Here is a 57,157-nt window from a genome sequence, read left to right as displayed (position 1 = left end):
CCCTCCCAGGATCCACCCGCCGCCGGGCGGGCGGAACCCGGGCCGAATGCCTCTCTCCGGGGCCGCCCGGGTCAGACCAGCTGCCGTATCTCGCCCCGGACGCGGTAGAAGCCTCCGGAGGCCGGTGCCAGCGCGTCGACGACGTAGCGGGCGCCCGCCCGGCGGATGTGGCGCGGGAACTGGACGTTCCAGGCGGGCTCGTAGCCCTCGGACACCACGTGCACGCGGAGCCGTCCGCCTTCCTGGACGCACTCGACCACGACGCCCGACGCCGGGACGGCCTCGACGGTGGCCACTGCGGTCGCCGGGGTGTACGTGGGCAGGGCGGCGGCCGACTTGATGTCGCGCGGCACCGGGACGGTGCCGGAACGGGCGGCGGTGATCGCGGCGTCCGAGGCGTCCACGCACACGAGGGAGCCGTCGGTGGTGACCATGTACAGCCGCTCGTCCAGGTACTGCATGGACAGCGCCGAGCCGCTGCCGGTGCCGAGCTTCCACAGCCGGGTGCCGTCGGCGTCGAAGCAGTAGACGGACGAGGAGTTGTCGCCCGCGAAGACGTAGCGGCCACCGGGCGCGGTGGCGCAGGAGTAGACGACCGCGTCGCACCGGTAGGTCGCCTCGATGCGGCCCGTCGCCTTCGACAGCCGCTGCACGCTGCGCCGGGCGGTGCCGGCGTAGACGGAGCGGTCCTCCTGCCAGCCGAAGAGGACCGGGCCGTCGGTCGGGCTGTGCCAGAGCCGGCCGCCGCCGTCGGGGGCGTAGGCGGTCACGCCCGTGGAGTGGCCGTGGTAGACGGCGTGCGCGTCCCGGCGGACCATCCACGCGTAGGAGCCGTCGCTCCGGCGTGACCACTGGTGCTCGTCCTCGTGGTCGATGACGGTCAGACCGCCGTCCCGGTCGGCCACGTTGAGCACGCCCTCGTGGATGTCCAGCCAGAAGATGTCGACGGAGGGCGTGACCTCGTAGGCCGCGAAGGGCAGCTTGGACGACAGGTCGTAGACGGTGCCGTCGTCACACCCGGCGTAGATCCAGAAGTCGTCCGCCACCAGGCACTTGACGCCGTCCGGCAGCTTGTAGCGGGCGAGGACCTCGCCGCCGTGGCCGAGGGTGAAGACGTCGCCGGCCTGGTTGCCGACCCAGCAGCGGTCCTCGTCGACGTGGATGCCGAAGGCCGCGGCGCCCGTGCGGAAGCGCCACAGCACCGGGGCGACCGCGCGGGCGGTCGAGGGCGCCGAGTCCACCTGGCGGCGCGTCACCGGGCGGGCGGCCCGGCCGCCCGGCACGGCCGGCGCGTAACCCTTGCGGACTTTCTCCCCGACCTTCTTCGCGGCGGCGGCCCGGGCCTTGTCCTCGGTGGCGAAGGACGAGGTCTGCACCTGGCCCGCCGCGCCGATCCGGCCGTAGCGGACGGTGACGGTCGTGCCGTCCACCGTCACCTCGTAGAACTTGTGCGCGCCGGCGCCCTCCTGCGAGAGCTCCAGGTAGGTGCGCTCGGACGCGCCGGACGCGGACGGTGTGACGGACATGGCAGGCCCCCTTCCCCGGCGGCCCCGGACGGCCGCCCTTCACTGCCCGGAACGTTAGGGGGTGCCACTGACAACGGGCCGTCCGCGCAGGTCAGGCCGCGTCTGCGGGGTCCGTCAGGGTGAGCGGGCGGCCGCCCGTGTCCTCGGCGTCCTCCTTCAGCGCGTCCGCGATCACGTGCGGGGCGTTGGTGATGATCGCGTCCACGCCGAGGTGGGCCAGGGCGACCGCGCGGCCGGGGTCGTCCACGGTCCAGGCGGAGATCTCCAGCCGCCGGCCGTGCGGACCCCTGACGCCGTGCACCGACCTCACCCAGGCCGCGTTGACCTTGGTGTGGTCGGGATTGATCTGGTCGGCGAACGTGGCGTAGTCGCGGAGTTCGGCAGGCTTGGGCGCGCCGAGGAAGCCTGTCTTCACATCGGGGCGCAGACCGTGGAAGGCGCGGAGCGAGGCCGCGTTGAAGCTCTGGACGACGAGCCGGCCGCCGACGTGCCGCCGGTCGAGCCAGCCGGTCCTGCGGAGCTCCGCCACCAGCTGCCGCTCGATGCCCGGGTACAGCTCGGGCGCCTTGACCTCCAGGAGCAGCTTCTGGCGGTTGTGGTCGACGCGCCGGAGGTAGCCGTCGAGGGTCGGGACGCGCTCGCCGGCGAAGCGGCGGTCGAACCAGCTGCCCGCGTCCAGCTTGCGGATCTCGGCCAGCGTGAAGTCGCCGACCTTCCAGGGCGCCCGGTCCGGGAAGCGCTTCTTGGCGTCGGTGGTCCGGGTGAGGGTGGTGTCGTGGATGACGACCAGCTTGCCGTCCTTGGTGCGCTGGACGTCGTTCTCCACCCAGCCGACGCCCAGCCGGGCGGCTCTGTCGATGGAGGCCAGGGTGTTCTCGGGGGCCTGGACCGGCACCCCGCGGTGCCCGATCGTGAGCGGCGCCCGGGCGCGTCCCGTGGCAGCGGCGTCCGGCGCGGCCTCGGCGGCCGGTGCGACGAGGCCCAGCGCGACCGGGACGGTCACGGCCAGGCCGAGGAGGGTACGGGTCACGGGGGAGGCGGGGCGGATGCGCATCGGGGCTCCTCGCGGCGTCCGGGGTGCCGGGCGCGGTGGCGACCGGTCCATGGCGTACGGAGACGGGCGTACGAAGACAGTCGTACCGGAAACCCCCGCCCCCGCGCAGCAGGAAGGGCGGCCGGGCAGCGGATCGCCGTCGGATCCTCACCTCCGGTTCACCTGGGAAAACCGCAGGTGAGGGCTGCCGCACCGGCCATTGTCAGTGGCAGGTCGTACGGTGGTCCCATGCGGCCCGTTTCCCAGATCGAACGCACAGTGGCGCCTTTCGAGGTCGTCAGTCCCTACCAGCCCAGCGGTGACCAGCCGGCTGCCATCGCGGAGCTGGAGAAGCGCATCCGCGCGGGCGAGAAGGACGTCGTCCTGCTCGGCGCGACCGGTACCGGCAAGTCGGCGACCACGGCGTGGATGATCGAGAAGCTCCAGCGGCCGACGCTCGTCATGGCGCCCAACAAGACGCTCGCGGCCCAGCTCGCCAACGAGTTCCGCGAGCTCCTGCCCAACAACGCCGTCGAGTACTTCGTCTCGTACTACGACTACTACCAGCCCGAGGCGTACGTCCCCCAGTCGGACACCTACATCGAGAAGGACTCCTCGATCAACGAGGAGGTGGAGCGGCTGCGGCACTCCGCGACCAACTCGCTGCTCACCCGGCGGGACGTGGTCGTGGTGGCCTCGGTGTCCTGCATCTACGGCCTGGGCACGCCCCAGGAGTACGTGGACCGTATGGTTCCGCTCAAGGTGGGCGAGGAGATCGACCGGGACGATCTGCTCCGCCGCTTCGTGGAGATCCAGTACACGCGCAACGACCTGGCCTTCACCCGGGGCACCTTCCGGGTGCGCGGGGACACCATCGAGATCTTCCCGGTCTACGAGGAACTGGCCGTCCGCATCGAGATGTTCGGCGACGAGATCGAGGCGCTGTCCACGCTGCACCCGCTGACCGGCGAGGTCATCTCGGACGACCAGGAGCTGTACGTCTTCCCCGCCAGCCATTACGTCGCCGGCCCCGAGCGGATGGAGAAGGCCATCGCCGGGATCGAGGCGGAGCTGGAGGAGACCCTGGCGCGGATGGAGAAGCAGGGCAAGCTGCTGGAGGCCCAGCGGCTGCGCATGCGCACCACGTACGACATCGAGATGATGCGCCAGATCGGCTCCTGCTCCGGCATCGAGAACTACTCGCTGCACATGGACGACCGCGAGCCCGGCTCCCCGCCCAACACCCTGCTGGACTTCTTCCCCGACGACTTCCTCCTCGTCATCGACGAGTCGCACGTCACCGTGCCGCAGATCGGCGCCATGTACGAGGGCGACGCCTCCCGCAAGCGCACCCTGGTCGAGCACGGCTTCCGGCTGCCGTCCGCCATGGACAACCGCCCGTTGAAGTGGGAGGAGTTCACCGAGCGCATCGGGCAGACCGTCTACCTGTCGGCGACGCCCGGGAAGTACGAGCTGGCGAAGTCCGACGGCTACGTCGAGCAGATCATCCGGCCCACCGGGCTGGTCGACCCGGAGGTCGTCGTCAAGCCGACCGAGGGCCAGATCGACGACCTGGTGCACGAGATCCGCGAGCGCACCGAGAAGGACGAGCGGGTCCTGGTCACCACGCTCACCAAGAAGATGGCCGAGGATCTGACGGACTACTTCCTGGAGCTCGGCATCCAGGTGCGCTACCTGCACAGCGACGTCGACACCCTGCGCCGCGTCGAGCTGCTGCGCGAGCTGCGGGCCGGTGAGTACGACGTGCTGGTGGGCATCAACCTGCTGCGCGAGGGCCTCGACCTGCCCGAGGTGTCGCTGGTGGCGATCCTCGACGCCGACAAGGAGGGCTTCCTGCGCTCCGGCACCTCGCTGATCCAGACCATCGGCCGCGCGGCGCGCAACGTCTCCGGCCAGGTGCACATGTACGCCGACAAAATCACTCCGGCGATGGAGAAGGCCATCGACGAGACCAACCGGCGCCGCGCCAAGCAGATCGCGTACAACAAGGAGCGGGGCATCGACCCGCAGCCGCTGCGGAAGAAGATCGGTGACATCGTCGCCACCATCGTCCGCGAGGAGATCGACACCCAGGAGCTGCTGGGCTCGGGCTACCGGCAGCCGGCGGACAAGGGCAAGGGCGGCGAGAAGAAGGGGAAGGCGCCCGTCCCGACGGCCGCCGGCGGCGGCAAGAGGGGCAAGGCGAAGCCGGCCGTCGCGACCGACCGGCCGGCGGCGGAACTCGCGCAGCTCATCGAGGACATGACGGACCGCATGCGGGCCGCCGCCGCGGAGCTCCAGTTCGAGGTCGCCGCGCGGCTGCGCGACGAGGTCGGCGAGCTGAAGAAGGAGCTGCGGCAGATGAAGGAGGCGGGGGTCGCCTGACGGTGTTTCCGCCCCCGGTGGCCCCCCCGGGTGGGGTCGCCGGGGGCGGAGGCCGCGGTTCCTTCGTCCGGCTCCGTTGTCCGGCCCCTTTGTCTGGAAAGGCCCGGCGGAGATGTTGCAAGACCGCCACAAACCGCCCTGGGTGGAGCAGGCGGGAGCGGGAGTGCATAGGGTCGTTCCATGCGCCGCGCACGCGTGCGGCGTTCCGGGGGAAGCACCGTACGACGCCGTACGACGGTGACCGAACGACGAATGAGAAGGGACCGCGCGTGACAGTCAACTTGTCCAAGGGTCAGGGCATCAGCCTGCAGAAGGCCGGCGGGGGAAGCCTGACCGCGGTGCGGATGGGGCTGGGCTGGAAGTCGGCCCCGCGCCGGGGACTGTTCAGGTCGCGCACCACGGAGATCGACCTCGATGCCTCCGCGAGCATGTTCGCCGACGGCCAGCACATCGACGACGTCTGGTTCAACCACCTGGTGAGCCACGACGGTTCGGTGCGGCACACCGGGGACAACCTGGTCGGCGGCGCCGGCACCGGCGGCGACGACGAGACGATCCTGGTCGACCTCGACCGGGTGCCCGTCCACGTCGACCAGATCGTCTTCGCGGTGAACTCCTTCAGCGGGCAGACCTTCTCCGAGATCACCAGCGCCCACTGCCGGCTGGTCGACGACAACACCGGCCAGGAGCTGGCCCGCTACACGCTCGACGGCGGCGGCCCGTACACCGCGCAGATCATGGCGAAGGTCCACCGGGTGGGCGGCGGCTGGCAGATGACGGCCATCGGCACCCCGTCCAACGGCCGCACGATCCACGACCTCTACCCGGTGATCGCGACCATCCTGTAGACCGCCGACGGGGCGGGTCCGACGGGGCGGACACGGGAGCACGGACAGTACGGAACGGCCCGGTGGCGCGGCGCCACCGGGCCTCTGCGGCGCACAGGACACAGAGGAGGGGGAGCAGGGCGATGACGGCCGAGCTGGTACGGGGGCAGAACCACCCGCTGACCGAGAGCCGGTTGGAGATCCGGGTCTCGGCGGGGGATCCGGTGGTGGTGGGGGCCGCGCTCGGCGGCGCGGACGGCAGGGTTCCGGACGCCGGCCGGGTCGCCCGGCCCGGCTCCCCGCGGCTGCCGGGCGTGGAGGTGCCGGCCGGCGTCGCGGCGGCGCAACGGCTCTCCGTCGAACTGGACGCCCTGCCCGACGCGGTGCACCGCGTGCACGTCCTGCTCGCCCTGCCGCCCGGCGGCCGGGGCCCGGCGCGGTTCGGGGCGACGGCCGCGCCGTTCGTCGCCCTGTCCGGGGCCGGCGGCGACATCGCCAGCTTCACCGTCACCGAACTGGAAGCCGAGACCGCCCTGGTGGCCCTGGAGCTCTACCGCCGCCAGGGCGCCTGGCGGGTCCGGGCCGTCGGCCAGGGCTACGCGGGCGGCCTCGCCGAGCTCTTCCGCGACCTCGGGGTGGACCGCGCCGCCGAGCTCGCCGCGGTCGTCGAGGCGGAGGCGGCCGGGAGCGCGGCCGTGCTCTCCGCGTCGCAGCCCTCGGCACAGCACGCCGGGAGCGGCTGCCGGCACGCCGGGTCGGCGGTGGACTGGCCCGCCGAGCCGGCCGTCCCGGAGCCGGCGCCGTCCGCCGCCCCGCAGGCCGTCCCCGCGCCCGAGACGCCGTCGCCGGCCGGCCCGGTCGACTACCGGCACCCGCGCCGCCGGGCCACCGAGCCCCCGCAGCCCGCTCCCGCCGCCCCGGCCGCCCGGCCGGGGACGCCGCCGGAGCCCGTGGCCGGGGACGCCGCCGGCTGGACGATGGAGGAGCGCCTGTACAACCAGGTGTGGGGCATGTTCGAGGATCTGGCCCGGAGCACCGCCGCGTACCGCAGCGCGGTCGGCTTCGCCGAGTCGCGGCTGGAGAAGGAGCTCGACCGGGTGCTCTCCGACCCCGCCACCCGGATCGGGCCGGCCGCTGACGCTGCCCGCGAGGAGGCGCGCGCCAAGCACGGCGGCCTGGTGGAGCAGGCCCGCGCCGTGCTCGACCGCGACCTCGCCCAGCTCACCGCCGAGGCCGAGGTCGTCGAGCACGCGCTGCCGCCGGCCCTCGCCCGCTGGGACAGCCCCGTCTGGCACGCCTACCAGGCGCCGCTGGAGACGCCGATGGCGCTGCGGCTGGGTGATCTGCACCTGCCGGAGCGGCGGGGCCTGCGCATCCCCATGCTGGTCCGGCTGCCGCTCCAGCGCGGCCTGTGGGTGGACTGCGGCCGTGCGACCGGCTCGGGCACGGACATGGCCGACCCGGCCGAGCTGCGCCGGCTGGCCATGGACTGCGCGGTGGCGCACGCCGCGCGGCTGCTGGCGGTGCACCCCGTCGGGGAGTTCGGCGTGCACGTCCTCGACCCGGCCGGTTCGGCGTCGGCGGCGCTGGCGCCGCTCGTCGAGCACGGGGTGCTGGCGCGTCCCCCGGCGGCCGGGGCGCAGGGGGTCTCCGCCGTCCTGACCGAGCTGACCCGGCGCGTCGACCTGGTGCAGATGGCGGTCCGCAGCGGAGCCGCCGACGCGCTGCCGCCCGACCTGGACACCGCCGAGCAGCTGCTGATCGTCAACGACTTCCCGCACGGCTTCGACGACCGCGCGGTCACCCAGCTCCGCTACCTCGCGGACGAGGGCCCCGCCGTGGGCGTGCACCTGATGATGGTGGCCGACCGGGAGGACTCCTGCGGCTTCGGCCCCGTCCTCGACCCGCTGTGGCGCTCGCTCCTGCGGATCACGCCGGTGCCCGACGACCACCTCGCCGACCCGTGGGTACGGCACGCCTGGACGTACGAGCCATCGCTGGCCCCGGCCGGCAGCGATGTGGTGCGGCAAGTGCTGTGGCAGGTGGGGCAGGCGAGGCGGGCCTACGGGCTCTGACCGAATCTGCCCTTGGCAGCTACTTGGGATTCTCTTTACTCTTTCTTGGTGCTTCCTGTACCGTTGATGTGCGGAGGCGACCCCGGCGTCGGCCGGCACGAAGGTGCCGGGTGAACCGGCGAGTGGAAGGAGCCTCCGGCAGCGACGACGCTGGAAGTTGCCGTACGAGATGCCGGAGGTCCCGTGGACGTCTCCCTGACGCTGTGGCTGCTGACCGTTGCCGGTCTGTGCGCCCTGATCGCCGCCGACTTCTTCATCGGCGGCCGGAAGCCGCACGAGGTCTCCCTCAAGGAGGCCGGCACCTGGACGGTCGTCTGGGTCGTCCTCGCCGGCCTGTTCGGCCTGGGCCTGCTGTTCCTGGGCGGTGGGCGGCCGGCGGGCGAGTTCTTCGCCGGCTACATCACCGAGAAGTCGCTGAGCGTCGACAACCTCTTCGTCTTCGTCCTGATCATGGGCAAGTTCGCGGTGCCCGCCGCCTACCAGCAGCGGGTGCTGATGGTCGGCGTGCTCATAGCCCTCGTCCTGCGGGCCGTGTTCATCGGCGCGGGCGCGGCGATCATCGCCAACTTCTCCTGGGTCTTCTACCTCTTCGGGGCGTTCCTCGTCTGGACCGCCTGGAAGCTCATCCAGGAGGCCCGGGCGGAGGAAGAGGAGGAGGAGTTCGAGGAGAACCGCTTCCTGAAGGCGGTCGAACGCCGTTTCCCCTCCACGGACCGGTACCACGGCACCAAGCTCTTCGTCGTGGAGGGGGGACGGCGGCTGATGACGCCGATGCTGATCGTCATGCTGGCGATCGGTACGACGGACGTCCTCTTCGCCCTGGACTCAATCCCGGCGATCTTCGGCCTGACCCAGGACGCGTACATCGTCTTCACGGCCAACGCCTTCGCCCTCATGGGCCTGCGGCAGCTTTACTTCCTGATAGGCGGCCTGCTGCGGAAGCTGGTGCACCTCTCGTACGGGCTGTCGGTCATCCTCGGCTTCATCGGCGTCAAGCTGGTGCTGCACGCCCTCCACGAGAGCGGGGTGGCGGTGCCGGAGATCAGCATTCCGGTCTCGCTGGGCGTCATCTGCGCGGTGCTCGCCGTCACCACCGTCACCAGCCTGCGCGCCTCCGCGAAGGCCGAGCGGGCCGGCGCCGAGGGGAGCCGGGAGGGCGCTGACGTCCACGCGGACGTCTGAGCCGACGCGTTCCCAGGCGCCCGCGCCGCTCCGCGGGCCGGGGAGCCCGGTCAATGGTGCGGCGTCCGGCGCCTCCACGGTCCTCCCCGCCGCGACATCCGGCGTCGGCGGGGCGTCCGGCGCCTCCGTGGACGCGGGTCGGGTCTCCGGCAGCAGGGCGAAGCAGGCCAGGCTGAGCAGCGCGACGGCGATCAGGTAGACGGCCACGCCCCAGGGCGGCCGGTCCCCCCGGGTGACGGCCGTGGCGACCAGCGGTGTGACGGCGCCGCCCAGGATGCCCGCGAGGTTGTAGCCGACGGTGGCGCCCGTGCAGCGCACCCGGGGCGCGTAGAGCTCCGGCAGATACGCGCCGACCACGGCGAACGTGATCATGAAGGCCAGCATCGCCACGACGAAGCCCGCCGTCATCAGCACGGGGTTCCCGGTGTGCAGCAGGGCCACCATCGGGAACATCCACAGGACGACGGCCGCGCAGCCGGCCAGGCACAGCGGGCGCCGTCCGACGCGGTCGCCGAGGAGGGCGAGCGGCGGCGTGGCCACGCCCGAGGCGACGACCGCCACCATGACGCAGACCAGCATGACGGTGCGGTCCACGCCGAGCCGTTCGGTGCCGTAGGCCAGGGCCCAGGTGGTGACCGTGTAGTAGACGGCGTAGCCCATGGCCAGCCCGCCGGCGGAGAGCAGGACGAGCCGCCAGTGGTCGCGGACCACCTCGGCGATCGGCAGCGGGGCCCGCTGTCCGGGAGCGAGTTCGTGGAACTCGGGGGACTCGCTGATCCGGCTGCGGAGCAGCATGCCGCCGACCGCGAGCACGCCCGCCACCCAGAAGGGCACCCGCCAGCCCCAGGAGCGGAACTGCGCGTCGGTGAGGCCGAGGGAGAGGCCGAGCGTGATGCCGTTGGCGAGCAGGAAGCCCAGCGGGGGGCCGAGTTGGGGGAAGCACGACCACAGCGCGCGGCGGTGCGCGGGGGCGTGCTCGGTGGTGAGCAGCACGGCGCCGCCCCACTCCCCGCCGAGGCCCAGCCCCTGGAGGAAGCGCAGCACGAGGAGGAGCAGCGGGGCGGCGGCACCGATCGCGGCGTACGGGGGCACCAGCCCGACGGCGACGGTGGCGACGCCGGTCAGCAGCAGGGAGACGACGAGGACGGGGCGCCTGCCGTACCGGTCGCCCACGTGTCCGAAGAGCACGGATCCCAGCGGGCGGGCGATGAAGCCCACCCCGAAGGTGCCGAACGCCGCCAGGGTGCCCATCAGGGGTGAGGCGGTGGGGAAGAAGAGCGGGCCCAGCACCAGCGCGGCCGCGGTGCCGTAGGCGAAGAAGTCGTAGTACTCGATGGCCGTCCCGACGAGGGAGGCGGTCGCCAGGCGGAGCATGGCGGGAAGACCGGTGGGACCGGCAGGACCGGTGGGGGAGCCGTCACGGTGCATGTACCGTCCAACTTCCCGTGCCGGTACGGGACACGGGGCGCGCGGACGCGTTTCCGGGGGCGCGAAGGAACCTCCGCTTCCGGTTGCCCTGCGGTGGACGCGCGCCCCCCGGCGCCTGGCGGCGGACGCGCGCCCCCGCCGACGGGGGCCGGAGAGCCCGGCGCCGCTGTCACACCCGTCTCACCAGCCGCGCTCGCGCCACTCCGCGAGGTGGGGCCGCTCGGCGCCGAGGGTGGTGTCCGCGCCGTGCCCGGGGTAGACCCAGGTCTCGTCCGGAAGCCGCCCGAAAAGCTTGGTCTCCACGTCGCCGAGCAGGCTCGCGAACGCCGTGGGGTCGTCGTGCGTGTTGCCGACGCCGCCCGGGAAGAGGCAGTCGCCGGTGAACACGTGCGGGGGACCGTGCGGGTCGTCGTAGACCAGCGCGATGCTGCCCGGCGTGTGCCCGACCAGGTGGACGGCGGTGAGGGGCACCCGGCCCACCCGCAGCGTGTCGCCGTCCTCGACGGGCACGTCCGTGGGCACCGGGATGCCCTCCGCGTCGTACCGCCCGGCGTAGGTGCGGGCGCCGGTGGCGTCCACCACCTCGCGCAGCGCGCCCCAGTGGTCCCCGTGCCGGTGGGTGGTGACGACCGCGGCGATCCCGCCGTCGCCGATCAGGCTGAGCAGCGTGTGCGGCTCGGCGGCGGCGTCGATCAGCAGTTGCTCGTCCGTCGCGCGGCAGCGCAGCAGGTAGGCGTTGTTGTGCATCGGACCGACCGCGACCTTGGAGATCATCAGGTCGGTCAGCTCGTGTACGTCGGCGGGCCCGCCGACCTTCACCGCTCCCGTGTATGCCATGGGATCAGCCTAGTTCCTCGGTACGACAACGGGCCGTGGGCGGCGGGTGCCCACGGCCGTACCGGCGTCACAGCGGCGGCAGGGCCGGGACCGGGCTCCCGCCGGCGTCCAGGGCGGCGGCGTCGTTCCGGCCGGCGAGCCAGCCCAGCAGCGCGGGCGCGGGCCCGGAGACGCGGAGCCGGGGGCCGTCCGTGCCGCCCGTCCGCCACTCCCGCCCGTCCTCCGCGGCGAGCAGCAGGGCCGCCACCCCGGGGTGGCCAGAGAACCGCCGGGCCAGGAAGCCGATCTCCCGGTCGGTGAACTCGGCGGGCAGGTCCGCGAGCCCGTAGCCGATCCCGAGGTCCACATGGTGCAGCTCGACCTCGATCAGCCGCCGGAAGGGGACCCGGGAGGCGCGGTCCGTGACGCCGTTGCGCAGGGTGACGGTACGGGAGAGGTCGCCGGGGGCGGCGGCCGCCTCCAGGAAGCGCCGTGAGCTGTCCCGCAGGTCGGTGAGGTGGACGGCGAGGGGACGCGGGGCGTCCCGTTCGATGTCGGCGTCCCGGACCGCCGCGTCGGCGTACATGGGCCGTCCGGCGAGCACGTTGACCAGGGCGTCGGCGTTGCGCGCGAGATGGGCCAGGACGTGGCCGCGGGTCCAGCCGGGGAGCCGGGAGGGCTCGGCGAGGGCGGACTCCGGGAGCTTGGCCACGGCGGTCAGCAGCCGGTCGGTGGCCTCGCCGACCAGGGCGAGGTCGTGCTCGTGATCAGCCATGGCCCGACGATAGCGCCGCCACTCGTTCGGGTGAAGGAGGCGGACTCCGGCCGTGAATCGAACGCGCGTGCTATACGCTCGATGTGCGGCATCCTGGAGAGATGGCCGCAGCGCTCTCGTACCCTGGCTGGGTCGGGAGCATCGCTCCGCACTGACCTCTGCCGCCGCGACGGGCCCGCATCCGGGCCGGCGTCGCGTGGCGGCGGGGCCGGCGCACCCCCTCGTCTTCTCAAGAAAGGTGCCGACCGGCGTGGCAGACCGTCTCATCGTCCGTGGCGCGCGCGAGCACAACCTCAAGAACGTCTCGCTCGACCTCCCCCGTGACTCCCTCATCGTCTTCACGGGTCTTTCCGGGTCGGGCAAGTCGTCCCTCGCCTTCGACACGATCTTCGCCGAGGGGCAGCGCCGTTACGTCGAGTCGCTCTCCTCGTACGCACGGCAGTTCCTGGGCCAGATGGACAAGCCCGATGTGGACTTCATCGAGGGCCTGTCCCCGGCCGTGTCCATCGACCAGAAGTCGACCTCGCGCAACCCGCGCTCCACGGTCGGCACGATCACCGAGGTCTACGACTACCTCCGCCTGCTGTTCGCCCGGATCGGCAAGCCGCACTGCCCCGAGTGCCGGCGGCCGATCTCCCGGCAGTCGCCGCAGGCCATCGTCGACCGGGTGCTGGAGCTGCCCGAGGGCAGCCGCTTCCAGGTGCTGTCGCCGCTGGTGCGCGAGCGCAAGGGCGAGTACGTCGACCTCTTCTCCGACCTCCAGACCAAGGGCTACAGCCGCGCCCGGGTGGACGGCCAGACGATCCAGCTCACCGAGCCGCCCAAGCTGAAGAAGCAGGAGAAGCACACCATCGAGGTGGTCGTCGACCGCCTCACCGTCAAGAGCAGCGCCAAGCGCCGGCTGACCGACTCGGTCGAGACCGCGCTGGGCCTCTCCGGCGGCATGGTCATCCTGGACTTCGTCGACCTCCCCGAGGACGACCCCGAGCGTGAGCGGATGTACTCCGAGCACCTCTACTGCCCGTACGACGACCTCTCCTTCGAGGAGATGGAGCCGCGCTCCTTCTCCTTCAACTCGCCCTTCGGCGCCTGCCCGGACTGCACCGGCATCGGCACCCGCATGGAGGTCGACCCCGAACTGATCGTCCCGGACGAGGACAAGAGCCTGGACGAGGGGGCGATCAGCCCCTGGGCGCACGGCCAGAGCAAGGACTACTTCCACCGCCTGGTCTCCGCCCTCGCCGACGAGCTGGGCTTCCGCACGGACATCCCCTGGGCGGGGCTGCCGCAGCGCGCCAAGAAGGCCCTGCTGAACGGCCACCGGACGCAGGTCGAGGTGCGTTACCGCAACCGGTACGGCCGCGAGCGCGCGTACACCACCTCGTTCGAGGGCGTCATCCCGTTCGTCAAGCGGCGGCACTCCGAGGCGGAGAGCGACTCCAGCCGCGAGCGCTTCGAGGGCTATATGCGCGAGGTGCCGTGCCCGACCTGTGAGGGCACCCGCCTCAAGCCGGTCGTGCTGGCGGTCACCATCCAGGACCGCTCCATCGCGGAGGTCTCCGCGATGTCCATCAGCGAATGCGCCGACTTCCTGCGGGACATGACGCTCACCGGCCGCGAGAAGAAGATCGCCGAGCGCGTCCTCAAGGAGGTCAACGAGCGCCTCCGCTTCCTCGTCGACGTCGGCCTGGACTACCTCTCGCTCAACCGCGCGGCGGGCACCCTCTCCGGCGGCGAGGCGCAGCGCATCCGGCTCGCCACGCAGATCGGCTCCGGCCTGGTCGGCGTGCTCTACGTGCTGGACGAGCCGTCCATCGGCCTGCACCAGCGCGACAACCACCGGCTCATCGAGACGCTGGTGCGGCTGCGGGACATGGGCAACACCCTGATCGTCGTCGAGCACGACGAGGACACCATCAAGGTCGCCGACTGGGTCGTGGACATCGGCCCGGGCGCCGGCGAGCACGGCGGCAAGGTCGTGCACAGCGGCCCGCTGGCCGAGCTGCTGGCCAACGACGCCTCGATGACCGGGCAGTACCTCTCCGGCCGGCGGGCCATCGCGACCCCGGACGCGCGGCGCGCGATCGACAAGAAGCGCATGCTCACCGTGCGCGGCGCCCGGGAGAACAACCTGCGCGACATCGACGTGGCGTTCCCCCTCGGGGTGCTCACGGCCGTCACCGGTGTCTCGGGGTCCGGCAAGTCGACGCTGGTCAACGACATCCTGTACACGCACCTGGCCCGCGAGCTGCACGGCGCCCGCACGGTCCCCGGCCGGCACACCCGGGTGGACGGCGACGACCTGGTCGACAAGGTCGTCCACGTCGACCAGTCGCCGATCGGCCGGACGCCGCGCTCCAACCCGGCCACGTACACCGGGGTGTTCGACAACATCCGCAAGCTCTTCGCGGAGACGATGGAGGCGAAGGTCCGCGGCTACCTGCCCGGCCGCTTCTCCTTCAACGTCAAGGGCGGCCGCTGCGAGAACTGCTCCGGCGACGGCACCATCAAGATCGAGATGAACTTCCTGCCGGACGTCTACGTGCCGTGCGAGGTCTGCCACGGGGCGCGGTACAACCGCGAGACCCTGGAGGTGCACTACAAGGGCAAGTCCATCGCCGAGGTACTGGACATGCCGATCGAGGAGGCGCTCGGCTTCTTCGAGGCGGTCCCGACGATCGCGCGCCACCTGCGGACCCTCCACGAGGTCGGCCTCGGGTACGTGCGCCTCGGGCAGCCGGCTCCGACGCTGTCCGGCGGCGAGGCGCAGCGCGTCAAGCTCGCGAGCGAGCTGCAGAAGCGCTCGACGGGCCGCACGGTGTACGTCCTCGACGAGCCGACGACCGGCCTGCACTTCGAGGACATCAACAAGCTGATCTCGGTGCTGTCGGGTCTGGTCGACAAGGGCAACAGTGTGATCGTCATCGAGCACAACCTCGATGTGATCAAGACGGCCGACTGGATCGTCGACATGGGCCCGGAGGGCGGCAAGAACGGCGGCATGGTCATCGCCGAGGGCACGCCGGAGGAGATCGCGGCCGTCGAGGACAGCCACACCGGCCGCTTCCTGCGGGAGATGCTCGGCGAGCGGATGGCCGGCCCGGACCCGGCGGACGCTCCGAAGCGGGGCGCCGCGGGGCGGCGGGCGCCCGCGAAGAAGACCGCCGCGAAGGCGGCGGCCGGCAAGTCGGCCGCGGGGAAGGCCGCGGCGGGCAAGTCGACGGCGGCGAAGAAGACCGCGGCGAAGAAGACCGCGGCCAAGAAGGCGCCGGCCAAGACGGCGGCGAAGAAGGCGGCTGGGCGCCGCCGGGCCTGACAGCCGAGCCGACGTCCGGTCCCGGACCCCTTCGGGGGACGGGACCGGACGCGTATCCGGGGCCTTCCGGACGCGTATCCGGGGCCTTCCGGACGCGTATCCGGGGCCTTCCGGACGCGTATCCGGGGCCTTCCGGACGCGTATCCGGGGCCTTTCCGTGGCCGCGCGGCAGGGGCGGGGCGGTTCGGCCGAGTGTGGGCTCGGCACGCGCCGTGCCGTACGGGCGCCGCGCTGGTACGACACCGCGCGGGGACGCCCGGACGGTGCCGGTATCGTCGGGACCGATCGTCACAGCAGCCCCGGCGGCAGCGCCCGTCGGCGTACCCCCGTGGAGCCTCCATGACCAGCCCGCAGCCGGCGCCCTGCTGCGCCTCCCGCCGTACCGTCCTGCGGGGGGCCGCGCTCGCGGGCGCGGCCGGGCTGGGCGTCACCGCCTGCGGCGGCCGGGAGGGCGGCACGGCCTCCCCGACGCCCACCGCCCCCGTCGAACTGGGCGCCGCGGGCGAGGTCCCGATCGGCGGGGCGCGCCTCTACCGGGAGGAGCGGGTGCTGGTCACCCGGCCGAAGAAGGACGAGTACCGGGCGTTCAGCGCCGTCTGCACCCACGCCGGCTGCGTCGTCTCGAAGATCGAGGACAGTACGGCGATCTGCCACTGCCACGGCAGCAAGTTCGACGCGAACACCGGCAAGGTGCTGCACGGCCCGGCCTCGGTGCCGCTGCCCGAGGTGCCGGTGCGGGTGAGCGGCGACCGGCTGGTGGCGGGGCCGGAGAGCTGACCGGGGCCGGCCCGCAGGGTAGACCCCTCAGGCCCGATCCGTCGGGCCCGATCACTTCGGGCCGGGCCGGGGAGCCGGCCGGCGACGGGGGCGGGACCTGCGGCGGGCCCACGGCCGGCCCTACGGCGGGCGACCCCTCCGACCGGCCTGGTACGACGGCCCACGACCGGCTCGTCTCGTACGACGGCCGCCCGCGGCGCGCGTCCGACCCCGTCCGCTCGCAGGGCCCTTCCCGGCCTCACGACCCGCCCTCAACGCCGTCGGCCCGCGTTCACGACCAGTCCCACCCGATCCCCACGATCCCCGGCCGTACCGCCTGTTCCACCATGTGCACCCCCGGGTGCCGTCCCGCCAGCGTCAGTTCCTCCTGGCCGCCGCGCGGCGCGCTCGCCGTGGCCTGGCTGAAGCGGCGGCAGCGGACGGGCAGCGCGGCGGCGTCGAAGCGGACCTGGAGGACGTACTGCCCGCCGGCGAAGCTGAATCCGCGGACGTACTCGCTGCTCTGGCCGCCCGTCCCGTCGTCGAACGCGTAGCCCAGCAGATGCGTTTCGCCGCACCGCAACCGGGTGTCGAACAGCAGCTCCGCGACCAGGACGCCGGCCCCCGCGTGCCACCGGACGCGCCCAACGCGGCAGTTCTCGGTGGCGCGTACGCCGATGCGGGCCGGGTCGCAGCCGGGGTCCCCGTAGTGGATGGCGATATAGCGGTCGACGCCGTCCCGGTGCGCCCGGACGACGTGGTGGGACTCGCGGCCGCGGAGTTCGCGCCGCGCCCCTATGTGGACGTGTTCCAGGTGGCAGACGGTGTGCAGCCCGCCGTCGGCGGGGGTCTCCAGCTCGGCGAGGAGCCGTTCCACCGCGCGGGCCTCGTCCATGAGGGCGCGCAGGGAGCGGGCGGCGGGACGCTCCGACGCCGGCCGGGCGTCCGGTTCCAGTAACCGGGTCAAGGCCTGCGCGGGCAGGTCCAGAATCTCCTCCAGCAGCCGCACCGCGCGCAGCGACTCGGGGCGCCGCGGTCTTCGGGCCCCCTGCTGCCAGTAACTGAGGCTGGTGACACCGACGGTGACGCCGCGTTGGGCGAGCCGGCGCTGCACCCGGTGCAGGGCCAGGCCGCGCGCCGTCAGCGCGGTGCGCAGTGCCAGGTGGAAGGGTCCGGTGCGGAGCGCCTGGGCCAACTCGGCCTCGGCGTCTCGCATGCTGGTCCGTACCATGCGCTCGCTGCCTCCTGTGAATATTCACTCGGGGTGACCGGGGTCACGGCCGCGGGGAGGACAGCCTTCCTCCTGACGGGCACAGGACGTTCACAACCGTCGTGATCCGTTCACTTGGGTGTTCCCTATCGCATTCAAGCCGGTTGACCGACACCCGACAACATCCGATGCTCCTCACCAGCGTCCGGACGCGCTCCTCCACCGAACCACCCCACCACGGGAGGAACGTCCATGTCCCGTGCCTCGGCACAGCTCGAAAGACCCCGAATATCCCCCACCCCGCGCGGCAGACGGCTGTCCGTCGCCGCCCTCACCGCCGCCGCGCTGATCGCGCTGCCCGCCGCCACCGCCACGGCCGCTCCCGCCGGCCATGAGCTGCGCGGTGCCAACAAGCTCAACATCTCCATGCAGGCCCAGCAGAAGGACAACTGGTGCTGGGCCGCCTCCGGCAACACCATCGCCACCTGGTTCGGCCGCAAGTACAGCCAGAACCAGTTCTGCAACGCAGCCTTCAACCGGCAGCAGGGCACCGACTGCCCCAACAACCAGGCCAACCTGGGCAACGTCCAGAACGCCCTGCGCTGGGCCGGCATCAAGAGCGGCTCGTACGTGGACGGCTGGCTGCGCTACGCGACCGTGCAGAGCGAGATCAACGCCAAGCGGCCGATCGAGACGCGCATCGGCTGGAAGTCCGGCGGCGGCCACATGCACGTCGTCTACGGCTACGACGATTCCAACAGCATGGTCTACTGGGGCGACCCGTGGCCGAGCAGCAACCGCTACAACTGGGCGTCGCACAGCTGGTATGTGAACAACAACCAGTTCGCCTGGACGCATTCGCTCTACCGGATCGGCGGGTGAGGTCATGACCACGCGTGAAACCCACCGCTCCGGCCGGACGTACGCCCGTGTCGCGGCCGCCGGCGCCCTGACCACCGGCGTGCTCGCCCTCGCCCCGCTCGCCCATGCCGCACCGCCGCCCGCGGTCCCCGCCCCGCCCGCCGCCGGACTGGCGGCGGCCCACGACGCGGCGGCGTCCTCCACGACGCTGGACACCCTGTCCCGGTTCTTCGCCCGGGACGGCGCCCTCGCCAAGGCGGACGCCAAACCGCGGATCGAGGGCGCGGCCGTGCCCGTCTACGCGCTCTCGCCCGACTTCGTGGCGGGCAAGCGGAACGCGCCCGTCGCCACGCTGGAGTTCCTCGCCAGCAAGGCCGTCTCGGCCGACGGACAGAAGGCGTCCGTGTGGACGGCCGGCGGCGGCACCGACTGGAAGGTCGTCAACATCGCCACCGGCGACGACGAGACGCGCTACGCGGCCGAGGGGGCGAAGAAGCTCAGCGGCGGCACGGTCTTCCGCGAGCCCCAGGTCAACGCCTGGTACGTGCAGCGCGCCGACCGGATCCTGCCCCTGAACACCGAGGCCGTCCGGGCCGTCGGCGCCCGCGGCACCACCGTGGACGCCTACCGGGACCGCGTCCACAAGGCGTACGGCGACAAGCTGCCCGGTTCGGCCTACGCGAAGAAGGGCCTGGCGGGCGGCTACGGAGGCGGGCCCGAGGCGCAGACGGCCCCGGCGGCCGACGCCCCCGCGCCGCTCGCCGCCGAGCCCGTCGGCTCGGCGTCGAGCGGCTCGGGCGGCTCGCGCACCACCACCCTGGCCGCCTCGGCCGGCGGCGCGGCCCTGGTCCTCGGCCTCGGCGCCGTCGCCGTCCGCAGGCTCAGGCGCCGCTGACGCGACGCCGGTAACCCCCCACACGCTCCGGCCCCGGCGCCCTCCACGCGCCGGGGCCGGAGCCGTGCGTCCGAGGGACCGGCTTGTCAGTGCCCGCAAGTAGGGTGTGAGACATGGCCGACCCCAGCAGCTACCGACCCAAGCCGGGACAGATCCCCGACTCGCCCGGGGTGTACCGGTTCCGTGACGAGCACGGCCGGGTGATCTACGTCGGGAAGGCGAAGAGCCTGCGCCAGCGGCTCTCCTCGTACTTCCAGGACCTCGCCGGTCTGCACCCGCGCACCCGCACGATGGTCACCACCGCCGCCTCCGTCGAGTGGACCGTGGTCGCCACCGAGGTCGAGGCGCTGCAGCTCGAATACTCCTGGATCAAGGAGTACGACCCGCGCTTCAACGTGAAGTACCGGGACGACAAGAGCTATCCCTACCTGGCCGTCACCCTGAACGAGGAGTTCCCGCGCGTCCAGGTCATGCGCGGCGCCAAGAAGAAGGGCGTGCGCTACTTCGGGCCCTACGCGCACGCCTGGGCGATCCGCGAGACCGTCGACCTGATGCTCCGCGTCTTCCCCGTCCGCACCTGCTCCGCCGGGGTGTTCAAGCGCTCCGCCCAGATCGGCCGCCCCTGTCTGCTCGGCTACATCGGCAAGTGCTCCGCCCCCTGCGTCGGCCGCGTCACCCCCGAGGAGCACCGCGAACTCGCCGAGGAGTTCTGCGACTTCATGGCCGGCCGCACCGGCGCCTACCTCCGCCGGCTGGAGCGGCACATGCAGGAGGCGGCCGAGGAGATGGAGTACGAGAAGGCCGCCCGGCTCCGCGACGACATAGGGGCGCTGCGGCGCGCCATGGAGAAGAACGCCGTCGTCCTCGCCGACGCCACCGACGCCGACCTGATCGCCGTGGCCGAGGACGAGCTGGAGGCGGCCGTGCAGATCTTCCACGTCCGCGGCGGCCGGGTGCGCGGCCAGCGCGGCTGGGTGACCGACAAGGTCGAGGCGGTGGACACCGCGGGCCTGGTCGAGCACGCGCTCCAGCAGCTCTACGGCGAGGAGCAGGGCGACGCGGTGCCCAAGGAGGTCCTCGTCCCCGCCCTGCCGGACCCGGTCGAGCCGGTCGCCGAGTGGCTGACCGCCCGTCGCGGCTCCCGCGTCGACCTGCGCATCCCGCAGCGCGGCGACAAGAAGGACCTGATGGCGACGGTCCAGCGGAACGCCCAGCAGGCGCTGGTCCTGCACAAGACCAAGCGCGCCTCCGACCTGACCACCCGCTCCCGCGCCCTGGAGGAGATCGCCGAGGCCCTGGGGCTGGACTCGGCGCCGCTGCGCGTCGAGTGCTTCGACATCTCCCACCTCCAGGGACAGGACGTGGTGGCGTCCATGGTCGTCTTCGAGGACGGGCTCGCGCGCAAGAGCGAGTACCGCCGCTTCCAGATCAAGAGCTTCGAAGGGCAGGACGACGTCCGGTCCATGCACGAGGTCGTCTCCCGCCGCTTCCGCCGTTACCTGCGGGAGAGCCAGAAGACGGGGGAGTGGACCGTAGAGGAGGCGGACGGTCCGGACGAGGACACCGCCGGCCCCCGCGACGACAACGGCCGCCCCAAGCGCTTCGCCTACCCGCCGCAGCTCGTCGTGGTCGACGGCGGCCGGCCCCAGGTGCAGGCCGCCCGCCGGGCCCTGGACGAGCTGGGCATCGCCGACGTCGCCGTCTGCGGCCTCGCCAAGCGCCTGGAGGAGGTCTGGCTGCCGGACGAGGAGGATCCGGTCGTCCTGCCGCGCACCAGCGAGGGCCTCTACCTGCTCCAGCGCGTCCGCGACGAGGCCCACCGCTTCGCCATCGCCTACCAGCGCGGCAAACGCGCCAGGACGATGAAGGCGTCCCCGCTGGACGCCGTCGCCGGCCTGGGCGACAGCCGCAAGCAGGCGCTGCTCAAGCACTTCGGCTCGGTGAAGAAGCTGCGCGCGGCCACCGTCGAGCAGATCTGCGAGGTGCCCGGCGTCGGCCGGAAGACCGCCCTGGCCGTCGCCGCCGCCCTGGCCGAAAGCGCCCCGCCCGCCCCGGCCGTCAACATGGCGACGGGCGAGATCCTGGACGAGTCCGAGGGATGATGGAGACGACGGCGAGGAGCGCGGGAGCGGCCGGCGGGCGCGTGGCCCCGGTCCGGGCGCCGCACCCCGCGCGGATCAGGGAAAGAGCACAGGGAGAGCCGGACGGACGGGGCCGCGACCACGGCCCCGCCGGCAGAACGGGGGACACCACATGCAGCACGGCATGAACGAACACGATCGGGACGGAGCAAAGGTGAGTACGGGCACGACGGCGGACACGACCGGCGAGGCGGCGGGCATCCCCGAGCTGGTCATCATCTCGGGCATGTCGGGGGCGGGCCGCAGCACCGCCGCCAAGTGCCTGGAGGACCTCGGCTGGTTCGTCGTCGACAACCTGCCGCCCGCCCTCATCCCCACCATGGTCGACCTCGGCGCCCGCTCCCAGGGCAACGTGGCCCGGATCGCCGTGGTCGTCGACGTCCGCGGCCGGCGGTTCTTCGACAACCTCCGCGAGTCCCTCGCGGACCTCGCCGCCAAGAAGGTCAAGCGCCGGGTGATCTTCCTGGAGGCGTCCGACGACGCCCTGGTCCGCCGCTTCGAGTCGGTCCGCCGCCCGCACCCCCTCCAGGGCTCCGGCCGCATCGTCGACGGCATCGCCGCCGAGCGCGACCTGCTCCGCGAGCTGCGCGGCGACGCCGACCTGGTGATCGACACCTCCAGCCTGAACGTCCACGAACTGCGCGCCAAGATGGACGCCCAGTTCGCCGGCGAGGAGGAGCCGGAGCTCCGCGCCACCGTCATGTCCTTCGGCTACAAGTACGGCCTGCCCGTCGACGCCGACCTGGTGGTGGACTGCCGCTTCCTGCCCAACCCCCACTGGGTCCCCGAGCTGCGCCCCTTCACCGGTCTCAACGAGGAGGTCTCGGGCTACGTCTTCAACCAGCCCGGCGCCAAGGAGTTCCTCGACCGCTACACCGAGCTGCTGCAGCTCATCGCGGCCGGCTACCGCCGCGAGGGCAAGCGGTACGTGACGATCGCCGTGGGCTGCACGGGCGGCAAGCACCGCTCGGTGGCCATGTCCGAGAAGCTCGCCCACCGCCTCGTCTCGGAGGGTGTCGAGACCGTCGTCGTCCACCGGGACATGGGGCGCGAGTGACCGGCCGCGGTTTCCGGATGCGCCGCGCCCGCCGGGTCGTCCCCGGCGGTCCGCGCGGCGCCGAGCGGCGCCTCCAGCGCCGCACCCAGCCCAAGGTCGTCGCCCTCGGCGGCGGCCGCGGGCTGTCCGCCTCGCTCGCCGCGCTGCGCCGGATCACCGGCGACCTGACGGCCGTGGTCACCGTCGCCGACGACGGCGGCTCCAGCGGCCGGCTGCGCGACGAGCTCGGCGTGCTGCCCCCGGGCGACCTGCGCAAGGCCCTCGCCGCGCTGTGCGGCGACGACGACTGGGGGCGCACCTGGTCGCGCGTCGTCCAGCACCGCTTCGCCAGCGAGGGCGACCTGCACGGCCACGCCGTCGGCAACCTGCTGATCGTCGCCCTCTGGGAGCAGCTCGGCGACCACGTCCAGGCCCTGGACCTGGTCGGCAAGCTGCTCGGCGCGCACGGCCGGGTGCTGCCCATGTCGGCCGTCCCGCTGGAGCTCCAGGCGCTGGTCCGCGGCCACGACCCCCGCGAGCCGGACGCCGTCACCACCGTCCGCGGCCAGGCCACCGTCGCCCTCACCCCCGGCGAGGTGCACTCCGTGCACGTGGTCCCGGAGGACCCGCCGGCCGTGCCCGAGGCCGTCGAGGCGGTGCTGGACGCCGACTGGGTGGTGCTCGGCCCGGGCTCCTGGTTCTCCTCGGTGATCCCGCACCTGCTGGTCCCCGAGCTGCTGACCGCCCTGCAGGAGACCAAGGCCCGCCGGGTGCTCTCGCTGAACCTCGCCCCCCAGCCCGGCGAAACCGAGGGCTTCTCCCCGCAGCGTCATTTGGAGGTTTTGGCCCGACACGCCCCTAAACTCGCCCTGGACGTGGTGCTGGCCGACGAGGCCGCCGTGCCCGACCGGGACAGCCTCCGGGACGCCGCCAAGCGGCTCGGCGGCACGGTCGAGCTGGCGCCGGTCGCCGCCCAGGGGAGTTCCGCTACGCACGATCCGGAACTGCTGGCCGCCGCGTACGACCGTATTTTTCGGATGCATGGAAGGATCGGCCCATGGCGATGACGGCAGCGGTGAAGGACGAGATCTCCCGGCTCCCCGTCACCCGGACCTGCTGCCGGAAGGCGGAGGTCTCGGCGATCCTCCGCTTCGCCGGCGGCCTGCACCTGGTCAGCGGGCGCATCGTGATCGAGGCGGAGCTGGACACGGGCATCGCGGCCCGGCGGCTGCGCAAGGACATCCTGGAGATCTTCGGCCACGCCTCCGACCTGGTCGTCATGGCCCCCGGCGGACTGCGCCGCGGCAGCAGGTACGTGGTGCGGGTGGTGGCGGGCGGTGACCAGCTGGCCCGCCAGACCGGCCTGGTCGACGGCCGCGGCCGGCCGATCCGCGGCCTGCCCCCGCAGGTCGTCTCCGGCGCCACCTGCGACGCGGAGGCCGCCTGGCGCGGCGCCTTCCTGGCCCACGGCTCGCTGACCGAGCCCGGCCGCTCCTCCTCCCTGGAGGTCACCTGCCCCGGCCCGGAGGCGGCGCTCGCCCTGGTCGGCGCCGCCCGCCGGCTCCAGATCGCGGCCAAGGCCCGCGAGGTGCGCAACGTGGACCGGGTGGTCGTCCGCGACGGCGACGCCATCGGCGCGCTGCTCACCCGGCTCGGCGCCCATGAGTCGGTGCTCGCCTGGGAGGAGCGCCGGATGCGCCGCGAGGTGCGGGCCACCGCCAACCGGCTGGCCAACTTCGACGACGCCAACCTGCGCCGCTCCGCCCGGGCCGCCGTCGCCGCCGGGGCCCGGGTCCAGCGGGCCCTGGAGATCCTCGGCGAGGAGGTCCCGGAGCACCTCGCCGCCGCCGGCCGGCTGCGCATGGAGCACAAGCAGGCGTCCCTGGAGGAGCTGGGCGCCCTCGCCGACCCGCCGCTCACCAAGGACGCCGTGGCCGGCCGGATCCGCCGGCTGCTCGCGATGGCCGACAAGCGCGCCCAGGACCTCGGCATCCCCGGCACCGAGTCCAACCTGACCGAACTGGCCGATCTGCCGGAGGATCTGGTGGACGGCATGGTCAAGGGCATGGCCGGCTGACACCGGCCGTGAGGGTGCGTTCCCGGCGCCGGGGAGCGGTTTTCGGCCGGTCCGATGGATCCGGCCGATGCCCGACCGCTTCCGGCCGACTCCGCGGCGGGCCCCCGGGCGGGCGGCCCGCTCCGCCGGGGCCTCCGCCTCCCACCCCCTCCCAGGCCCTATTGACATGCCCATGGGCCCTCGGAAGCCTGTCGTCCGGCATGGACGGGACAGACAACGGCAAGGGGGGTTCATGAGACGCAGGACACGAGCGACCCTCGTGGCGGCATCGCTGCTCCTCGGCGGAGTCACCGCGGCACCCTTCGCACACGCCACACCCTTCGCACCCGCACGACCGGACACCGGGGCCGCCGACACCTCCGAGGCACCGACCGTATGGACCGGCGAGGTCACCCAGGCCCAGGTGCCGCTGCTGCTCAAGGCGGGCGTCGACGGGCACGAGCTGGGCCGGCCCACCGGAGACCGGGCCGTCCCGGTCGAGCTCTACCTCACCCGCGCGCAGGCCGACGGACTGCGCGGACAGGGCGTGAAGCTCACCGAGAAACAGATGTCACCCCGCGCCCGCGAGCGCCTCAAGCCCGGGGGCGACGGCGTCTTCCGCCCGTACAGCGGCCCCAAGGGCCTCCAGCGCGAGGTGATCGACACCGGCCGGGCCCACCCCGGGCTGACCAAGGTCGTGAGCATCGGCAAGACCGTCCGCGGGCAGGACATCCTCGCCCTCAAGCTCAGCAAGGACGCGGCCCGGAGCAAGGACGGCTCCAAGCCCGCCGTGCTCTACATGTCCAACCAGCACGCCCGGGAGTGGATCACCCCGGAGACCACCCGGCGGCTGATGCACCACTACCTCGACCGCTACGGCAAGGACCCGCGGATCACCCGGCTCGTGGACCGCACCGAACTGTGGTTCGTGCTCTCCGCCAACCCCGACGGCTACGACCACACCTTCAAGAGCCCCGAGACCCGCTTCTGGCGGAAGAACCTCCGCGACAACAACGGCGACGGGAAGATCACCGCGGGCGACGGCGTCGACCTCAACCGCAACTTCCCCTACAAATGGGGCTACGACAACGAGGGCTCGTCCCCCGACCCCGACTCCGAGACGTACCGCGGCCCCGCCCCCGCCTCCGAACCGGAGACCCGGGCACTGGACGCGTTCGAGAAGCGCGTCCGCTTCTCCTACGCCGTCAACTACCACTCCGCCGGGGAGATGCTGCTCTACGGCGTCGGCTGGCAGGTCGCCACGCCCACGCCCGACGACGTCCTCCTCAAGTCCCTGGCCGGGACCCCGGAGAAGTCCGCGATCCCCGGCTACCGGCCGCAGCTCTCCTCGGAGCTGTACACCACCAACGGCGAGGCGGACGGCCACGCGGCCAACGTCAACGGGACGCTGATGTTCACCCCGGAGATGTCGACGTGCCGCACCGCCTCGCGCGCGGACACCTCCGGCCGCTGGGACCCGGCCGACTGCCCGTCGGAATTCGCGTTCCCCGACGACAAGAAGCTGATCCAGGCGGAGTTCGCCAAGAACCTGCCCTTCGCCCTCTCCGTCGCCGAGACCGCCGCCCGCGGCGACCGCCCGGTCTCCGTGACCGGTCTGGACGCCCCGGACTTCACCCCGCACGCCTTCGGCGCGTCCTTCGCGCGCGGCACCGGGCAGACCGTCGCCGTCACCGCCCGCAAGAGCGTGCGCGACAAGAAGCTCAACTACCGCGTCGACGGCGGGAAGACGCACACCGCGGCCGTCAGGCCCTGGAAGGGCGGCAAGCGCTACGGCGGGCACGACAACGTCCGCTTCGACGAGTACCGGGGCACGGTCCCGGGTGCCCGCGAGGGAGCCAGGGTGGAGGTCTGGTTCACCGGGCGCACGGCCGAGGGCAAGGCCACCCGCAGCAAGCCCTTCACCTACACCGTCTGGCACCGCCCCGAGGCCGACACCCTGGTCATCGCCGACGAGGGCGGCACCGCCCCGGCCCGGCACGCCGTGACGTACACCGAGGCCCTGTCCGCGGCCGGCCGCAAGGGCCTGATCTGGGACGTCGCCCGGGACGGCACACCCGATCCGCTCGGCGTCCTCTCCCACTTCAAAACGGTCCTCTGGTACACGGGCGACAACAAGCCGAGCGGCGGCACCCTGCTCGCCGTCCGGGACCACATCAACGAGGGCGGCAAACTCATCACGATGGGTGAGCGGGCCGGCGGCGAGTCCCGCGTCGGCCGGGCCGATACGGACGACTTCTCCCAGTACTACCTGGGCGCCTACACCCGTACCCCGGCACAGCACCCCAAGCGCTTCGCCGGCACCGGACCCCTGGCCGGCGTCCGCGCCGACCTCGCCGACGCGCCCGGCAACCCGCTCGACGCCGCCGGCACCTACGTCGTCACCTCCGACGCGCTGCGCTCCCGCGCCTTCCCGCAGTTCCGCAGTGCGCCGGCCGGCGACTACCCCGGCGTCCGGGGCGCGTACGAACCCTGGGCCGGCGACTGGATGGCCAACGCCGCGCACAAGGACCGGGCCTGGATGCGCCTCGCCCGCACCGCCGACCTGACCGGCGTCCGCGCCGGCGCCAAACCGGCGCTCGGCCTCCGCCTCAGCGTCGACACCGAGCCGGAGTACGACCAGGTGATCGTCGAGGCGCACACCGTCGGCCGGGACGACTGGACCACCCTGCGCGACACGAACGGCGGTACGACGGACGAGGTTCCGCAGGGCTGCTCCGCGCTGGTCGCGCTCCACCCCTTCCTCAAGCACTACCTCACCGTCGCCGGCGACGACTGCGCCGCCCGCGGCACCAGCGGCGGCTGGCACCGCTTCACCGGCTCCACCCAGGGCTGGCACGCCGCCTCCTTCGACCTGAGCGCGTACGCGGGCAAGAAGGTCGAGCTGGCCGTCTCCTACGTCACCGACTCCGGCACCGGCCGCCGGGGCGCGCTCGTCGACGAGGCCGCCGTCACCGGCGTCGACCGGGCGGCCGAGGGTTTCGAGAGCGGATCACTGGGCACCTGGAAGGCTCCCGGGGCACCGGCCGGGAGCGCCCGGAACACCGGCGACTGGGCGGCCTCCCGGGCGCTCGCCCACTCCTCCGCCGCCGTCGTAACCCCCGACACCGCGCTGCTGGGCTTCGGCCTGGAGCACGTGCGGGACGGTAAACAGCGCGTGACCCTGCTGCGCGCCGCACTACGCGCCGTGCACGGCTGACCGGGGGGCGCCCCCACGGGAGGCAGCCCCTTGTGGTAGCGGTCCGCGCCCCTTCGCGCCTCTTCTTCGAGGGGGCGCGGACCCCTGTCCCACCAGGCCCGCCAATGTCACGTACGTCCCGGGTTGGGGGTAGGGTCGGTGGTGGTCGGGGACATCCCATACAGTCGCCGGGACAGACCGGCACACCAACGAGGAGATCGGTTCGTGACGATCCGCGTAGGCATCAACGGCTTTGGCCGTATCGGTCGAAACTACTTCCGTGCGCTCCTGGAGCAGGGTGCGGACATCGAGATTGTCGGTGTCAACGACCTGACCGACAATGCCACTCTCGTCCACCTGCTGAAGTACGACTCGATCCTGGGCCGTCTGGACGCCGAGGTCAGCCACACCGACGACTCGATCACCGTCGGTAACCAGACCTTCAAGACGATGGCCGAGCGCGACCCCGCCAACCTGCCCTGGGGCGAGCTGGGCGCCGACATCGTCATCGAGTCCACCGGCATCTTCACCAAGCGCGAGGACGCCGCCAAGCACCTCGCCGCCGGCGCGAAGAAGGTCCTCATCTCGGCTCCGGCCAAGAACGAGGACATCACCATCGTGATGGGCGTCAACCAGGACAAGTACGACGCGGCCAACCACCACGTCATCTCCAACGCCTCCTGCACCACCAACTGCGTGGCGCCGATGGCCAAGGTCCTCGACGAGAGCTTCGGCATCGTCAAGGGCATGATGACGACGGTCCACGCGTACACCAACGACCAGCGCATCCTGGACTTCCCGCACTCCGACCTGCGCCGCGCCCGCGCCGCCGCGGAGAACATCATCCCCACCTCGACGGGCGCCGCCAAGGCCACCGCCCTGGTCCTCCCGCAGCTCAAGGGCAAGCTGGACGGCATCGCCATGCGCGTCCCGGTCCCGACCGGCTCGGTCACCGACCTCGTCCTGGAGCTCGAGCGCGAGACCACCAAGGAAGAGATCAACGCCGCCTTCCAGAAGGCCGCCGAGGGCCAGCTGAAGGGCATCCTCGAGTACACCGAGGACCCGATCGTCTCCTCGGACATCGTCAACTGGCCGGCCTCCTGCACCTTCGACTCCCTGCTGACCATGGTCCAGGGCAAGCAGGTCAAGGTCGTCGGCTGGTACGACAACGAGTGGGGCTACTCCAACCGTCTGGTGGACCTCACCGTCTTCGTCGGCGGTCAGCTCTGATCCCGGCCTGACGGCTACGCCCACCGGCACAGCGATGCAGCGGACGGGGCTCGAACGGCGCGACGGCGCGCCGTCCGGGCCCCGTCCCATGACCCTTACGGACGTCACCGGAGTCACGGCATGAAGACGATCGACGAACTCGTTCAGAGCGGCGTCGAGGGCAAGCGGATCTTCGTCCGCGCCGACCTCAACGTGCCCCTGGAGGGCACCTCCATCACGGACGACGGCCGCATCCGCGCCGTCGCCCCGACGATCGCCAAGCTCGCCGAGGCGGGCGCCAAGGTGATCGTCGCCTCCCACCTGGGACGTCCGAAGGGCGCCCCGGACCCCGCGTTCTCGCTGGCCCCCGTCGCCGTGCGGCTCGGTGAGATCCTGGGCAGGAACGTCTCGTTCGCCACCGACACGGTCGGGGACAGCGCGAAGGCCACCGTCGCCGCTCTCGGCGACGGCGAGGTCACGCTGCTGGAGAACCTCCGTTTCAACGCGGGCGAGACCAGCAAGGACGACGCCGAGCGCGGCGCGTTCGCCGACGCCCTCGCGTCGCTCGCCGACCTCTACGTCGGCGACGGCTTCGGCGCCGTGCACCGCAAGCACGCCTCGGTCTTCGACCTCCCGGCGCGCCTGCCGCACGCCGCGGGCGAGCTGATCGCCACCGAGGTCGGCGTCCTGAAGAAGCTGACCGAGGACGTCAAGCGGCCGTACGTCGTGATCCTCGGCGGCGCCAAGGTCTCCGACAAGCTGGGTGTCATCGACCACCTGCTGGAGAAGGCCGACCGCATCCTGGTCGGCGGCGGCATGGCGTACACCTTCCTCAAGGCCAAGGGCCACGAGGTCGGCATCTCGCTGCTCCAGGAGGACCAGATCCCGGCCTGCCTGGAGTACCTGGCCCGGGCCGAGAAGCGCGGCGTGGAGTTCGTCCTCCCGGTGGACGTCCTGGTCTCCGCCGACTTCCCGGACCTCAAGGGCAAGACCCCGGCCAACCCGGACCTCGTCGCCTCGGACGCCATCCCGGCGGACAAGGAGGGCCTGGACATCGGCCCGAAGACCCGGGAGCTGTACGCCTCGAAGCTCGCCGACGCCGGCACCGTCTTCTGGAACGGGCCGATGGGCGTCTTCGAGCACCCCGACTACGCGAACGGCACCAAGGCCGTCGCGCAGGGCCTGCTGGACTCGCCGGGCTTCACCGTCGTCGGCGGGGGCGACTCGGCCGCGGCCGTGCGCATCCTGGGCTTCGACGAGAACGCTTTCGGCCACATCTCGACCGGCGGCGGCGCCAGCCTCGAATACCTCGAGGGCAAGACGCTCCCCGGCCTCGCCGCACTGGAGGACTGACAGATCGTGAGTGCACGTACCCCGCTGATGGCGGGCAACTGGAAGATGAACCTCAACCACCTCGAGGCCATCGCCCACGTCCAGAAGCTCGCCTTCGCCCTCGCGGACAAGGACTTCGAGGCCGTCGAGGTCGCCGTCCTGCCGCCGTTCACCGACCTGCGCTCCGTGCAGACGCTGGTCGACGGCGACAAGCTGAAGATCAAGTACGGCGCGCAGGACATCTCCGCGTACGACTCGGGCGCGTACACCGGGGAGATCTCCGGACCGATGCTCGCCAAGCTGAAGTGCTCCTACGTGGCCGTCGGCCACTCCGAGCGCCGCCAGTACCACGGTGAGTCGGACGAGCTCTGCAACGCCAAGGTCAAGGCCGCCTTCAAGAACGGCATCACCCCGATCCTCTGCGTCGGCGAGGGCCTGGACGTCCGCAAGGCGGGCAACCAGGTCGCGTACACCCTCGCGCAGCTCGACGGCGGCCTGAAGGACGTCCCGGCCGAGCAGGCGGAGAACATCGTCATCGCCTACGAGCCCGTCTGGGCCATCGGCACCGGCGAGGTCGCCACGCCCGAGGACGCGCAGGAGGTCTGCGGTGCCATCCGCGGCCGCCTCGCCGAGCTCTACTCCCAGGAGCTGGCGGACAAGGTCCGGATCCAGTACGGCGGCTCGGTGAAGTCCGGCAACGTCGCCGCGATCATGGCGCAGCCCGACGTGGACGGCGCCCTGGTCGGCGGTGCCGCGCTGGACGCCGACGAGTTCGTCAAGATCGTTCGCTTCCGCGACCAGTAGCGGTATCCCGACGGGCCCCGCCCGTCGTACCCTGTCGGGGCCGGGACCGGCGCAAACGCGCCGCCCGGCCCCGCAGCGTCATCGTCCAGTGTCCGTCCGTGACAGTCCGAGAGAGTTGGTCCAGCCGTGGTCATGGGGTTCTCGATCGCCCTCATCGTCTTCAGCCTGCTGATGATGATGCTGGTGCTCATGCACAAGGGGAAGGGCGGTGGCCTGTCCGACATGTTCGGCGGCGGCATGCAGTCCTCCGTCGGCGGGTCCTCGGTCGCCGAGCGCAACCTCGACCGCATCACCATCGTCGTGGGCCTGCTGTGGTTCGCCTGCATCGTGGTGCTCGGGCTGCTGATGAAGTTCAAGAGCTGACGCTCCGTCGCACCCTCGGCCTATGATGGTGACCGCGTCTTCACGGCCGGTCGGTAACTCCTGCCGCTGGACGCGCGTTGGGCCTTACGTAGACTGGGGCGCCCGCGGCGGAGCGGACTGTCACGCTCCGCGGCACCATCACGCAGGGAGTTACGACCGTGGCAAGTGGCAACGCGATCCGAGGAAGCCGGGTCGGGGCGGGGCCGATGGGGGAGGCGGAGCGCGGCGAATCGGCACCGCGGCTGCGCATCTCCTTCTGGTGCTCCAACGGGCACGAGACACAGCCCAGCTTCGCCAGCGACGCGCAGGTGCCGGACACCTGGGACTGCCCGCGCTGCGGCTTCCCGGCCGGCCAGGACCGGGACAATCCCCCGGACCCGCCGCGCACCGAGCCCTACAAGACGCACCTCGCGTACGTCAGGGAGCGGCGCAGCGACGCGGACGGCGAGGCGATCCTCGCCGAGGCGCTGGCGAAGTTGCGCGGGGAGATCTGAGGACCGCCCGCGGCGCATGAGCCGTATGAAGAAGACGACCGGCCCGGCCGGGAGGTATCCACCTTCCGGCCGGGCCGGTCGTGCTCTCCGGGTGAACCGTTTCGTCCCACCGTCTCGTCCCCCCGGCGGGTGATGCCGCGCGACGGAATGGATGTTCCATCAACTAGGTTGGTGGGAGGCGAGAGAGCTACGAGAAGAACGAAGGACTGATGTCCGGAATGAACGCTGAAGCCCGTCACAGGCTCGACCGCATGCCCGAGTGGAACGCGCTGGCCAAGCACCGGGAAGAGATCGGGGAGGTGCACCTGCGCGAGCTGTTCGCGGACGACCCGCGACGGGCGGAGAGGTACGCGCTGACCGTCGGCGACCTCTACGTCGACTACTCGAAGCACCTGGTCACCGACGACACCCTGCGGCTGCTGCGCGAGCTCGCGAAGGCGACGGGCGTGGCGGAGCTGAGGGACGCGATGTTCCGGGGCGAGAAGATCAACACGACCGAGGGCCGCGCGGTGCTGCACACCGCCCTGCGGGCGCCGGAGTCGGCGGTCGTCGAGGTGGACGGGGAGAACGTCGTCCCCGCCGTGCACGCGGTGCTGCGGAAGATGCGGGACTTCGCCGGCCGAATCCGCTCCGGGGAGTGGAAGGGCCACACCGGCAAGCGCATCCGCAACGTCGTCAACATCGGTATCGGCGGATCCGACCTCGGTCCGGCGATGGCCTACGAGGTGCTGCGGCCCTACGCCGACCGGGACCTGACGCTCCGTTTCGTCTCCAACGTGGACGGCGCGGACCTGCACGAGGCCGTGCGCGACCTGGACCCGGCCGAGACGCTGTTCATCGTCGCGTCCAAGACCTTCACCACCATCGAGACCGTCACCAACGCCACCTCCGCGCGGGAGTGGCTGCTGGCAGGTCTCGGGGCCGGTGAGGACGCCGTGGCCAAGCACTTCGTGGCGCTGTCCACCAACGCCGAGAAGGTCGCCGACTTCGGCATCGACACCGCCAACATGTTCGAGTTCTGGGACTGGGTCGGCGGCCGCTACTCGTACGACTCGGCCATCGGGCTCTCCCTGATGATCGCCATCGGCCCGGACCGCTTCCAGGAGATGCTGGACGGCTTCCACCTCGTCGACGAGCACTTCCGCACCGCGGCGCCCGAGGAGAACGTGCCGCTGCTGCTGGGCCTGCTGGGCGTCTGGTACGGCAACTTCCACGACGCGCAGTCGCACGCGGTGCTGCCCTACAGCCACTACCTGTCGAAGTTCACGGCCTACCTGCAGCAGCTGGACATGGAGTCCAACGGCAAGTCCGTGGACCGCGAGGGACGGCGCGTGGACTGGCAGACCGGGCCGGTGGTGTGGGGGACTCCCGGTACCAACGGGCAGCATGCCTACTACCAGTTGATCCACCAGGGGACCAAGCTCATTCCCGCCGATCTGATCGGCTTCGCCCGTCCCGTGGACGAGCTGTCGCCTTCGCTCGCGGCGCAGCACGATCTGCTGATGGCCAACCTGTTCGCCCAGGGGCAGGCGCTCGCCTTCGGGAAGACGGCGGAGGAGGTGGCGGCGGAAGGGGTTCCGGCGGAGCTGGTGCCGCACAAGACGTTCCGGGGGAACCGTCCTACGACGACGGTTCTCGCTGACGCGTTGACGCCGTCCGTGCTGGGGCAGTTGATCGCCTTGTACGAGCACAAGGTGTTCGTGCAGGGGGCTGTGTGGAACATCGACTCCTTCGATCAGTGGGGAGTCGAGCTGGGGAAGGTGCTGGCGAAGCGGGTGGAGCCTGCGCTCTCTGAGGGGGCTGCTGTCGAGGGGTTGGACGCGTCCACCGCCGCGCTCGTCGCCCGGTACCGGGCGGTTCGGGGGCGCTGACGCGCTGGGGGTGCCCCGGTCCCGCCCTTTCTCCGTTTCCTGGGGCTGCGCCCCAGACCCCTTTTCGCGGCTTCGCCGCTCGTCCTCAAACGCCGGACGGGCTGAATACCAGCCCGTCCGGCGTTTGAGGACAGCGCCCGCAGGGCGCTTCGGGGGTGCGGGGCCCGCCCCGCAAGAAACGGTGAAATGGGGGTGCCCCCTCTGGGGGAGGGACCGGGGCACCCCCACGCCCGTCAGGGCGAAGACGGCGGATACAGATCCCGCGGCAGCTGCGAAGCCGCCGGCTGATCGAGCAGCCACAGCGTGCGGCTGCGGCCGTATGCCCCGGCGGCAGGGGCCTGGACCTCGCCCGCCCCGCTCAGCGCCAGCGCCACCGCGTTGGCCTTGTCCTCGCCCGCCGCCAGCAGCCATACCTCCCGCGCCGCGCGGATCGCCGGCAGGGTCAGGGAGATGCGGGTCGGCGGGGGCTTGGGGGCGCCGTGGACGCCGATGACCGTGCGGTCGGTCTCCCGGACGCCCGGCAGCTCGGGGAAGAGCGACGCGATGTGGGTGTCCGGGCCGACGCCCAGCAGGAGGACGTCGAAGGAGGGCACGGGGCCGTGGTCCTCCGGGCGGGCCGCGGCGGCCAGTTCGGCGGCGTACGCCTCGGCCGCCGCGTCGGCGTCGTCGTACCGGCCGTCGGCCGCGGGCATGGCGTGCACCCGGGCCGGGTCCAGGTCCACGGCGTCCAGCAGGGCGTCGCGGGCCTGGGTGACGTTGCGCTCGGCGTCGCCGTCGGGCAGGTAGCGCTCGTCGCCCCACCACAGGTCGAGGCGTGACCAGTCGACCGCGTCCCGGGCGGGCGAGGCGGCGAGGGCCGCGAGCAGCCCGTTGCCGTTGCGCCCGCCCGTGAGGACGACGGAGGCCGTGCCGCGCGCGGCCTGGGCGTCCACGATCTTCGTGATCAGCCGGGCCGCGGCGGCCCGCGCCATCAGCTCCTTGTCCCGGTGGACGACGATCTGCGGCGCGGTGCTCACTTGTCCGCCGCCTTCTTGGACGCGGCCTTCTTCGGGGCGGGCTTGCTCTCCGAAGGCTCCGAGGGCTCGGAAGCGGGTTCCGAGGTCTTCGCCGCCTCCGGGGACTTCGGCGGTGCGCCCGCCGCCGGTGCCACCGCCGGTCCGCCCGCCTCCGCCAGCCGCTCCACGCCGTACTTCAGCGCGGACTCGTAGATGGTGTCCGGGTCGAGCCGGCGCAGCTCCTCGGCGAGGAGCTCGGCGGTCTCCCGCCGCTTGAGCGCCACGGCGCGGTCCGGCTGGCCCTTCATGCTGAGCTTGGCCAGCGAGCCGTCCGGGCGGTCCAGGGTGATGGTGCCGTCCTTGGTCTCCAGGCGGACGGCCGTGAGGCCGGGGCCGTCGGAGACGGTGCGGCGGGCCGGGACGCCGAGGCGGTCCGCGAGCCACATGGCCAGCAGTTCGCCGCTGGGGTTGTAGCCCTCGCCCTCGACCTCGGCGGCGGTGACCTCGACGGCCTGCTGGTCCAGGGCCGCCGCGATCATCGAGCGCCAGGGGGTGATCCGGCTCCAGGCCAGGTCGGTGTCGCCGGGCGCGTAGTTCGCGGCGCGGGCCGCGAGCTCCGAGACCGGGTCCTCGGCCGCGTAGGTGTCGGTGACGCGGCGCTGGGCGAGGACGCCCAGCGGGTCCTTGGCCGGGTGCAGCGGCGAGTTGACCGGCCACCACACGACCACGGGCGCGTCCGGCAGCAGCAGCGGCAGCACGACCGACTGGGCGTGGTCTATGACCTCGCCGTAGAGCCGTAGGACGACCGTCTCGCCGGTGCCGGCGCTGGTGCCGACTCGGACCTCGGCGTCCAGCCGGGCCTGCGCGCGGTCGCGCGGGGAGCGGCTGACGCGCTTGATGACGACGAGCTTGCGCGACGGGTGCTCGCGGGACGCCTCGTTGGCGGCCTTGAGCGCGTCGTAGGCGTGCTCCTCGTCGGTGACGATGACCAGCGTGAGGACCATGCCGATGGCGGGGGTGCCGATGGCGCGGCGCCCCTGGACCAGAGCATTGTTGATCTTGCTGGCCGTGGTGTCCGTGAGATCGATCTTCATGGCCGACGCCAGCTCCGTCCGTCTCGTGCGAGCATCTCGTCCGCCTCGACCGGCCCCCAGGTGCCGGCCGGGTAGCGCGCGGGCGTGCCGTGCTTGTCCCAGTACTCCTCGATCGGGTCGAGGATCTGCCAGGAGAGCTCGACCTCCCGCAGACGCGGGAACAGGTTGGCGTCGCCGAGCAGCACGTCGAGGATGAGCCGCTCGTACGCCTCCGGGCTGGACTCGGTGAACGACTCGCCGTAGGCGAAGTCCATCGAGACGTCCCGGACCTCCATCGAGGTGCCCGGCACCTTCGAGCCGAACCGCAGGGTGACGCCCTCGTCCGGCTGCACCCGGATCACCAGGGCGTTCTGCCCCAGCTCCTCGGTGGCGGTGTCGTCGAAGGGGGAGTGCGGGGCGCGCTGGAAGACGACCGCGATCTCGGTGACGCGGCGGCCGAGCCGCTTGCCGGTGCGCAGGTAGAAGGGGACGCCCGCCCAGCGGCGGTTGTCGATCTCCAGCTTGATCGCGGCGTAGGTGTCGGTCTTCGAGTGCGGGTCGATGCCCTCTTCCTCGCAGTACCCGACGACCTTCTGGCCGCCCTGCCAGCCGGCCGCGTACTGGCCGCGGACGGTCTCCTTGCCCAGGTCCTTGGGCAGCCGGACGGCGCCCAGCACCTTGGTCTTCTCGGCGACCAGGGCGTCCGCGTCGAAGGAGGCGGGCTCCTCCATGGCGGTCAGCGCCAGCAGCTGGAGAAGGTGGTTCTGGATGACGTCGCGCGCGGCGCCGATGCCGTCGTAGTAGCCGGCCCGGCCGCCGATGCCGATGTCCTCGGCCATGGTGATCTGCACGTGGTCCACGTAGGACCGGTTCCAGATCGGCTCGAAGAGGGTGTTGGCGAAGCGGAGCGCCAGGATGTTCTGGACGGTCTCCTTGCCCAGGTAGTGGTCGATCCGGAAGACCTCGTTGGGCGGGAAGACGTCGTGGACGATGCTGTTGAGCTCCTGCGCGCTCTTCAGGTCGTGGCCGAACGGCTTCTCGATGACCGCGCGCCGCCAGGACTTCTCCGTCTGCTCGGCCAGGCCGTGCTTCTTGAGCTGCTGGACGACGGTGGGGAAGAACTTCGGCGGGACCGACAGGTAGAAGGCGAAGTTGCCGCCCGTGCCCTGGGCCTTGTCGAGCTCCTCGATGGTGTGCTTGAGGGTCTCGAAGGCGTTGTCGTCGTCGAAGTCGCCCTGGACGAAGCGGCAGCCCTGCACCAGTTGCTGCCACACCTCCTCGCGGAACGGCGTGCGCGCGTGCTCCTTGACGGCGTCGTGCACGATCTGCGCGAAGTCCTCGTTCTCCCAGTCGCGGCGGGCGAAGCCGATGAGGGAGAAGCCCGGCGGCAGCAGGCCGCGGTTGGCGAGGTCGTAGACGGCCGGCATCAGCTTTTTACGGGACAAATCGCCCGTGACGCCAAAGATGACCAGGCCGGACGGCCCCGCGATACGCGGGAGCCGCCGGTCCTGTGCGTCACGCAGCGGGTTGCTGCGGGTCAATTCACGCCTCCGGTGCGAGGCGCTTGAGCTCCGCCTCCGTGGACTTCAGCAGGTCGTTCCAGGACGCCTCGAACTTCTCGACGCCCTCGTCCTCCAGCAGCTGGACGACCTCGTCGTACGAGATCCCCAGCTTCTCCAGCGCGTCGAGCTCGGCCTTGGCCTGCTCGTACGTGCCGCGGACGGTGTCGCCCTTGACGTCGCCGTGGTCGGCGGCGGCCTCCAGGGTGCCCTCCGGCATGGTGTTCACCGTGTTCGGGGCGACCAGGTCGTCCACGTACAGGGTGTCCTTGTACGCCGGGTCCTTGACGCCGGTCGACGCCCACAGCGGACGCTGCTTGTTGGCGCCGGCCTTCTCCAGGGCCAGCCAGCGGTCGGAGGAGAAGACCTCCTCGTACGCCTGGTAGGCGAGGCGGGCGTTGGCCAGCGCAGCCTTGCCGCGGAGCGCCTTGGCCTCCTCGGTGCCCAGCGCGTCCAGGCGCTTGTCGATCTCGGTGTCCACGCGGGACACGAAGAAGGACGCCACCGAGTGGATCAGCGACAGGTCCAGGCCGGCCGCCTTGGCCTTCTCCAGACCGGTCAGGTAGGCGTCCATGACCGCGCGGTAGCGCTCCAGCGAGAAGATCAGCGTGACGTTGACGCTGATGCCCAGGCCGAGGGTCTCGGAGATGGCCGGCAGGCCCGCCTGGGTGGCCGGGATCTTGATCAGGGTGTTGGGGCGGTCGACCAGCCATGCGAGCTGCTTGGCCTCGGCGACGGTGGCGTGGGTGTCGTGCGCCAGCCGCGGGTCCACCTCGATGGACACCCGGCCGTCCTGGCCGTCCGTGGCGTCGAAGACCGGCCGCAGGATGTCGGCGGCGTCACGCACGTCCGCCGTCGTGATCATGCGGATGGCCTCCTCGACGGTGACCTTGCGGACCGCGAGGTCGGACAGCTGCTGCTCGTAGCCGTCGCCGCTGGAGATCGCCTTCTGGAAGATCGACGGGTTGGTGGTGACACCGACCACGTGGCTGTCGTCGATCAGCTCGCGCAGGTTGCCGGACGTGATGCGCTTGCGGGACAGGTCGTCCAGCCAGATCGCGACGCCTTCCTCGGAGAGGCGCTTGAGTGCGTCTGTCATGGGTTCTACATCTCCTACTGGATCGTGTGCTTGCGCGTCAGCGGCGGCCGGCGTCGGCCAGCGACTCGCGGGCGGCCTCGACGACGGCTTCCGAGGTCAGACCGAACTCCTGGAACAGCACCTGGTAGTCGGCGGAGGCGCCGAAGTGCTCCAGCGAGACGATCCGGCCGGACTCGCCGACGTAGCGGTGCCAGGTCAGGCCGATGCCCGCCTCGACGGCCACCCGGGCCTTGACGTCCGGCAGCAGGACGCCGTCGCGGTACGCCTGGTCCTGCTCCTCGAACCACTCGACGGACGGCATCGAGACCACGCGGGTCGGGACGCCCTCGGCCTGCAGGGTCTCGCGGGCCTCGACGGCCATCTGGACCTCGGAGCCGGTGGCGATCAGGATCACCTGCGGCCGGCCGCCCTCGGCCTCGAACAGCACGTAGCCGCCCTTGGCCGCGCCCTCGTTGGCCTCGTAGGTCGGGACGTTCTGGCGGGTGAGGGCCAGACCGTGCGGGGCCGGCTTGGTGGCGTGGCGCTTCATGATCTCGCGCCAGGCGATGGCCGTCTCGTTGGCGTCGGCCGGGCGGACCATGTTCAGGCCCGGGATGGCGCGCAGGGCGGACATGTGCTCGACCGGCTGGTGCGTCGGGCCGTCCTCGCCGAGGCCGATGGAGTCGTGCGTCCACACGTAGGTGACCGGCAGCTTCATCAGCGCGGCGAGCCGGACGGCGGGGCGCATGTAGTCGGAGAACACCAGGAAGGTGCCGCCGTAGACGCGGGTGTTGCCGTGCAGCGCGATGCCGTTCATGGTCGAGCCCATGGCGTGCTCGCGGATGCCGAAGTGGATCGTGCGGCCGTACGGGTTCGCCTCGGGGAGCGGGTTGCCCTCCGGGAGGAACGACGAGGTCGCGTCGATCGTGGTGTTGTTCGAGCCGGCGAGGTCGGCGGAGCCGCCCCACAGCTCGGGGATGACGCCGCCGAGGGCCTTGAGGACCTCGCCGGACGCCTTGCGGGTCGCGACGGACTTGCCGGCCGGGAAGACCGGGAGGACCTTCTCCCAGCCGTCGGGCAGCTCGCCCGCGTTGATCCGGTCGAAGTCGGCGGCCCGCTCCGGGTTGGCCTCGCGCCACTTGGCGAGCTTCTTCTCCCAGGTGGCGTGGGCCTCGCGGCCGCGGTCGACGACCTTGCGGACGTGCGCGAACACGTCCTCGTCGACCTGGAAGGTCTGCGCCGGGTCGAAGCCCAGCACCTCCTTGGTGGCGGCCACCTCGGCGTCGCCGAGCGCCGAGCCGTGCGCGGCCTCGGTGTTCTGCGCGTTCGGGGCCGGCCAGGCGATGATCGTGCGGGCCGCGATCAGCGAGGGACGCTCGGTCTCCTCCTGCGCCGCCTTCAGCGCCGCGTACAGCGCCTGGACGTCGAAGTCGCCGTTGGGCGCCTGCTCGATGCGCTGGACGTGCCAGCCGTACGCCTCGTACCGCTTGAGGACGTCCTCGGAGAGGGCCGTCGCGGTGTCGCCCTCGATCGAGATGTGGTTGTCGTCGTAGAGGGCGACGATGTTGCCGAGCTTCTGGTGGCCGGCCAGCGAGGACGCCTCCGCGGAGATGCCCTCCTCCAGGTCGCCGTCGGAGACGATCGCCCAGATGGTGTGGTCGAAGGGCGACTCGCCCTTCGGGGCCTCGGGGTCGAACAGGCCGCGCTCGTAGCGGGCGGCCATGGCCATGCCCACCGCGTTGGCGATGCCCTGGCCCAGCGGGCCGGTGGTGGTCTCCACGCCGCGGGTGTGGCCGTGCTCCGGGTGGCCCGGGGTCTTGCTGCCCCAGGTGCGGAAGGCCTTGAGGTCCGACAGCTCCAGGCCGTAACCGGCCATGAAGAGCTGGACGTAGAGGGTCAGGCTGGTGTGACCGGGCGAGAGGACGAAACGGTCGCGGCCCGTCCAGTCGGCGTCGCTGGGGTCGTGCCGCATCAGCTTCTGGAAGAGCAGGTACGCGGCGGGGGCCAGGCTCATGGCCGTACCGGGATGGCCGTTGCCGACCTTCTGCACGGAATCCATGGCCAGGACGCGGGCTGTGTCGACGGCCCGCTGGTCCAGTTCGGTCCACTCGAGGTCTGTGGTGGTCGGCTTGGTGCTCACCCTAGGTCAGGGCTCCTCTCCACATGGTTTCACTTGCCGGGGGCGGTATGTTCCGCCACGACGCGGCGATCCCGAGCCTACCCCCGTGGGGACCGGCGTCCTTTCCGCGTGCTCCCGGCCGACGGTCGGCAGCTCTCCGGCTGCCCGCCACACGCCCCGGGCAACCGGACCGGGGTGGTAAAGATTCCCGTCCGGCGGGTGTCCGTCATGTGTCCAGCGTGCGGTGCGGCGCCGCGGCGCGCCTCTCGGAGGGGGCTCGCGGGGCGTCCGTCCGGAGTGCGCCGGGGGCCGCCGGAGCCCGGTTTCGCCCGGATTCCCCGGGGACCAACACGACCCACCCCGGCGGAGGCCGTGCCATGCCCTGCGTCTAGAGTGGCTTGGTACGCGCAAGCCTTACCCGGCAGAACGGGCCGGATGTGCTTGCTGGCCTTATCTCTGTCAGGGGTGTGCGTGACGGCCGTCGAATCCCGTCCTGCGGGGGTACTCGTCGAGAGCCCCGGTCATCACCGGCCGTTCGGGGCCCGTGTCAAGGCTTTCGTGGCGCTGACGAAGCCGCGCGTCATCGAGCTGCTGCTGATGACGACGGTCCCGGTGATGTTCCTCGCCGCCAAGGGCGTCCCGGACATGTGGCTGGTGCTGACGACCTGCCTCGGCGGCTACCTCTCCGCCGGCGGCGCGGGCGCGTTCAACATGTACTACGACCGCGACATCGACGCCATGATGGACCGGACGTCCCAGCGCCCGCTGGTCACCGGCATGGTCTCGCCGCGCGAGTGCCTGGTCTTCGCCGCGGCGCTCACCGTCGGTTCGACCGTCTGGTTCTGGTTCCTGGTCAACCCCCTGTCGGCGATGCTCTCGCTCGGCGCCTCCCTCTTCTACACCGTCGTCTACACGATGATCCTCAAGCGCCGCACCGCGCAGAACATCGTGTGGGGCGGCATCGCGGGCTGCCTGCCGGTCATCATCGGCTGGTCCGCGGTGAAGAACGAGGTCTCCTGGGCCTCCCTGATCCTCTTCCTCGTCATCTTCTTCTGGACGCCGCCGCACTACTGGCCGCTGTCGATGAAGGTGAAGGACGACTACGAGCGGGCCGGCGTCCCCATGCTGCCGGTCGTCGCGGGCAACAAGGCCGTCGCGCGGCAGATCGTCCTCTACAGCTGGGTGATGGTCGGCGTCTCCCTGCTGCTGACGCCGCTCGGGTACACCGGCTGGTTCTACACGGTCGTGGCCGTGGCCTGCGGCGCTCTCTGGCTCAAGGAGGCGCACGCCCTCCAGGCCCGCGCCAAGGCCGGGATCACCGGGGCGAAGCTGAAGGAGATGCGGCTCTTCCACTGGTCCATCACCTACGTCTCGCTCCTCTTCACCGCGGTCGCGATCGATCCCTTCCTGCGGTAGTCCTCACGTCGCTTCGCACGGGCGGCGCGGGTGGTCAAAGCCACCCGCGCCGCCCGTCGCCATTCCGGCTACCCGTCGGTAGCATCCTGGTCATGGCAGACACCAAGCAGGCCGGCGACACGGAGGCCGGGAACGCCCCGCTGGACGCCAGGGCGCAGCGGCGGGCGGCCCGGCTGGCCAAGCAGATCGGCGACTTCGCACGGACCCACGGCGGGAGCGCGGAGGGACAGCTCGCCCACATAGGACGGGGCAGGACCCGGATCGCCCTGGTGGGCGCGAACGGGGAGTGGGGGAACCTGGTGGCTCCCTCCTACGCGACGGCGGAGAAGGCTCTCGAACTCGCCGCGCCGGCCGGGCTGACCGTTCACGAGGACTTCGACGGGGAGATGGCCGCGAAGGTGCGGACGGGTCCGTATGAGTGGTCGCGGATGGCCGGGATGCAGATGGGCGGGCCGTCCAACGGCTGAGGCCGTGGCAGGGGAGACGCCGGAGGGGCGGACACGGGTTCGTGTCCGCCCCTCCGGCCGTACGGGTCTTTCGGCTGGGTCTCTCAGCGCTCCGCGCCGGCCAGGGCCGCGGGCTCGGGCTCCGCGGCGGGGGACGGGAGCGTCACCAGCTCGCCGCGGTCCCGCAGCGAGAGGAAGGCCCGCAGGGTGGCGATCCAGACCAGGCAGGACCCGAACATGTGCGCCCCGACGACGATCTCGGGGGAGTCGTTGAAGTACTGCACGTAGCCGACGACGCCCTGGAGCATCAGGACGGCGAACAGCTCCACCACGCGGCGGCGCGGTCCGCCCGGCGCCTTCACGGCCCGCAGTGCGAACCACAGCGCCACGGTCAGGCCGAGCACGATGAACACCAGGTCCACGTGGAGCTGGGTGATCTCGCGGAAGTTGAGCGGGATGCGGTGGACGTCCTTGGAGGCGTCGCCCGCGTGCTGCCCGGAGCCGGTGACCACGGTGCCCGCCACGATCAGCAGGACCGTCGAGACCACGAGCACCCAGCTCAGCTGGCGGACCGGCCGGGCCACCAGGTCGCGCGGCGCGTCGTCGCCCTCCCCGGACCGCTGCCACATGAGCACGGCCACGGTGAGCAGGGCCGTCGCGGCGAGGAAGTGGGCGGCGACGATATACGGGTTGAGGCCGGTGAGGACCGTGATGCCGCCGATGATGCCGTTGCTCGCGACGATCCAGAACTGCGCCCAGCCCAGCCGCGTCAGGTCGCGGCGGCGCGGGGTCCGGGCGCGGGCCGCGATGATCGCGATGCCGACGACCACGCAGAGCACGTAGGTCAGCATGCGGTTGGTGAACTCGATGATGCCGTTGATGCCCATCGCGGGGGTGGGCGTCAGGCTGTCCTCGGTGCAGGTCGGCCATGTCGGGCAGCCCAGGCCGGACTGTGTCAGCCGGACCGCGCCACCCGTCACCACGATGATCACGGCCATGACGACACAGGCGAACGAGGCCCGCCGGACGAAGCGCGCGGACGGCTGCCAGCGGTCGGCGACGGCCTGCAGGGGATTCAGCGAATTCGGCACGGCCTCATCGTAAAGGCCCGCTTGTGCATGGATTCACGAGGGGTGGGGCGCGGCGCGAAAGCCGAGGTGAGCGCCTGTGCCGGCGGCGCTCACCCCGGCCTGAGGAGTTACTCCCAGCGGAAGAAGCGGCCCGCCGCGCCCAGGCCCAGCACCGCCCACACCGCGAGGACGCCGAGATCCCGCCAGGGCATTCCGGCGCCGTCCCGCAGCACGTCCCGGAGCCCGTCGGAGAGGGCCGAGATCGGCAGCAGCTCCAGCGCCGCCCGCGCGGCGTCCGGGAACCGGTCCAGCGGCACGATCACGCCACCGCCGACCAGCAGCAGCAGGAACACCAGGTTCGCCGCCGCCAGCGTCGCCTCCGCCTTCAGCGTGCCCGCCATCAGCAGGCCGAGACCGGAGAACGCGGCCGTGCCGAGGACGAGCAGCAGGAGCACGGCGAACGGGTTGCCGTGCGGCGACCAGCCGAGCGCGAACGCGATCACCGTCAGCAGGACGACCTGGAGGACCTCGGTGACCAGCACCGACGCCGTCTTGGCGGTCATCAGCGCCCAGCGCGGCAGCGGGGACGCGCCGAGCCGCTTGAGCACGCCGTAGCGCCGGTCGAAGCCGGTGGCGATGGCCTGCCCGGTGAAGGCCGTGGACAGCACGGCCAGCGCGAGGATGCCAGGGGCGAGGAAGTCGACGGCCTTGCCGTCTCCGCCCGTCTTCCCAGTAGGCACAGCCACTACGTCCACCGTGCTGAAGAGGACCAGCAGCAGCGTCGGGATGACGACCGTCAGCAGCAGTTGCTCGCCGTTGCGCAGCAGCATCCGGGTCTCCAGCGCGGCCTGCGCCCGGATCATCCGGGGGAGCGGGGCGGCGCCGGGGTTCGGGGTGAAGGTTCCCGGTGTGGTCATGCGCGCAGCTCCCTGCCCGTGAGTTCCAAGAAGACGTCCTCCAGCGTGTGCCGCTCGACCGCTATCCGGTCCGGCATCACGCCGTGCTGCGCGCACCAGGTGGTGACCGTGGCGAGCAGCTGCGGGTCGACGGAGCCGGTGACCCGGTACGAGCCGGGAGTGAGCTCCACGGCCGCGCAGTCGGCGGGTAGGGCCTTCAGGAGCGAGGTGACGTCCAGGCCGGCCCGGCCGGTGAAGCGGAGGGTGTTCTCCGCGCCGCCCTTGCAGAGCTCCTCGGGGCTGCCCTGGGCGATGACCCGGCCGGCGTCGATGATCGCGACGTCGTCGGCGAGTTCCTCCGCCTCCTCCATGTGGTGGGTGGTGAGCACGACGGTGACGCCGTCCTCGCGGAGCTCCCGGACCAGGTCCCAGGTCGCGCGGCGCGCCTGGGGGTCGAGGCCGGCCGTCGGCTCGTCCAGGAAGACCAGCTCGGGGCGGCCGACCACGGCCATGGCCAGGGAGAGCCGCTGCTGCTGGCCGCCGGAGAGCCGGCGGTACGCGGTGCGTCCGCAGGTGCCCAGGCCGAGGCGTTCGATCAGCATGCCGACGTCCAGCGGGTGGGCGTGCAGCGCGGCCATGTGCCGCAGCATCTCGTCGGCGCGGGCGCCCGAGTGGACGCCGCCGCTCTGGAGCATCACGCCGACGCGCGGGCGGAGGGCGGCGGCGTCGGCCACCGGGTCGAGGCCGAGCACGCGGACGGTGCCGGCGTCGGGGCGGCGGTAGCCCTCGCAGGTTTCGATGGTGGTGGTCTTGCCGGCCCCGTTGGGGCCGAGGACGGCGGTGAGGGTGCCGGCCGCGACGGACAGGTCGAGACCGTCCACCGCGGTCTTCCGCCCGTACCGCTTGACGAGGCCGTGGACCTCGACGGCCGGCACGCGGCCGGGGGTCCGGGACTCGCCCGGGGTGGCGCTGCGCATGGCAAGGAAGTCTACGAACCCCGCGGCCCCCCGGACCCCGCCGGGGGGCGGGATCGCCGTGCCGGTTAGGTGACCCTTAGTGATCGAGACCACCGGCGGGCGGGGCGTCGAGGCTTGTCCCGGCTCAGGTAATTACGCAACAATGGTGTTGTGAAATACGCGGGCGAGGCACCGGAAGGGCCCGCGGCCGGTACGGCCGCCGGGCCGGGCCGGCGCGTGCCCGCTTCCGGGCCGGGCCCGGCGTCCGCCGTCCCCGCGGCTCGCGAGGAGCAGCGCGCCCACGACGAGCAGCGCGGCACCCGCGCCCGCGTGGCCCGCTCCATCCTCGACCACGGTCCGTCCACCGCCGCCGAGCTCGCCCTGCGCCTGGAGCTCACCCAGGCGGCGGTCCGCCGCCATCTGGACGTGCTGGCCGCCGAGGGCATGGTCGAGCCCCGCGAGAAGCGGGTGTACGGCGCCCGTACCCGCGGCCGCCCCGCCAAGGTCTTCGTCCTGACGGACTGCGGCCGGGACGCCTTCGACCAGGCCTACGACAAGCTCGCGGCCGACGCCCTGCGCTGGATCGCCCAGGCCGCCGGAGGCGGCGAGATGGGCGAGGCCGCGGTCGCCGCGTTCGCCCGGGCCCGGATGGCCGCCCAGGCCGAGGGCTACCGGGCCGCCCTGGAGGCCGCGCCCCCCGAGGAGCGGGCCCGCGCGCTGGCCAGGGCATTGACCGAGGACGGGTACGCTGCTACGGCGCGCACAGCGCCGGTCGGCGAACAGCTCTGCCAGCACCACTGCCCGGTCGCCCATGTCGCCGAGCAGTTCCCGCAGCTGTGCGAGGCGGAGACCGAGGTCTTCTCCCGCCTGCTCGGGACGCATGTGCAACGTCTTGCCACCATCGCCCACGGCGACGGGGTGTGCACGACGTTCATCCCCAAGACAGCGTTCACCAAGACGACCACCGCATCCACCAGCACGGCCGGGAGGAACCCCGCATGACTCTCCCCACGGAGACTGCCCACCCTGAGCTCGAGGGCCTGGGCACGTACGAATACGGCTGGGCCGACTCCGACGCGGCCGGCGCCGCGGCCAAGCGCGGCCTCTCCGAGGAGGTCGTCCGCGACATCTCGGCCAAGAAGTCCGAGCCGGAGTGGATGCTCAAGCTGCGTCTGAAGGGCCTGCGGCTCTTCGGCAAGAAGCCCATGCCGACCTGGGGCTCCGACCTCACGGGCATCGACTTCGACAACATCAAGTACTTCGTCCGCTCCACCGAGAAGCAGGCCGCCTCCTGGGAGGACCTGCCCGAGGACATCAAGAACACCTACGACAAGCTGGGCATCCCCGAGGCGGAGAAGCAGCGCCTCGTCGCCGGTGTCGCCGCCCAGTACGAGTCCGAGGTCGTCTACCACCAGATCCGTGAGGACCTGGAGGAGCAGGGCGTCATCTTCCTGGACACCGACACCGCCCTGAAGGAGCACCCCGAGCTCTTCCAGGAGTACTTCGGCACCGTCATCCCGGCGGGCGACAACAAGTTCGCCTCGCTGAACACGGCCGTGTGGTCCGGCGGCTCCTTCATCTACGTCCCGCCGGGCGTCCACGTCGACATCCCGCTCCAGGCCTACTTCCGGATCAACACGGAGAACATGGGCCAGTTCGAGCGGACGCTGATCATCGTCGACGAGAACGCCTACGTGCACTACGTCGAGGGCTGCACCGCCCCGATCTACTCCTCCGACTCGCTGCACAGCGCCGTCGTGGAGATCATCGTCAAGAAGGGCGGCCGCTGCCGCTACACGACCATCCAGAACTGGTCGAACAACGTCTACAACCTGGTCACCAAGCGCGCCGTGGCGTACGAGGGCGCGACCATGGAGTGGATCGACGGCAACATCGGCTCCAAGGTGACGATGAAGTACCCCGCCGTCTACCTGATGGGCGAGCACGCCAAGGGCGAGACGCTGTCCATCGCCTTCTCCGGCGAGGGCCAGCACCAGGACGCCGGCGCCAAGATGGTCCACATGGCGCCCAACACCTCCTCCAACATCGTCTCCAAGTCGGTGGCGCGGGGCGGCGGCCGCACCTCGTACCGCGGTCTGATCGAGATCGGCGAGGGCGCCCACGGCTCCAAGTCCAACGTGCTGTGCGACGCGCTGCTGGTGGACACCATCTCCCGCTCGGACACCTACCCCTACGTGGACGTCCGCGAGGACGACGTGTCCATGGGCCACGAGGCGACCGTCTCCAAGGTCAGCGACGACCAGCTCTTCTACCTGATGAGCCGCGGTCTGTCGGAGGACGAGGCCATGGCGATGATCGTGCGCGGCTTCGTCGAGCCGATCGCCCGCGAGCTGCCGATGGAGTACGCGCTGGAGCTCAACCGGCTGATCGAGCTGCAGATGGAAGGCTCGGTCGGCTGACGCCCGCCGCCTTCGACCGCAGCGACCCTTTTTGACAGGAAGAGAGCACCACGACAGCCATGGCTGACAACACTCCCGCCGGCAGCACCACCGACGGCGCCATCCAGGTGGGCGGGGCCAAGCAGCCCATCGACGCGCGGGTCAGCGCCCCCGCCTCGTACGACGTCGCCGACTTCCCCGTGCCGCACGGCCGCGAGGAGGAGTGGCGGTTCACCCCGCTGGAGCGCCTCCGCGGTCTGCACGACGGCACGGCGGTGGCGGACGGCGCCGGCGTCAAGGTCGAGGTGACCGCCCCCGAGGGCGTCACCGTGGAGACCGTCGGCCGGGACGACGCCCGGCTCGGCAAGGCCGGCAAGCCCGTCGACCGGGTGGCCGCCCAGGCGTACAGCTCCTTCGAGAAGGCGTCCGTCGTCTCGATCCCCAAGAACACCGTGCTCACCGAGCCCGTGCGGATCGCCGTGCACGGCGAGGGCGGGGTGGCCTTCGGCCACCAGGTCGTCGAGATCGGGGCCTTCTCCGAGGCCGTCGTCATCATCGACCACACCGGTGACGCCACTCTGGCCGCCAACGTCGAGTACCTGCTCGGCGACGGCGCCAAGCTCACCGTCGTCTCCGTCCAGGACTGGGACGACTCGGCCGTCCACGCCGCGCAGCACACTGCGCTCGTCGGCCGCGACGCCCGCTTCAAGTCCGTGATCGTCACCTTCGGCGGCGACCTGGTCCGGCTGCACCCGCGCGTCGTCTACGGCGCCCCCGGCGGCGAGGCCGAGCTCTACGGCCTGTACTTCACCGACAACGGCCAGCACCAGGAGCACCGCCTCTTCGTCGACCACGACACGCCGCACTGCCGCAGCAACGTGGTCTTCAAGGGCGCCCTTCAGGGCAAGGACGCGCACGCCGTCTGGATCGGCGACGTCCTCATCCGCGCCGCGGCCGAGGGCACCGACACCTATGAGCTCAACCGCAACCTCGTCCTCACCGACGGCGCCCGCGTCGACTCGGTCCCCAACCTGGAGATCGAGACCGGTGAGATCGTCGGCGCCGGCCACGCCTCGGCGACCGGCCGCTTCGACGACGAGCAGCTGTTCTACCTGATGGCCCGCGGCATCCCCGCCGACGAGGCCCGCCGGCTGGTCGTCCGCGGCTTCTTCGCCGAGCTCGTCCAGCAGATCGGCGTCCCCGAGCTGGAGGAGCGCCTCATCGCCAAGATCGAGGCCGAGCTGGAGGCGTCCGTCGCATGACCTACGTACGCGTCGCCGCGCTCGGGGAGCTGGAGGAGGACACGCCCAAGCGGGTGGAGGTCGACGGCACCCCCGTGTCGATCGTCCGCACCGAGGGCGAGGTCTTCGCCATCCACGACATCTGCTCGCACGCCAACGTCTCGCTCTCCGAGGGCGAGGTGGAGGACTGTGCCATCGAATGCTGGCTGCACGGCTCCACCTTCGACCTGCGCACCGGAAAGCCCTCGGGTCTCCCGGCCACCCGACCGGTCCCCGTTTACCCCGTCAAGATCGAAGGAGACGGCCCAGACGCGTCTGTGCTCGTTTCCATCACCCAGGAGTCCTGAGTTCCCCATGGCAACGCTTGAGATCCACGACCTGCACGTCTCCGTCGACGCCGAAGGCGGCCCCCGGGAGATCCTGCGTGGCGTCGACCTGACCGTGAAGCAGGGCGAGACCCACGCCATCATGGGCCCGAACGGCTCCGGCAAGTCCACCCTGGCCTACTCGCTGGCCGGTCACCCCAAGTACACGATCACCGGCGGCACCGTCACCCTCGACGGCGAGGACGTCCTGGAGATGTCCGTCGACGAGCGCGCCCGTGCCGGCGTCTTCCTCGCCATGCAGTACCCGGTCGAGGTGCCCGGCGTCTCCGTCTCCAACTTCCTCCGCACCTCCGCCACCGCGATCCGCGGCGAGGCCCCCAAGCTGCGCACCTGGGTCAAGGAGGTCAAGGAGTCCATGGCGCGCCTGCACATGGACCCCGCCTTCGCCGAGCGCAACGTCAACGAGGGCTTCTCCGGCGGTGAGAAGAAGCGGCACGAGATCCTCCAGCTGGAGCTCCTCAAGCCGAAGATCGCGATTCTGGACGAGACCGACTCGGGCCTGGACGTCGACGCGCTGCGCATCGTCTCCGAGGGCGTCAACCGGGTCCGTGAGACCGGTGAGGTGGGCACCCTGCTGATCACGCACTACACCCGCATCCTGCGCTACATCAAGCCGGACTTCGTGCACGTGTTCGCGAACGGCCGCATCGCCGAGTCCGGCGGCGCCGAGCTCGCGGACAAGCTGGAGGAAGAGGGCTACGAGGCGTACACGACGGGAGGCGTCACCGCGTGACACAGATTCCGGGGCTCCTCGACACCGAGGCGATCCGCAAGGACTTCCCCATCCTCGACCGCGTCCTGCACGACGGCAAGAAGCTCGTCTACCTGGACAACGCGGCGACGTCCCAGAAGCCGCGCCAGGTGCTCGACGTCATCAACGAGTACTACGAGCAGCACAACGCCAATGTGCACCGCGGCGTCCACGTCCTCGCCGAGGAGGCCACCGCGCTGTACGAGGGCGCGCGTGACAAGATCGCCGCGTTCGTCAACGCTCCCAGCCGCGACGAGGTCATATTCACCAAGAACGCCTCGGAGTCGCTCAACCTCGTGGCGAACATGCTCGCCTGGGCCGACGAGCCCTACCGGGTGGACCACGACACCGAGATCGTCATCACGGAGATGGAGCACCACTCCAACATCGTCCCGTGGCAGCTGCTCGCGCAGCGCTCGGGCGCGAAGCTGAAGTGGTTCGGCCTGACCGACGACGGCCGGCTCGACCTGTCGAACATCGAGCAGGTCATCACCGAGAAGACCAAGGTCGTCTCGTTCGTGCTGGTCTCCAACATCCTGGGCACGGTCAACCCGGTCGAGGCGATCGTCCGGCGCGCCCAGGAGGTCGGCGCGCTGGTCGTCGTCGACGCCTCGCAGGCCGCGCCGCACATGCCGCTGGACGTCCAGGCGCTCCAGGCCGACTTCGTGGCCTTCACCGGCCACAAGATGTGCGGCCCGGACGGCATCGGCGTGCTGTGGGGACGCCAGGAGCTGCTGGAGGACCTGCCGCCGTTCCTCGGCGGCGGCGAGATGATCGAGACCGTCTCGATGCACTCGTCCACCTACGCCCCGGCGCCGCACAAGTTCGAGGCCGGTACGCCCCCGATCGCCCAGGCCATCGGCCTCGGCGCGGCCGTGGACTACCTGACCTCGATCGGCATGGAGAACATCGCGCGGCACGAGCACGCGATCACCGAGTACGCGATCCGGCGGCTCCAGGAGGTCCCCGACCTCCGGCTGATCGGCCCCACCACGGCCGAGGACCGCGGCGCCGCGATCTCCTTCACGCTCGGCGACATCCACCCGCACGACGTGGGCCAGGTCCTCGACGAGCAGGGCATCGCCGTCCGGGTCGGCCACCACTGCGCGCGGCCGGTCTGCCTGCGGTACGGAATTCCGGCGACCACGCGGGCGTCGTTCTACCTGTACTCCACCCCCGGCGAGGTCGACGCGCTGGTCGAGGGGCTGGAGCACGTCCGGAACTTCTTCGGCTGATGGGCAGCGGACTGTGAAGCTTGATTCGATGTACCAGGACGTCATCCTGGACCACTACAAGCACCCGCACGGCAGGGGCTTGCGGGACGGCGACGCCGAGGTGCACCACGTCAACCCGACGTGTGGCGACGAGATCACCCTGCGCGTCCGGCTCTCCGGTGAGACGATCGAAGACGTCTCGTACGAGGGCCAGGGCTGCTCGATCAGCCAGGCCAGCGCCTCGGTCCTCAACGAGCTGCTGGTCGGCAAGGAGCTCGGCGACGCCCGGCGGATCCAGGAGACCTTCCTGGAGCTGATGCAGTCCAAGGGCCGGATCGAGCCGGACGACGCGATGGAGGAGGTGCTGGAGGACGCGGTGGCGTTCGCCGGCGTCTCCAAGTACCCCGCGCGGGTGAAATGCGCTCTCCTGAGCTGGATGGCGTGGAAGGACGCGACCGCCCAGGCGCTGGGCGAGCACCCCGAGAGCACTGCGAGGAAGACCGCATGAGCGACGAAGTGACCACCAAGCCGGCCACCGAGGAAGAGGTCCGCGAGGCCCTGTACGACGTGGTCGACCCCGAGCTGGGCATCGACGTCGTCAACCTCGGCCTGATCTACGGCATCCACATCGACGACGCCAACATCGCCACCCTCGACATGACGCTGACGTCCGCGGCCTGCCCGCTGACCGACGTCATCGAGGACCAGGCGAAGTCCGCGACCGACGGCATCGTCAACGAGCTCCGGATCAACTGGGTCTGGATGCCGCCGTGGGGCCCGGACAAGATCACCGACGAGGGCCGGGAGCAGCTCCGCGCCCTCGGCTTCAACGTCTGAGTACGGCCTCCGCCGACGCGAGCGGCCCGCCCCCGGTAGGTCCGGGGGCGGGCCGTCGCCGTTTCCGCTGTGCGCGAGTGCCTGTTCCGCGGGTGCCTACAGGGTCACGGTCCGCTCGGTGCGGAAGCCGCTGAAGCCGTCGTTCGGGTCGAAGTAGTGGAGGGAGACCTTCACCTTGCTGCCCTTGGCGAACGCGCCGACGCCGCCCGTGGTCAGGTACATCTGGGCCGTGTGGGTGTTGTAGTCGCAGACCAGCTTGTCGGTCTTGAGGATGCCGGCGGCGCTCACCTCGTTGTGCCCCGGCTTGGGCAGCTCGTCGGCGTTGGCGACGATCCACTCCTGCGAACCCTCGTCACAGGAGTAGGTGACGTCCACCGTGACACCGGGCGCCTTCAGCGCCACCTTGTCGAACGTCAGCGAGTAGTTCTTGGCCGCGGCCCCCGGCGCGGTCGCCAGCGCGCCGACCCCCAGCAGCAGCACGGCGGCTCCGGTTCCGGCGAGTCGGCGGGCGGTGGTGCGGGACGTGTTGTTCATGGAGATCCTTCCCCCCTGGAAGATGTGAACGCCTGTTCGATCACGGGTCTGATGCTAGATCAGCTCACCGGCTTCGCCAGCGCTTTTCCGCCACGGATAGCCTCGGTGATTCATCGTCGAGGCGGCCCATGGGGGCGTTGCAAGGGTCAGTGATGACGGGCTGGGGTGATCCCGGGCGGCGTCTTGTCCGCTTCCTGTTCGGTTCCGTGCCGCGGTTCCTGGCCACCGGGGTGGCGGCGGGTGTCCTGGTGGTCGGCGGTCTCGTCGGGGGCGTGAGGCTGAGCTCGGACGGGCGGGGGTGTCCGGAAGCGGTCGCCCGGGTTTCCGAGGCGGACGTGGCGGGGGAGTACGAGGGGGCGGACGGGATGAGCGTGCGTCTTCGGTATGACCCGGGGACGGAGCGGGGGACGTTCTCCGTGACGCACTGGCCGTACGAGTGGTCCCCGTCTTATCGCAAGGAGAAGGCGTTCGACGCGGCGGGGACGTGGAGCCTGTCCCAAGCCCCTGGTGTCGCGGAAACGCGGGTGCGGCTGTCCTTCGACGGCCAACCGGCGCATCGCCGGCCGCTGGAGACGCTCGTCGTCGGCCGGGACGGGGACGAGCGGGTGCTGTCCAAGGAGACGGACCCGGACAACTGCCCGTCCACGGTTCTGCGGCGCGCCGGAGGCTGAGCCCGGGCGGGCGGGTCAGGAGGCGGCGCCGAACCACCGTTCCAGGGTCGCTTCCAGGCCGTTCCCGGCCGTCGTGCCCGCCCAGCAGATGTAACCGTCCGGGCGGAGGAGGAGGGCTTCGGCGTCCGGGCCGGCGGAGGCGGTGGTGAGGTCGACGCGGTCCGACCACCTGGCGGCGAGGGTGGCGAGGGCCGGGGTGGGGGAGGGGGCGAGGAGGAGGCCGCGGGCGGTCGGGAGGCGGGGGCCTGGGAAGCGGGTGCCCAGGAGAGGGTGGGCGGGAGTATCGGGGCCCATGGGGTAGCGGATGTCGAGGCCGGAGATCATGCCGGCGACGCGGCGGTTGGCGGCCGGTTCCGCGAGGAGGCGGGTGACGAGGGAGCGCAGGGCGCGTACGTCGTCGTCGGGGTGGAGGAGGGCGACCTGGGCGCGGGTGTTCTCCAGGACCGCCGCCCCGACCGGGTGGCGTTCGGTGTGGTACGTCTCCAGCAGGCCGGACGGCGCGTGGCCGTGGACGGTGGCGGCGAGCTTCCAGCCGAGGTTGAAGGCGTCCTGCACCCCGAGGTTGAGCCCCTGGCCGCCCGCCGGGAAGTGGATGTGGGCCGCGTCGCCGGCCAGCGGCACCCGGCCGGCGACGTACCGTTCCGCCTGCCGGAAGGCGTCGGTGAACCGGGACGCCCAGCGGACCTCGCGGAGGGCGAAGTGCGGTGCGGGGCCGGTGGCGAGGGCGGCACCCACCTCCTCGGCGGTGACCGGGGCGTCGCGGGCCACCGTCTGGTCCGGGGCGGCGAAGAGGAAGCGGTGGACGCCGTCGCCGAGCGGCATCAGGGTGGGGCCGTCCCGCACGTCGAACACGGGCAGGCACCACTCGGTGGGCAGCGCCTCGTGGGGCTCCGGCACGATGTCCGCGACGACCAGGGAGATCCGTCCGTCGCGCCCGGGGAATCCGACGCCCAGTTCGCCGCGCACCCGGCTGCGTCCGCCGTCCGCCCCCACCAGGTAGGCGGCGCGCAGGGTGGTGGTGCCGTCCGGGCCGGCGACGGTGGCGGTCACGCCGTCCGCGTCCTGGGCGAGGCCGGTGAGTTCGCGGCCGCGGAGTACGGGGATGCCGTAGGTGGCGAGGTGCTGCTCCAGGAACCGCTCGACGCGGGCCTGCGGGATGCCCACCTGGTAGGGGAAGCGGGTGTCGAAGACCGAGTAGTCCAGGGGGATGCCCGCGAAGTGGCCGCGCGGCAGGGTGGTGAGGGCCAGCTCGGCGATGGGCTCCAACCAGCCGCGCAGGTCCAGGACTTCGGCGGTTCGGGGCTGGAGGTTGAGCGCGCGGGACTGGCCGCTGCGTTCGAGGGTGCGTTCCAGGACGACGGTACGGACGCCGGCGAGGCCGAGTTCGCCGGCGAGCGTCAGGCCGGTGGGGCCCGCTCCTACGATGACGACGTCGGGACGCACGCTGGTACCTCCGGTCTCACGCCTTCAGTCCGCGCCGGGTGACGTAGACGTTGTGGAAGAGGATCAGGCCGGCGAGGACCGCCAACCACTGCACCGTGCTCACCAGGGGCACGGAACCCACCGGCACCGTCAGGGCCAGGACCACCCGCACCGCGGCGTCCAGCGTGAACACCGCGCCCCAGACGGCGGTGAGCACCCGTACGTCGCGGCGGAACGCCGGCTCGGTGTCCCAGCGGGAGGCCCAGGCGCGCCACCCCGCCTCGCCCAGCTTGGCGGTGACGACCGTCTGGCCCATGTACATGATGAACGGGCGGCGGGTCGGCAGAGTGCCCAGGATCCAGAGGCCGATGAGGCCGAAGAGCCAGCTGTCGCGCACCAGCAGGACGCGCGGATCGCCGGTCACCAGGGACATCAGGGCGCCCAGCAGCATCAGGCAGAGGGTGAACAGCCCCATGGGGTCGACCCGTCGGCGCCGGATCATCCCGTGGACGATCCAGGGCAGGGTGATCAGGCTGCCCACCGCCAGCGCGGCCCACTGGCTCGCGCCGGCCGCCTGGAGTCCGTAGAACGCGCCGATCGGCAGGGCGAGTTCGAAGAGGAGCTGGAGGACGACGAGCCTGCGCAAGGCTGCGGTCTTCTGCCGCTCGGTGTGCGGCGGCGGGACGGGGACGGTCACGGGCTGTGTGCTCACGGGGTGCTCCTGGTCGCGCGGTCGAAGAGGTCGGCGAGCCGGCGGCCGTGGGCGGCGGCGTCGAAGTCCGGGTCGTGGGCGGCGCGCATCACGAGCGCGTCGATGGAGCCGCGGAGCGCGTACACCATGGTCGCCGGGTCGAACTCGCCGAACTCCCCGGCTTCCTGGGCCGTGCGGACGGCCGTGATCAGGGTGTCCAGCAGGGTGTCCGTGGCGGCGCGGAACTCCCCTGCCGACGGGCTCTCGCCCCGGACGCCGGTGAGCACCTCCACCATGGCGTGCAGGTGCTTCGGGTAGACGTCCAGCAGCGCGAGATTGGACTCGATGTGCGCGCGGAGCCGCTCCGGGGCGGTCGTGTGCGCCTCGATCCTGGGCCGCATGTACGCGTCCGCGACCCGCAGTACCTCCGCCACGACCTCGCGCATCAGGTCGTCCTTGCCGGCGAAGTGGTACGAGATCATCCCGGTGCTGCTCAGCCCGGCCTGGCGGGCGATCCGGGAGAACGACGCCTTGGCGTAGCCGACTTCGGCGATGACCTCGATCGCGGCGTTCACGATCTGTGCCCGCCGGGCGGCCTCCGTGAACGTCCGGTCGGCGGTCGGGGCGGCTCCTTGCTTGACTTCGCTGTTCTTTGCTCGCATGAGCAAAAAGTAGCTGGGATTTGCTTGGGTGAGCAAGTATTGGTTTGGTCAAGCAGGCGGTGGTCCGGCCGGAGTCAGAGGCCGCCCGTGTTCAGCAGCCGGTCCGGTGTCCGGTCGGGGAGTTCGCTCAGCACCCCTGGTGTGGCCTGTTGCTCCAGCCACTCGGTCACCGCCCGCACCGACGCGTCCGGATGCGCCGCCTTGTAGAGCGCCGCCACCCCGGTGACGTGCGGGGCGGCCTGCGAGGTGCCGCTCTTCGTCGCGGCGCCGCCGCCGGCGCGGGCCGAGACGATGTCCAGGCCCGGGGCGAGGAGCCGCAGGCAGGAGCCCCAGTTGCTGAACGACGTCATCCGGTCGTCGCGGTCCGTCGCCCCGACGACCACCGCCCCCGGCGCGCTGCCCGGCGAGTTGCCGCAGGCGTCGGTGGCCGCCGTCGCGGCCTGCGCGTTGCCCGCCGAGACGACGGGCGGCACCCCGCGCTCGGCGACCGCGGCCACCGAGGCGTTGGTCGCCGCGGAGTACGGGCCGTTGAGCGAGGCGTTCAGCACGGAGGCCGGCCCGGCGTGCTGGGCGACCCAGTCCAGGCCCGCCATGAAACGGGAGGCCGACGTCGTCCCCTCGCAGTCCAGCACCCGCACGCTGACCAGCGTCACCTTCCGGGCGATGCCGTGCTCCGTGCCGCCGATGATCCCGGCCACGTGCGTGCCGTGCCCGGAGCCGGTCAGGCAGTCGGAGCCGTCGCCGTCCGGGTCGACCAGGTCGACGCCCTCGCGGGCGCGCCCGCCGAACTCGGGGTGCGTGTAGTCGATGCCCGTGTCGACGACGTACGCGGTCACGCCCGCGCCGGTGCCGGCGACCGTGAACCGGCCGTCCAGGGGGAGCCGCCGCTGGTCCACCCGGTCCAGGCCCCAGGAAGCGGCGGACGGGCCCGCGGACGACTGGAGGAGGACCGCGTCCTCCTCCACGGACCGCACGTCCGGGGAGCGGCGGACGGCGTCCAGTTGGGAGGGCGTGAGGCGGGCGGCGAAGCCGAGCAGGGCGTGCTGGTAGACGGTGTCCGGCGTGACGCCCAGCAGGGCGGTGAGCGCGCGGGGGCTGGCGCCCTGTCGGAGGGTGACGATGTAGTGGGCGGGGACGGCTTGGCCGCTGGTCCG

48 protein-coding genes and 1 pseudogene (1 of these 49 running past the window's edge) are annotated in these 57,157 nt (G+C 71.7%); 30 read left to right on the top strand and 19 right to left on the bottom strand.

The features are described from left to right. Positions 1 to 71: 71 nt before the first annotated feature. Together ACH4PU_RS21070 and ACH4PU_RS21065 are read right to left on the bottom strand one after the other, a co-directional pair. The gene (locus ACH4PU_RS21070; RefSeq protein ID WP_398273978.1) at positions 72 to 1,526 is read right to left on the bottom strand and encodes a WGR domain-containing protein; all 1,455 of its coding nucleotides are present in this window, start codon (positions 1,524 to 1,526) and stop codon (positions 72 to 74) included. Between the two features lie 91 nt (positions 1,527 to 1,617). Further along, positions 1,618 to 2,580, bottom strand: coding sequence for a glycerophosphodiester phosphodiesterase (locus ACH4PU_RS21065; protein ID WP_398273975.1), 963 nt, complete (start codon positions 2,578 to 2,580; stop codon positions 1,618 to 1,620). Between the two features lie 228 nt (positions 2,581 to 2,808). Here ACH4PU_RS21065 and uvrB point away from each other — a divergent pair, with 228 nt between their 5' ends. From uvrB to ACH4PU_RS21045, 4 genes are all read left to right on the top strand, one after another. Beyond that, on the top strand, positions 2,809 to 4,944 hold the full coding sequence (gene uvrB / locus ACH4PU_RS21060) for an excinuclease ABC subunit UvrB (protein WP_398273972.1): 2,136 nt from the start codon (positions 2,809 to 2,811) through the stop codon (positions 4,942 to 4,944). Positions 4,945 to 5,213: 269 nt separating this feature from the next. Further along, the gene (locus ACH4PU_RS21055; RefSeq protein WP_185943706.1) at positions 5,214 to 5,792 is read left to right on the top strand and encodes a TerD family protein; all 579 of its coding nucleotides are present in this window, start codon (positions 5,214 to 5,216) and stop codon (positions 5,790 to 5,792) included. A gap of 122 nt (positions 5,793 to 5,914) precedes the next feature. Beyond that, complete coding sequence (locus ACH4PU_RS21050) at positions 5,915 to 7,846, top strand: TerD family protein (protein ID WP_398273967.1); 1,932 nt, start codon at positions 5,915 to 5,917, stop codon at positions 7,844 to 7,846. 183 nt (positions 7,847 to 8,029) lie between these two features. Further along, positions 8,030 to 9,028 (top strand): TerC family protein, encoded by a 999-nt coding sequence (locus tag ACH4PU_RS21045; RefSeq protein ID WP_398273964.1) that lies wholly within the window; start codon positions 8,030 to 8,032, stop codon positions 9,026 to 9,028. 96 nt (positions 9,029 to 9,124) lie between these two features. Here the strand turns inward: ACH4PU_RS21045 and ACH4PU_RS21040 are convergent. The 3 genes and pseudogenes from ACH4PU_RS21040 to ACH4PU_RS21030 form a co-directional block, all read right to left on the bottom strand. Continuing rightward, positions 9,125 to 10,402: pseudogene (locus ACH4PU_RS21040) on the bottom strand (MFS transporter); the annotation flags it as partial. 234 nt (positions 10,403 to 10,636) lie between these two features. Further along, positions 10,637 to 11,293, bottom strand: a complete 657-nt coding sequence (locus ACH4PU_RS21035; protein WP_398273961.1) for an MBL fold metallo-hydrolase — start codon at positions 11,291 to 11,293, stop codon at positions 10,637 to 10,639. Positions 11,294 to 11,360: 67 nt separating this feature from the next. Continuing rightward, positions 11,361 to 12,047, bottom strand: a complete 687-nt coding sequence (locus ACH4PU_RS21030) for a maleylpyruvate isomerase family mycothiol-dependent enzyme (protein WP_398273958.1) — start codon at positions 12,045 to 12,047, stop codon at positions 11,361 to 11,363. A 250-nt stretch (positions 12,048 to 12,297) separates the two neighbouring features. On the opposite strand from ACH4PU_RS21030, the gene uvrA reads away from it, so the two are divergent. Both uvrA and ACH4PU_RS21020 read left to right on the top strand, forming a co-directional pair. Beyond that, a complete protein-coding gene (uvrA, locus tag ACH4PU_RS21025) occupies positions 12,298 to 15,363 on the top strand; it encodes an excinuclease ABC subunit UvrA (RefSeq protein WP_398273955.1) in 3,066 nt (1,021 codons plus the stop codon). 339 nt (positions 15,364 to 15,702) lie between these two features. Continuing rightward, positions 15,703 to 16,140, top strand: coding sequence for a ubiquinol-cytochrome c reductase iron-sulfur subunit (locus ACH4PU_RS21020; RefSeq protein WP_398273952.1), 438 nt, complete (start codon positions 15,703 to 15,705; stop codon positions 16,138 to 16,140). A gap of 271 nt (positions 16,141 to 16,411) precedes the next feature. On the opposite strand, the gene ACH4PU_RS21015 is transcribed toward ACH4PU_RS21020, so the two are convergent. Further along, positions 16,412 to 17,335: a hypothetical protein gene (locus tag ACH4PU_RS21015; RefSeq protein ID WP_398273949.1), complete on the bottom strand. Its 924-nt coding sequence runs from the start codon at positions 17,333 to 17,335 to the stop codon at positions 16,412 to 16,414. A gap of 246 nt (positions 17,336 to 17,581) precedes the next feature. Here ACH4PU_RS21015 and ACH4PU_RS21010 point away from each other — a divergent pair, with 246 nt between their 5' ends. The 13 genes from ACH4PU_RS21010 (at position 17,582) to pgi (ending at position 33,587) form a co-directional block, all read left to right on the top strand. After that, positions 17,582 to 18,211 (top strand): papain-like cysteine protease family protein, encoded by a 630-nt coding sequence (locus ACH4PU_RS21010; protein ID WP_398273946.1) that lies wholly within the window; start codon positions 17,582 to 17,584, stop codon positions 18,209 to 18,211. Positions 18,212 to 18,215: 4 nt separating this feature from the next. Beyond that, positions 18,216 to 19,085, top strand: a complete 870-nt coding sequence (locus tag ACH4PU_RS21005) for a hypothetical protein (protein WP_398273943.1) — start codon at positions 18,216 to 18,218, stop codon at positions 19,083 to 19,085. A 113-nt stretch (positions 19,086 to 19,198) separates the two neighbouring features. Continuing rightward, positions 19,199 to 21,187, top strand: coding sequence for an excinuclease ABC subunit UvrC (gene uvrC, locus ACH4PU_RS21000; protein WP_398273940.1), 1,989 nt, complete (start codon positions 19,199 to 19,201; stop codon positions 21,185 to 21,187). Between the two features lie 163 nt (positions 21,188 to 21,350). Continuing rightward, positions 21,351 to 22,283 carry an RNase adapter RapZ gene (rapZ, locus tag ACH4PU_RS20995; protein WP_398273935.1) on the top strand — a complete coding sequence of 311 codons (933 nt, stop codon included), beginning with the start codon at positions 21,351 to 21,353 and terminating at the stop codon, positions 22,281 to 22,283. Then, positions 22,280 to 23,329, top strand: a complete 1,050-nt coding sequence (yvcK, locus tag ACH4PU_RS20990; RefSeq protein WP_185943717.1) for a uridine diphosphate-N-acetylglucosamine-binding protein YvcK — start codon at positions 22,280 to 22,282, stop codon at positions 23,327 to 23,329. Before rapZ ends, yvcK begins: the two co-directional genes overlap by 4 nt. Continuing rightward, entirely contained in the window at positions 23,320 to 24,339 is a 1,020-nt protein-coding gene (gene whiA / locus ACH4PU_RS20985) for a DNA-binding protein WhiA (protein WP_004948030.1), read from the top strand. Before yvcK ends, whiA begins: the two co-directional genes overlap by 10 nt. 232 nt (positions 24,340 to 24,571) lie before the next feature. Next, positions 24,572 to 27,535: a M14 family zinc carboxypeptidase gene (locus tag ACH4PU_RS20980; RefSeq protein ID WP_398273930.1), complete on the top strand. Its 2,964-nt coding sequence runs from the start codon at positions 24,572 to 24,574 to the stop codon at positions 27,533 to 27,535. A 204-nt stretch (positions 27,536 to 27,739) separates the two neighbouring features. Then, a complete protein-coding gene (gap, locus tag ACH4PU_RS20975) occupies positions 27,740 to 28,744 on the top strand; it encodes a type I glyceraldehyde-3-phosphate dehydrogenase (protein ID WP_185943719.1) in 1,005 nt (334 codons plus the stop codon). 120 nt (positions 28,745 to 28,864) lie between these two features. Next, positions 28,865 to 30,076 (top strand): phosphoglycerate kinase, encoded by a 1,212-nt coding sequence (locus ACH4PU_RS20970; RefSeq protein ID WP_398273925.1) that lies wholly within the window; start codon positions 28,865 to 28,867, stop codon positions 30,074 to 30,076. Between the two features lie 6 nt (positions 30,077 to 30,082). Then, complete coding sequence (gene tpiA / locus ACH4PU_RS20965; protein ID WP_398273921.1) at positions 30,083 to 30,859, top strand: triose-phosphate isomerase; 777 nt, start codon at positions 30,083 to 30,085, stop codon at positions 30,857 to 30,859. A 132-nt stretch (positions 30,860 to 30,991) separates the two neighbouring features. Further along, a complete protein-coding gene (gene secG / locus ACH4PU_RS20960) occupies positions 30,992 to 31,222 on the top strand; it encodes a preprotein translocase subunit SecG (protein WP_185943722.1) in 231 nt (76 codons plus the stop codon). A gap of 158 nt (positions 31,223 to 31,380) precedes the next feature. Continuing rightward, positions 31,381 to 31,716, top strand: a complete 336-nt coding sequence (locus ACH4PU_RS20955; protein ID WP_003957010.1) for an RNA polymerase-binding protein RbpA — start codon at positions 31,381 to 31,383, stop codon at positions 31,714 to 31,716. A 218-nt stretch (positions 31,717 to 31,934) separates the two neighbouring features. Continuing rightward, positions 31,935 to 33,587, top strand: coding sequence for a glucose-6-phosphate isomerase (gene pgi, locus ACH4PU_RS20950; protein ID WP_398273917.1), 1,653 nt, complete (start codon positions 31,935 to 31,937; stop codon positions 33,585 to 33,587). 233 nt (positions 33,588 to 33,820) lie between these two features. On the opposite strand, the gene pgl is transcribed toward pgi, so the two are convergent. Genes pgl through tkt form a run of 5 tightly spaced genes read right to left on the bottom strand, consistent with a single transcriptional unit; the run spans position 33,821 to position 40,432 of the window. Further along, positions 33,821 to 34,603 carry a 6-phosphogluconolactonase gene (pgl, locus tag ACH4PU_RS20945; protein ID WP_398273914.1) on the bottom strand — a complete coding sequence of 261 codons (783 nt, stop codon included), beginning with the start codon at positions 34,601 to 34,603 and terminating at the stop codon, positions 33,821 to 33,823. Beyond that, entirely contained in the window at positions 34,600 to 35,676 is a 1,077-nt protein-coding gene (gene opcA, locus ACH4PU_RS20940; protein ID WP_398273911.1) for a glucose-6-phosphate dehydrogenase assembly protein OpcA, read from the bottom strand. The genes pgl and opcA overlap by 4 nt, the downstream gene beginning before the upstream one ends. Further along, positions 35,673 to 37,196, bottom strand: coding sequence for a glucose-6-phosphate dehydrogenase (zwf, locus tag ACH4PU_RS20935; RefSeq protein ID WP_398273908.1), 1,524 nt, complete (start codon positions 37,194 to 37,196; stop codon positions 35,673 to 35,675). Before zwf ends, opcA begins: the two co-directional genes overlap by 4 nt. Position 37,197: 1 nt before the next feature. Further along, complete coding sequence (tal, locus tag ACH4PU_RS20930; RefSeq protein WP_398273905.1) at positions 37,198 to 38,313, bottom strand: transaldolase; 1,116 nt, start codon at positions 38,311 to 38,313, stop codon at positions 37,198 to 37,200. Between the two features lie 37 nt (positions 38,314 to 38,350). Then, a complete protein-coding gene (gene tkt, locus ACH4PU_RS20925) occupies positions 38,351 to 40,432 on the bottom strand; it encodes a transketolase (RefSeq protein ID WP_398273902.1) in 2,082 nt (693 codons plus the stop codon). 450 nt (positions 40,433 to 40,882) lie between these two features. Between tkt and ACH4PU_RS20920 the strand changes: the two genes are divergently transcribed. Together ACH4PU_RS20920 and ACH4PU_RS20915 are read left to right on the top strand one after the other, a co-directional pair. After that, positions 40,883 to 41,827: a heme o synthase gene (locus tag ACH4PU_RS20920; RefSeq protein WP_398273899.1), complete on the top strand. Its 945-nt coding sequence runs from the start codon at positions 40,883 to 40,885 to the stop codon at positions 41,825 to 41,827. Positions 41,828 to 41,919: 92 nt separating this feature from the next. Next, the gene (locus ACH4PU_RS20915) at positions 41,920 to 42,294 is read left to right on the top strand and encodes a hypothetical protein (protein WP_398273896.1); all 375 of its coding nucleotides are present in this window, start codon (positions 41,920 to 41,922) and stop codon (positions 42,292 to 42,294) included. A gap of 83 nt (positions 42,295 to 42,377) precedes the next feature. Here ACH4PU_RS20915 and ACH4PU_RS20910 read toward each other — a convergent pair whose 3' ends face one another. The 3 genes from ACH4PU_RS20910 to ACH4PU_RS20900 form a co-directional block, all read right to left on the bottom strand. Next, positions 42,378 to 43,364: a heme A synthase gene (locus ACH4PU_RS20910; RefSeq protein WP_398273893.1), complete on the bottom strand. Its 987-nt coding sequence runs from the start codon at positions 43,362 to 43,364 to the stop codon at positions 42,378 to 42,380. Between the two features lie 107 nt (positions 43,365 to 43,471). Next, a complete protein-coding gene (locus tag ACH4PU_RS20905; protein WP_398273890.1) occupies positions 43,472 to 44,260 on the bottom strand; it encodes an ABC transporter permease in 789 nt (262 codons plus the stop codon). Then, entirely contained in the window at positions 44,257 to 45,216 is a 960-nt protein-coding gene (locus ACH4PU_RS20900) for an ABC transporter ATP-binding protein (protein WP_398273887.1), read from the bottom strand. The genes ACH4PU_RS20905 and ACH4PU_RS20900 overlap by 4 nt, the downstream gene beginning before the upstream one ends. Positions 45,217 to 45,366: 150 nt before the next feature. Between ACH4PU_RS20900 and ACH4PU_RS20895 the strand changes: the two genes are divergently transcribed. The 8 genes from ACH4PU_RS20895 to ACH4PU_RS20860 are packed head-to-tail and all read left to right on the top strand — an operon-like array spanning position 45,367 to position 52,023. Then, on the top strand, positions 45,367 to 46,197 hold the full coding sequence (locus ACH4PU_RS20895) for a helix-turn-helix transcriptional regulator (protein WP_398273883.1): 831 nt from the start codon (positions 45,367 to 45,369) through the stop codon (positions 46,195 to 46,197). Beyond that, on the top strand, positions 46,194 to 47,615 hold the full coding sequence (gene sufB, locus ACH4PU_RS20890; RefSeq protein WP_398273880.1) for a Fe-S cluster assembly protein SufB: 1,422 nt from the start codon (positions 46,194 to 46,196) through the stop codon (positions 47,613 to 47,615). Before ACH4PU_RS20895 ends, sufB begins: the two co-directional genes overlap by 4 nt. A gap of 59 nt (positions 47,616 to 47,674) precedes the next feature. Next, positions 47,675 to 48,856, top strand: coding sequence for a Fe-S cluster assembly protein SufD (gene sufD / locus ACH4PU_RS20885; protein ID WP_398273877.1), 1,182 nt, complete (start codon positions 47,675 to 47,677; stop codon positions 48,854 to 48,856). Further along, entirely contained in the window at positions 48,853 to 49,182 is a 330-nt protein-coding gene (locus tag ACH4PU_RS20880; protein ID WP_004951646.1) for a non-heme iron oxygenase ferredoxin subunit, read from the top strand. The genes sufD and ACH4PU_RS20880 overlap by 4 nt, the downstream gene beginning before the upstream one ends. Before the next feature lie 7 nt (positions 49,183 to 49,189). Further along, on the top strand, positions 49,190 to 49,954 hold the full coding sequence (gene sufC, locus ACH4PU_RS20875) for a Fe-S cluster assembly ATPase SufC (protein ID WP_185943737.1): 765 nt from the start codon (positions 49,190 to 49,192) through the stop codon (positions 49,952 to 49,954). Beyond that, a complete protein-coding gene (locus ACH4PU_RS20870; protein ID WP_398273871.1) occupies positions 49,951 to 51,207 on the top strand; it encodes a cysteine desulfurase in 1,257 nt (418 codons plus the stop codon). The genes sufC and ACH4PU_RS20870 overlap by 4 nt, the downstream gene beginning before the upstream one ends. A 13-nt stretch (positions 51,208 to 51,220) precedes the next feature. After that, entirely contained in the window at positions 51,221 to 51,694 is a 474-nt protein-coding gene (sufU, locus tag ACH4PU_RS20865; RefSeq protein ID WP_398273868.1) for a Fe-S cluster assembly sulfur transfer protein SufU, read from the top strand. Continuing rightward, complete coding sequence (locus ACH4PU_RS20860) at positions 51,691 to 52,023, top strand: metal-sulfur cluster assembly factor (RefSeq protein ID WP_398273865.1); 333 nt, start codon at positions 51,691 to 51,693, stop codon at positions 52,021 to 52,023. The genes sufU and ACH4PU_RS20860 overlap by 4 nt, the downstream gene beginning before the upstream one ends. Before the next feature lie 96 nt (positions 52,024 to 52,119). Here the strand turns inward: ACH4PU_RS20860 and ACH4PU_RS20855 are convergent, their stop codons facing one another. Next, positions 52,120 to 52,557: a hypothetical protein gene (locus tag ACH4PU_RS20855; RefSeq protein ID WP_398273862.1), complete on the bottom strand. Its 438-nt coding sequence runs from the start codon at positions 52,555 to 52,557 to the stop codon at positions 52,120 to 52,122. Positions 52,558 to 52,709: 152 nt separating this feature from the next. Here ACH4PU_RS20855 and ACH4PU_RS20850 point away from each other — a divergent pair, with 152 nt between their 5' ends. After that, positions 52,710 to 53,228, top strand: coding sequence for a hypothetical protein (locus ACH4PU_RS20850; RefSeq protein ID WP_398273859.1), 519 nt, complete (start codon positions 52,710 to 52,712; stop codon positions 53,226 to 53,228). A gap of 15 nt (positions 53,229 to 53,243) precedes the next feature. Here the strand turns inward: ACH4PU_RS20850 and ACH4PU_RS20845 are convergent, their stop codons facing one another. The 4 genes from ACH4PU_RS20845 to ACH4PU_RS20830 form a co-directional block, all read right to left on the bottom strand. Next, positions 53,244 to 54,671: an FAD-dependent monooxygenase gene (locus ACH4PU_RS20845; RefSeq protein ID WP_398273856.1), complete on the bottom strand. Its 1,428-nt coding sequence runs from the start codon at positions 54,669 to 54,671 to the stop codon at positions 53,244 to 53,246. A gap of 16 nt (positions 54,672 to 54,687) precedes the next feature. Then, positions 54,688 to 55,362 carry a VC0807 family protein gene (locus ACH4PU_RS20840; RefSeq protein ID WP_398273853.1) on the bottom strand — a complete coding sequence of 225 codons (675 nt, stop codon included), beginning with the start codon at positions 55,360 to 55,362 and terminating at the stop codon, positions 54,688 to 54,690. Continuing rightward, positions 55,359 to 56,003: a TetR family transcriptional regulator gene (locus ACH4PU_RS20835; protein WP_398273850.1), complete on the bottom strand. Its 645-nt coding sequence runs from the start codon at positions 56,001 to 56,003 to the stop codon at positions 55,359 to 55,361. The genes ACH4PU_RS20840 and ACH4PU_RS20835 overlap by 4 nt, the downstream gene beginning before the upstream one ends. A gap of 74 nt (positions 56,004 to 56,077) precedes the next feature. After that, positions 56,078 to 57,157: the 3' portion of a S8 family peptidase gene (locus ACH4PU_RS20830; RefSeq protein WP_398273847.1), read on the bottom strand. 111 nt of this gene lie beyond the right edge of the window; only the last 1,080 of its 1,191 coding nucleotides appear in the window; its start codon lies off the right edge, out of view; it ends in the stop codon at positions 56,078 to 56,080.

The sequence above is a fragment of the Streptomyces sp. NPDC021100 genome (assembly GCF_044333095.1).
Lineage (GTDB): Bacteria > Actinomycetota > Actinomycetes > Streptomycetales > Streptomycetaceae > Streptomyces.
The sequence above is the reverse complement of the archived record's forward strand: the minus strand, read 5'-3'. Positions and strand labels throughout refer to the sequence as shown.

Coding starts and splice junctions, on each gene's coding strand:
- ACH4PU_RS20980 (WP_398273930.1), top strand. CDS start 24,572: ATGAGACGCAGGACACGAGCGACCCTCGTGGCGGCATCGCTGCTCCTC.
- sufD (WP_398273877.1), top strand. CDS start 47,675: ATGGCTGACAACACTCCCGCCGGCAGCACCACCGACGGCGCCATCCAG.
- pgi (WP_398273917.1), top strand. CDS start 31,935: ATGAACGCTGAAGCCCGTCACAGGCTCGACCGCATGCCCGAGTGGAAC.
- ACH4PU_RS21035 (WP_398273961.1), bottom strand. CDS start 11,293: ATGGCATACACGGGAGCGGTGAAGGTCGGCGGGCCCGCCGACGTACAC.
- secG (WP_185943722.1), top strand. CDS start 30,992: ATGGGGTTCTCGATCGCCCTCATCGTCTTCAGCCTGCTGATGATGATG.
- ACH4PU_RS20860 (WP_398273865.1), top strand. CDS start 51,691: ATGAGCGACGAAGTGACCACCAAGCCGGCCACCGAGGAAGAGGTCCGC.
- ACH4PU_RS21005 (WP_398273943.1), top strand. CDS start 18,216: ATGACCACGCGTGAAACCCACCGCTCCGGCCGGACGTACGCCCGTGTC.
- rapZ (WP_398273935.1), top strand. CDS start 21,351: ATGAACGAACACGATCGGGACGGAGCAAAGGTGAGTACGGGCACGACG.
- ACH4PU_RS20835 (WP_398273850.1), bottom strand. CDS start 56,003: ATGCGAGCAAAGAACAGCGAAGTCAAGCAAGGAGCCGCCCCGACCGCC.
- ACH4PU_RS20905 (WP_398273890.1), bottom strand. CDS start 44,260: ATGACCACACCGGGAACCTTCACCCCGAACCCCGGCGCCGCCCCGCTC.
- ACH4PU_RS21065 (WP_398273975.1), bottom strand. CDS start 2,580: ATGCGCATCCGCCCCGCCTCCCCCGTGACCCGTACCCTCCTCGGCCTG.
- sufC (WP_185943737.1), top strand. CDS start 49,190: ATGGCAACGCTTGAGATCCACGACCTGCACGTCTCCGTCGACGCCGAA.
- ACH4PU_RS20850 (WP_398273859.1), top strand. CDS start 52,710: ATGACGGGCTGGGGTGATCCCGGGCGGCGTCTTGTCCGCTTCCTGTTC.
- opcA (WP_398273911.1), bottom strand. CDS start 35,676: ATGAAGATCGATCTCACGGACACCACGGCCAGCAAGATCAACAATGCT.
- ACH4PU_RS21050 (WP_398273967.1), top strand. CDS start 5,915: ATGACGGCCGAGCTGGTACGGGGGCAGAACCACCCGCTGACCGAGAGC.
- ACH4PU_RS20880 (WP_004951646.1), top strand. CDS start 48,853: ATGACCTACGTACGCGTCGCCGCGCTCGGGGAGCTGGAGGAGGACACG.
- ACH4PU_RS21020 (WP_398273952.1), top strand. CDS start 15,703: ATGACCAGCCCGCAGCCGGCGCCCTGCTGCGCCTCCCGCCGTACCGTC.
- whiA (WP_004948030.1), top strand. CDS start 23,320: ATGGCGATGACGGCAGCGGTGAAGGACGAGATCTCCCGGCTCCCCGTC.
- ACH4PU_RS20855 (WP_398273862.1), bottom strand. CDS start 52,557: ATGAACAACACGTCCCGCACCACCGCCCGCCGACTCGCCGGAACCGGA.
- ACH4PU_RS20900 (WP_398273887.1), bottom strand. CDS start 45,216: ATGCGCAGCGCCACCCCGGGCGAGTCCCGGACCCCCGGCCGCGTGCCG.
- sufB (WP_398273880.1), top strand. CDS start 46,194: ATGACTCTCCCCACGGAGACTGCCCACCCTGAGCTCGAGGGCCTGGGC.
- ACH4PU_RS21010 (WP_398273946.1), top strand. CDS start 17,582: ATGTCCCGTGCCTCGGCACAGCTCGAAAGACCCCGAATATCCCCCACC.
- ACH4PU_RS21070 (WP_398273978.1), bottom strand. CDS start 1,526: ATGTCCGTCACACCGTCCGCGTCCGGCGCGTCCGAGCGCACCTACCTG.
- ACH4PU_RS20915 (WP_398273896.1), top strand. CDS start 41,920: ATGGCAGACACCAAGCAGGCCGGCGACACGGAGGCCGGGAACGCCCCG.
- ACH4PU_RS21015 (WP_398273949.1), bottom strand. CDS start 17,335: ATGCGAGACGCCGAGGCCGAGTTGGCCCAGGCGCTCCGCACCGGACCC.
- ACH4PU_RS20970 (WP_398273925.1), top strand. CDS start 28,865: ATGAAGACGATCGACGAACTCGTTCAGAGCGGCGTCGAGGGCAAGCGG.
- ACH4PU_RS21030 (WP_398273958.1), bottom strand. CDS start 12,047: ATGGCTGATCACGAGCACGACCTCGCCCTGGTCGGCGAGGCCACCGAC.
- uvrB (WP_398273972.1), top strand. CDS start 2,809: ATGCGGCCCGTTTCCCAGATCGAACGCACAGTGGCGCCTTTCGAGGTC.
- uvrC (WP_398273940.1), top strand. CDS start 19,199: ATGGCCGACCCCAGCAGCTACCGACCCAAGCCGGGACAGATCCCCGAC.
- tal (WP_398273905.1), bottom strand. CDS start 38,313: ATGACAGACGCACTCAAGCGCCTCTCCGAGGAAGGCGTCGCGATCTGG.